The organism is Neisseria sp. HMSC15G01 (genome assembly GCF_001808255.1).
GTDB classification, from domain to species: Bacteria; Pseudomonadota; Gammaproteobacteria; order Burkholderiales; family Neisseriaceae; genus Neisseria; species Neisseria subflava_A.
On sequence record NZ_KV792686.1, the window covers coordinates 121,935 to 179,318 of the forward strand.

Annotated in this window: 49 protein-coding genes and 2 pseudogenes (1 of these 51 cut by a window edge); 23 read left to right on the plus strand and 28 right to left on the minus strand. The window is 48.3% G+C overall.

The features are described from left to right. Positions 1–52: 52 nt before the first annotated feature. The 6 genes from HMPREF3139_RS07015 to HMPREF3139_RS07040 form a co-directional block, all read right to left on the minus strand. Entirely contained in the window at positions 53–667 is a 615-nt protein-coding gene (locus HMPREF3139_RS07015; protein WP_036491903.1) for a CadD family cadmium resistance transporter, read from the minus strand. A 309-nt stretch (positions 668–976) separates the two neighbouring features. After that, positions 977–1,669 carry an ATP-binding cassette domain-containing protein gene (locus HMPREF3139_RS07020; protein ID WP_003686194.1) on the minus strand — a complete coding sequence of 231 codons (693 nt, stop codon included), beginning with the start codon at positions 1,667–1,669 and terminating at the stop codon, positions 977–979. Further along, positions 1,669–2,466: an ABC transporter permease gene (locus tag HMPREF3139_RS07025; RefSeq protein WP_070461370.1), complete on the minus strand. Its 798-nt coding sequence runs from the start codon at positions 2,464–2,466 to the stop codon at positions 1,669–1,671. Before HMPREF3139_RS07025 ends, HMPREF3139_RS07020 begins: the two co-directional genes overlap by 1 nt. 193 nt (positions 2,467–2,659) lie before the next feature. After that, positions 2,660–3,523 (minus strand): hypothetical protein, encoded by an 864-nt coding sequence (locus HMPREF3139_RS10660; protein WP_083290059.1) that lies wholly within the window; start codon positions 3,521–3,523, stop codon positions 2,660–2,662. Positions 3,524–4,012: 489 nt separating this feature from the next. After that, positions 4,013–4,990 carry an ABC transporter substrate-binding protein gene (locus HMPREF3139_RS07035; protein WP_070461371.1) on the minus strand — a complete coding sequence of 326 codons (978 nt, stop codon included), beginning with the start codon at positions 4,988–4,990 and terminating at the stop codon, positions 4,013–4,015. A gap of 57 nt (positions 4,991–5,047) precedes the next feature. After that, a complete protein-coding gene (locus HMPREF3139_RS07040; RefSeq protein WP_070461372.1) occupies positions 5,048–6,967 on the minus strand; it encodes a TonB-dependent receptor in 1,920 nt (639 codons plus the stop codon). Positions 6,968–7,275: 308 nt separating this feature from the next. Here HMPREF3139_RS07040 and fumC point away from each other — a divergent pair, with 308 nt between their 5' ends. Beyond that, positions 7,276–8,664, plus strand: a complete 1,389-nt coding sequence (gene fumC, locus HMPREF3139_RS07045; protein ID WP_070461373.1) for a class II fumarate hydratase — start codon at positions 7,276–7,278, stop codon at positions 8,662–8,664. 50 nt (positions 8,665–8,714) lie between these two features. On the opposite strand, the gene HMPREF3139_RS07050 is transcribed toward fumC, so the two are convergent. Both HMPREF3139_RS07050 and argH read right to left on the minus strand, forming a co-directional pair. Next, entirely contained in the window at positions 8,715–9,239 is a 525-nt protein-coding gene (locus HMPREF3139_RS07050) for a hypothetical protein (protein WP_070461374.1), read from the minus strand. Between the two features lie 167 nt (positions 9,240–9,406). Beyond that, positions 9,407–10,786 (minus strand): argininosuccinate lyase, encoded by a 1,380-nt coding sequence (argH, locus tag HMPREF3139_RS07055; RefSeq protein ID WP_070461375.1) that lies wholly within the window; start codon positions 10,784–10,786, stop codon positions 9,407–9,409. Between the two features lie 93 nt (positions 10,787–10,879). On the opposite strand from argH, the gene HMPREF3139_RS07060 reads away from it, so the two are divergent. Together HMPREF3139_RS07060 and acnB are read left to right on the plus strand one after the other, a co-directional pair. Continuing rightward, positions 10,880–11,917 (plus strand): sensor histidine kinase, encoded by a 1,038-nt coding sequence (locus HMPREF3139_RS07060; protein WP_070461376.1) that lies wholly within the window; start codon positions 10,880–10,882, stop codon positions 11,915–11,917. Positions 11,918–12,117: 200 nt separating this feature from the next. Next, entirely contained in the window at positions 12,118–14,703 is a 2,586-nt protein-coding gene (gene acnB / locus HMPREF3139_RS07065) for a bifunctional aconitate hydratase 2/2-methylisocitrate dehydratase (RefSeq protein WP_070461377.1), read from the plus strand. Positions 14,704–14,887: 184 nt separating this feature from the next. Here acnB and HMPREF3139_RS07070 read toward each other — a convergent pair. Continuing rightward, a pseudogene (locus HMPREF3139_RS07070) lies at positions 14,888–16,282 on the minus strand (DEAD/DEAH box helicase). Between the two features lie 429 nt (positions 16,283–16,711). Here HMPREF3139_RS07070 and HMPREF3139_RS07075 point away from each other — a divergent pair. Next, a complete protein-coding gene (locus tag HMPREF3139_RS07075; RefSeq protein WP_070461378.1) occupies positions 16,712–17,044 on the plus strand; it encodes a hypothetical protein in 333 nt (110 codons plus the stop codon). A gap of 208 nt (positions 17,045–17,252) precedes the next feature. Here HMPREF3139_RS07075 and clpX read toward each other — a convergent pair whose 3' ends face one another. Further along, positions 17,253–18,518, minus strand: a complete 1,266-nt coding sequence (gene clpX, locus HMPREF3139_RS07080) for an ATP-dependent Clp protease ATP-binding subunit ClpX (RefSeq protein WP_070461379.1) — start codon at positions 18,516–18,518, stop codon at positions 17,253–17,255. Between the two features lie 289 nt (positions 18,519–18,807). On the opposite strand from clpX, the gene HMPREF3139_RS07085 reads away from it, so the two are divergent. Both HMPREF3139_RS07085 and HMPREF3139_RS07090 read left to right on the plus strand, forming a co-directional pair. After that, positions 18,808–19,740: a serine hydrolase gene (locus HMPREF3139_RS07085; protein ID WP_070645200.1), complete on the plus strand. Its 933-nt coding sequence runs from the start codon at positions 18,808–18,810 to the stop codon at positions 19,738–19,740. Positions 19,741–19,848: 108 nt separating this feature from the next. Further along, complete coding sequence (locus HMPREF3139_RS07090) at positions 19,849–20,622, plus strand: M48 family metallopeptidase (protein ID WP_003745777.1); 774 nt, start codon at positions 19,849–19,851, stop codon at positions 20,620–20,622. Positions 20,623–20,685: 63 nt separating this feature from the next. Here the strand turns inward: HMPREF3139_RS07090 and HMPREF3139_RS07095 are convergent, their stop codons facing one another. Next, entirely contained in the window at positions 20,686–21,180 is a 495-nt protein-coding gene (locus HMPREF3139_RS07095; RefSeq protein ID WP_063068054.1) for a DMP19 family protein, read from the minus strand. Between the two features lie 113 nt (positions 21,181–21,293). Here HMPREF3139_RS07095 and HMPREF3139_RS07100 point away from each other — a divergent pair, with 113 nt between their 5' ends. Both HMPREF3139_RS07100 and HMPREF3139_RS07105 read left to right on the plus strand, forming a co-directional pair. Continuing rightward, complete coding sequence (locus HMPREF3139_RS07100) at positions 21,294–21,491, plus strand: zinc-finger domain-containing protein (protein ID WP_003745781.1); 198 nt, start codon at positions 21,294–21,296, stop codon at positions 21,489–21,491. 3 nt (positions 21,492–21,494) lie between these two features. Continuing rightward, on the plus strand, positions 21,495–21,851 hold the full coding sequence (locus HMPREF3139_RS07105) for a hypothetical protein (protein WP_063067965.1): 357 nt from the start codon (positions 21,495–21,497) through the stop codon (positions 21,849–21,851). 6 nt (positions 21,852–21,857) lie between these two features. On the opposite strand, the gene mutY is transcribed toward HMPREF3139_RS07105, so the two are convergent. Next, a complete protein-coding gene (mutY, locus tag HMPREF3139_RS07110) occupies positions 21,858–22,892 on the minus strand; it encodes an A/G-specific adenine glycosylase (RefSeq protein ID WP_063067964.1) in 1,035 nt (344 codons plus the stop codon). Positions 22,893–23,054: 162 nt separating this feature from the next. On the opposite strand from mutY, the gene HMPREF3139_RS07115 reads away from it, so the two are divergent. After that, positions 23,055–24,095: a zinc-dependent alcohol dehydrogenase family protein gene (locus HMPREF3139_RS07115; RefSeq protein ID WP_063067963.1), complete on the plus strand. Its 1,041-nt coding sequence runs from the start codon at positions 23,055–23,057 to the stop codon at positions 24,093–24,095. 69 nt (positions 24,096–24,164) lie between these two features. On the opposite strand, the pseudogene trmA reads toward HMPREF3139_RS07115, so the two are convergent. The 7 genes and pseudogenes from trmA to HMPREF3139_RS07150 form a co-directional block, all read right to left on the minus strand. Then, positions 24,165–25,246: pseudogene (gene trmA, locus HMPREF3139_RS07120) on the minus strand (tRNA (uridine(54)-C5)-methyltransferase TrmA). Between the two features lie 117 nt (positions 25,247–25,363). Further along, positions 25,364–26,866 (minus strand): phosphate acetyltransferase, encoded by a 1,503-nt coding sequence (pta, locus tag HMPREF3139_RS07125; RefSeq protein WP_070461381.1) that lies wholly within the window; start codon positions 26,864–26,866, stop codon positions 25,364–25,366. A gap of 149 nt (positions 26,867–27,015) precedes the next feature. Beyond that, a complete protein-coding gene (prfA, locus tag HMPREF3139_RS07130; protein ID WP_049329850.1) occupies positions 27,016–28,092 on the minus strand; it encodes a peptide chain release factor 1 in 1,077 nt (358 codons plus the stop codon). 155 nt (positions 28,093–28,247) lie between these two features. Next, positions 28,248–29,516 (minus strand): NRAMP family divalent metal transporter, encoded by a 1,269-nt coding sequence (locus HMPREF3139_RS07135; RefSeq protein ID WP_070461382.1) that lies wholly within the window; start codon positions 29,514–29,516, stop codon positions 28,248–28,250. A gap of 287 nt (positions 29,517–29,803) precedes the next feature. Continuing rightward, on the minus strand, positions 29,804–30,571 hold the full coding sequence (locus HMPREF3139_RS07140) for a TatD family hydrolase (RefSeq protein ID WP_070461383.1): 768 nt from the start codon (positions 30,569–30,571) through the stop codon (positions 29,804–29,806). A gap of 13 nt (positions 30,572–30,584) precedes the next feature. Continuing rightward, entirely contained in the window at positions 30,585–31,568 is a 984-nt protein-coding gene (locus HMPREF3139_RS07145; protein ID WP_070461384.1) for an asparaginase, read from the minus strand. 66 nt (positions 31,569–31,634) lie between these two features. Further along, positions 31,635–32,297, minus strand: a complete 663-nt coding sequence (locus HMPREF3139_RS07150) for a DedA family protein (RefSeq protein WP_070461385.1) — start codon at positions 32,295–32,297, stop codon at positions 31,635–31,637. 249 nt (positions 32,298–32,546) lie between these two features. Here HMPREF3139_RS07150 and ubiD point away from each other — a divergent pair, with 249 nt between their 5' ends. Then, positions 32,547–34,025, plus strand: a complete 1,479-nt coding sequence (gene ubiD / locus HMPREF3139_RS07155) for a 4-hydroxy-3-polyprenylbenzoate decarboxylase (protein WP_070461386.1) — start codon at positions 32,547–32,549, stop codon at positions 34,023–34,025. A 284-nt stretch (positions 34,026–34,309) separates the two neighbouring features. Here the strand turns inward: ubiD and HMPREF3139_RS07160 are convergent, their stop codons facing one another. The 4 genes from HMPREF3139_RS07160 to nirK form a co-directional block, all read right to left on the minus strand. Further along, positions 34,310–36,403 carry an AsmA family protein gene (locus HMPREF3139_RS07160; protein ID WP_070461387.1) on the minus strand — a complete coding sequence of 698 codons (2,094 nt, stop codon included), beginning with the start codon at positions 36,401–36,403 and terminating at the stop codon, positions 34,310–34,312. A gap of 178 nt (positions 36,404–36,581) precedes the next feature. Beyond that, positions 36,582–36,851 (minus strand): 30S ribosomal protein S15, encoded by a 270-nt coding sequence (gene rpsO, locus HMPREF3139_RS07165; protein ID WP_003679932.1) that lies wholly within the window; start codon positions 36,849–36,851, stop codon positions 36,582–36,584. Positions 36,852–37,063: 212 nt separating this feature from the next. Beyond that, complete coding sequence (locus tag HMPREF3139_RS07170) at positions 37,064–37,819, minus strand: formylglycine-generating enzyme family protein (protein WP_070461388.1); 756 nt, start codon at positions 37,817–37,819, stop codon at positions 37,064–37,066. 174 nt (positions 37,820–37,993) lie between these two features. Then, a complete protein-coding gene (gene nirK, locus HMPREF3139_RS07175; RefSeq protein WP_070461389.1) occupies positions 37,994–39,151 on the minus strand; it encodes a copper-containing nitrite reductase in 1,158 nt (385 codons plus the stop codon). 399 nt (positions 39,152–39,550) lie between these two features. On the opposite strand from nirK, the gene HMPREF3139_RS07180 reads away from it, so the two are divergent. The 3 genes from HMPREF3139_RS07180 (at position 39,551) to HMPREF3139_RS07190 (ending at position 43,764) form a co-directional block, all read left to right on the plus strand. Then, complete coding sequence (locus tag HMPREF3139_RS07180) at positions 39,551–41,806, plus strand: nitric-oxide reductase large subunit (RefSeq protein ID WP_070461390.1); 2,256 nt, start codon at positions 39,551–39,553, stop codon at positions 41,804–41,806. A 95-nt stretch (positions 41,807–41,901) separates the two neighbouring features. Beyond that, positions 41,902–42,801, plus strand: coding sequence for a 50S ribosomal protein L3 N(5)-glutamine methyltransferase (gene prmB / locus HMPREF3139_RS07185; protein WP_004519392.1), 900 nt, complete (start codon positions 41,902–41,904; stop codon positions 42,799–42,801). A 273-nt stretch (positions 42,802–43,074) separates the two neighbouring features. Further along, the gene (locus HMPREF3139_RS07190; RefSeq protein WP_232444977.1) at positions 43,075–43,764 is read left to right on the plus strand and encodes a toxin-antitoxin system YwqK family antitoxin; all 690 of its coding nucleotides are present in this window, start codon (positions 43,075–43,077) and stop codon (positions 43,762–43,764) included. Between the two features lie 45 nt (positions 43,765–43,809). On the opposite strand, the gene HMPREF3139_RS07195 is transcribed toward HMPREF3139_RS07190, so the two are convergent. Continuing rightward, positions 43,810–44,370 carry an adenine phosphoribosyltransferase gene (locus HMPREF3139_RS07195; RefSeq protein WP_063076010.1) on the minus strand — a complete coding sequence of 187 codons (561 nt, stop codon included), beginning with the start codon at positions 44,368–44,370 and terminating at the stop codon, positions 43,810–43,812. 168 nt (positions 44,371–44,538) lie between these two features. Between HMPREF3139_RS07195 and gmk the strand changes: the two genes are divergently transcribed. From gmk to HMPREF3139_RS07210, 3 genes are all read left to right on the plus strand, one after another. Then, positions 44,539–45,156 carry a guanylate kinase gene (gene gmk / locus HMPREF3139_RS07200; RefSeq protein WP_070461392.1) on the plus strand — a complete coding sequence of 206 codons (618 nt, stop codon included), beginning with the start codon at positions 44,539–44,541 and terminating at the stop codon, positions 45,154–45,156. Between the two features lie 52 nt (positions 45,157–45,208). Continuing rightward, complete coding sequence (gene rpoZ, locus HMPREF3139_RS07205; RefSeq protein ID WP_003682294.1) at positions 45,209–45,415, plus strand: DNA-directed RNA polymerase subunit omega; 207 nt, start codon at positions 45,209–45,211, stop codon at positions 45,413–45,415. Between the two features lie 104 nt (positions 45,416–45,519). After that, positions 45,520–47,676 carry a RelA/SpoT family protein gene (locus tag HMPREF3139_RS07210; protein WP_070461393.1) on the plus strand — a complete coding sequence of 719 codons (2,157 nt, stop codon included), beginning with the start codon at positions 45,520–45,522 and terminating at the stop codon, positions 47,674–47,676. 119 nt (positions 47,677–47,795) lie between these two features. Here the strand turns inward: HMPREF3139_RS07210 and HMPREF3139_RS11050 are convergent, their stop codons facing one another. The 3 genes from HMPREF3139_RS11050 to HMPREF3139_RS07220 all read right to left on the minus strand — a co-directional run bounded on the left by HMPREF3139_RS11050 (position 47,796) and on the right by HMPREF3139_RS07220 (position 49,308). Next, positions 47,796–47,957, minus strand: a complete 162-nt coding sequence (locus HMPREF3139_RS11050; protein WP_049344044.1) for a hypothetical protein — start codon at positions 47,955–47,957, stop codon at positions 47,796–47,798. A 75-nt stretch (positions 47,958–48,032) separates the two neighbouring features. Next, on the minus strand, positions 48,033–48,494 hold the full coding sequence (recX, locus tag HMPREF3139_RS07215; protein WP_070461394.1) for a recombination regulator RecX: 462 nt from the start codon (positions 48,492–48,494) through the stop codon (positions 48,033–48,035). 100 nt (positions 48,495–48,594) lie between these two features. Next, positions 48,595–49,308 (minus strand): phosphoglycolate phosphatase, encoded by a 714-nt coding sequence (locus HMPREF3139_RS07220; RefSeq protein ID WP_070461395.1) that lies wholly within the window; start codon positions 49,306–49,308, stop codon positions 48,595–48,597. A 421-nt stretch (positions 49,309–49,729) separates the two neighbouring features. On the opposite strand from HMPREF3139_RS07220, the gene HMPREF3139_RS07225 reads away from it, so the two are divergent. The 4 genes from HMPREF3139_RS07225 (at position 49,730) to HMPREF3139_RS07240 (ending at position 53,397) form a co-directional block, all read left to right on the plus strand. After that, positions 49,730–50,995, plus strand: coding sequence for a Glu/Leu/Phe/Val family dehydrogenase (locus tag HMPREF3139_RS07225; protein ID WP_049331560.1), 1,266 nt, complete (start codon positions 49,730–49,732; stop codon positions 50,993–50,995). Positions 50,996–51,155: 160 nt separating this feature from the next. Next, positions 51,156–51,974 carry an FKBP-type peptidyl-prolyl cis-trans isomerase gene (locus HMPREF3139_RS07230; RefSeq protein ID WP_003745836.1) on the plus strand — a complete coding sequence of 273 codons (819 nt, stop codon included), beginning with the start codon at positions 51,156–51,158 and terminating at the stop codon, positions 51,972–51,974. Between the two features lie 97 nt (positions 51,975–52,071). Continuing rightward, on the plus strand, positions 52,072–52,698 hold the full coding sequence (purN, locus tag HMPREF3139_RS07235; RefSeq protein ID WP_070461396.1) for a phosphoribosylglycinamide formyltransferase: 627 nt from the start codon (positions 52,072–52,074) through the stop codon (positions 52,696–52,698). A gap of 30 nt (positions 52,699–52,728) precedes the next feature. After that, on the plus strand, positions 52,729–53,397 hold the full coding sequence (locus HMPREF3139_RS07240) for a DUF3108 domain-containing protein (RefSeq protein WP_070461397.1): 669 nt from the start codon (positions 52,729–52,731) through the stop codon (positions 53,395–53,397). A gap of 57 nt (positions 53,398–53,454) precedes the next feature. Here HMPREF3139_RS07240 and HMPREF3139_RS07245 read toward each other — a convergent pair whose 3' ends face one another. Further along, positions 53,455–54,948: an Rne/Rng family ribonuclease gene (locus HMPREF3139_RS07245; protein WP_070461398.1), complete on the minus strand. Its 1,494-nt coding sequence runs from the start codon at positions 54,946–54,948 to the stop codon at positions 53,455–53,457. A 237-nt stretch (positions 54,949–55,185) separates the two neighbouring features. Here HMPREF3139_RS07245 and grxC point away from each other — a divergent pair, with 237 nt between their 5' ends. The 3 genes from grxC to HMPREF3139_RS07260 all read left to right on the plus strand — a co-directional run. Then, positions 55,186–55,443, plus strand: coding sequence for a glutaredoxin 3 (gene grxC, locus HMPREF3139_RS07250; protein WP_003684090.1), 258 nt, complete (start codon positions 55,186–55,188; stop codon positions 55,441–55,443). 21 nt (positions 55,444–55,464) lie between these two features. Then, complete coding sequence (gene secB / locus HMPREF3139_RS07255) at positions 55,465–55,899, plus strand: protein-export chaperone SecB (protein ID WP_070461399.1); 435 nt, start codon at positions 55,465–55,467, stop codon at positions 55,897–55,899. Positions 55,900–56,161: 262 nt separating this feature from the next. After that, positions 56,162–57,384: the beginning of a TonB-dependent siderophore receptor gene (locus HMPREF3139_RS07260; RefSeq protein WP_070461510.1), read on the plus strand. The gene runs 1,822 nt beyond the window's last position; only the first 1,223 of its 3,045 coding nucleotides appear in the window; the start codon lies at positions 56,162–56,164; its stop codon lies beyond the right edge, outside the window.

Consider the following 57,384-nt stretch of genomic DNA (forward strand, 5'->3'; position numbering starts at 1 on the left):
GGAGAGGGCAACGAACCGCAAGGTTTGTCAGATACTCAAATGCCCGTATCATTCATATTATTGATATTATTGTTTGAATTGTATTATTTTCAATAATAATAAATAATCCTAAACCAATATAAATAACAGCCATTATCCAACGACTAAACTTCTCTACAATTTCACCAACACCTGAAATATTAGCCAATCTTTGTGCTGTATATACTAAAACAAAAATCAATATTAAAAATACAAGAAGAGTAACTAATAAGTCGACAAGATCTAAAGTCACAAAGTAAGGAACAAAAAGTCCAATATTATCTGCACCACAACTAGCAACTGTAACCAAAGCAACAATACCGACTAATTTTGACAACCCTTTTTCATCCAATTCTTTTTTAGCTCTTTTTTCGCCCTCACAATCGTCGTAAATAGCAACTTTAATACCTAAGTAAATCGGTATTAAACCTAATAAACCCAACACCCATTTTTCCGGAACATAATGCAAAACAAAAGCTAGAAATAAACTAACTAATATTAAAATTACAGAACCTAAATATTGTCCGATATAAATATCTCGATATTCTTTTCTAGTATTTGCTCTAGCAAAAAATATTAATAGTATTACCAACAAATCTACTGCTGTAGCAATATATAAAACAGCAGCAGTAATCACAGTCGAAAACATAAAGCACCTCATAATGAATCCCCTGCCCCCTTGGCACCACGGCTTTTTCAAAAACCGAATCGCGTTCGGATAACAGATTCGTATCTTTCGCTAAAGAGGCAAGCCTGCGGCTTGCTTACCCTCTTCCTAGCCATCTCCCACGGGGAGAGGGAATTGGGCTGTCGAGCCTGAACATTTTCAGGTTTACCTGACATCTGATTCCCAATTCTACGGCTCTCTGATTTTGAGAAACCTGATCCCCTTTCCCCGTGGGAGAGGGTTAGGGAGAGGGCAACGAACCGCAAGGTTTGTCAGATATTTAAATTCCTATCACTCATAATAATGAATCCCCTGAAACTCTCTTGCCACCACGGCTTCTTCAAAAGCCGAATCGCGTTCGGACAGCGGCGTAGGCAGGGTAATCACGTTTTGCACGTTCATGCCCTTAGTGGAAAGCAGCATGATTTCATGGCTCAGGCGTGCGGCTTCGAAGCGGTCGTGCGTTACCAGCATACACGCCATGCCCTGCCGCTCGATTTTTTCCACCAGCATGGCGACCAAAATATCGCGCAAATCGCGGTCCAAACCGACGAACGGCTCGTCCAGCAAGGCAAGGTCGCAGCCGCACAGCAGCAGGCGCAAAAATGCTACCCGTTTCGCCATGCCGCCGGACAATTCGGTCGGATATTTGTTCAAATCGCCCGCAGTCAGCCCGACTTTCGCCGCCAGCGCGATGATTTCGCCTTCATCGGGTTTGTCCATAAAAATAGCGATATTCTGCATCGCGGTCAAGTTTCCCGGCAGGCGGTTTTCCTGAAACAGAAAACCCGTTTTGCGGAAAGCATTGCGTATCGTGCCCGATTTCGGCGTTTCCAAGCCCGCAATCAACCGCAAAACCGTCGTCTTGCCACAGCCGCTCGGCCCGAACAAGGCTTTCACTTCGCCATGTTGCAGGTTCAAACTGAAATCGCGCACAATGGGGTCGCGGAGAATTTCAAAACGCACGTTTTCAAGACAGAGCATCATCTTCTCCACGGCATAAACAAAATTTCCAAAGGCTTGGTAATCAGGTATTCAAACAGCGACACAAACACGATAACCAGCACCACATAAGCCATCACCGTCGAAGTCTCCAGCATCGCCCTCGCGTCCGCAATCCGCGCACCCACGCCTTCGCTCGCGCCCAAGAGTTCCGCCATAATCACCACCTTCACCCCCATCGCCACCGCCACGCCGATGCTGGAAATCACATAGCCCGTCAGATGCGGGATATACAGATAACGGATTTTTTTCAGACGGCCTAACTTATAAGCGTCAAACAATTCCTCATGCTGCCTGTTCACGCTCGCCATCCCGACCGCCGCACTCGCAAACGTCAGCGGCGCAACCAACACAATGATGGTAAACAACACGCTAGGATTGCCGAAACCGAACCAAAACAGAGCCATCACCACCCAAATAATCGGCGGCATCGCCAACAAAATCGTAATCACAGGCTTAAGCAACGCCATCGCCGTCTTAAAACTGCCCGCCACCAGCCCCGCCGCCAATCCCGCCGCCAGTGCGACCGAAATGCCCACCACCGACCGCCACAGCGAAATCCCGATTTCGTTTTCCTGAAAATGTTTCAATAAATCCAATGACTTTTGAAACACCTCCACCGGCGCAGGCAGCATAAACTCGCCGAACACGGCACTACCCCACGCCCACAACGCCACCACCACCATCGCCACACTCAGACCGGCAAAGCCGCTCCAAAAGTAGTCGATGATGTAAAACACCGCAGGCTGCGGTTTGCGGATTTTGTCGGTTTTAATCATGGTTTGGGTGTTGGTTGGTAGGATGGTTTGGGGACGATAGGTCGTCTGAAAAATGGTTGATTGGGTTAGATGGAACGCCGTAACCCAACGAAACAGCTTGATTGCCCAAAATAGTGTTTTCAGACGACCTTTGGTTGGGATTTCGGTGTTTTGATTGGGATACGGCGTTCCACCTAACCTACAGTTGCATATCCTATGGGATAATAATTTTCTTATCATAATTTTGATCTGCTAATTCCAATCCTTTTAGAATATCAGTCATTCCTTCATATTTAGACATATCAATTAAATATTTCAAACTAATCTCCCCAGAAAATATTTTGACTACTACATCAAAATAATTCAGTAATATTTTTTTTATTTCATTTGTAATATCATCATGCTGGATTAGAACCCCTGTAAAGTTAATATTTTTTAAAGCATTATCCAATTTCCACCAATCATTGTTTAAATCAAAATATAAAACAGGATAATGATATCTTTCTATAGAATTCAGTACATATTGGTAATTATGGCTAGTTTTTATTTGTAGTCCTGCTGGTTTTCCAAAGGAACTTTTTGATTTTACGCATAAAAGCTGACTATCAAGATTATCTTTTCGTACCCATATAATATCTCGCTGTGTATCCGAAGGGTTATACCAATTAGGATACAATTGCTGTGTTTTTTGAGCACCTGTCGCAACAGCAATAAAATTATCCATATCATTATTTAATCTTGACGCACCTTTAGCATACATACCCAATCGCCTATTAACTTCCTGATACTCATTGCAAAATTTAGTAACCAATATCTCAGCAATACTTCCCATAAGTCTTGTTGCATCACCATGAGAATTGCCTGTAAAAATTCTATTTAGAATTACCGACCCATCATTTTCACTTAATTTTATTGCAGATTCTTCTAATAAAATATCAATTAAACTATAACCAAATATTCTACATTTAATTTCATAATCATCAGAAAATGGCTTTGTGACATTTTTTTCATCAGTAACTATAACTTTTACAGTAGGTGGATATAGAAATTTCCCATAATTTAGCATTATAAAACTCATAAATTATTTCAAAAAGTTAATCTTTAATCATTAATTCTATTTCTTCCAAACACAACCCCAGCTACATACCCTACCAACCAATCCCTTTTTCCCAGCAAGCGTAGATTGTGTCATAACCCAACATTTCAGACAATTCAACGGTTTTGTCGGGTTTGGCAACTCAACCTACAGTTACCACTCGCCGTCATTCCCGCGCAGGCGGGAATCCAGAAGTTTGACGTTGCCGCAATTTTAAAACATTCCTGCAATATCAAAGACTGGATTCCCACCTGCGCGGGAATGACGGCTCTTTGTGTACTGTTCTAACTATTATCTGATAGGCCGTCTGAAAAGAGTAGATCGGATACTCGTATCCGACAGCCCCGTTTAGCCGAAATGTCGGATTCAAGAATCCGACCTGCGCTGCCGATAATGTCCTTATAGGCCGTCTGAAAATGACAAGTCAGATTTCATGGCTACTTCACTATTTTCAGACGACCTCTCCTCCTTTTAAGCCAAGAAGAACCCATTATCCGGCAGCTTGCCTCCCAAGAGTTTCGGGTTGAACTGCATCAGGATTTCGTAAAACTTCAAAATCTCGTTCTTCACTTCACTGCCTTTGGTTACCGTCAGCCGCGCACCGTCCAAGCCCATGACTAGGGCGGGTTCGGGGGCGGGGAGGTAGTTTTTGCCGATTTTCGCGGCGCTTTGGCGGTTGGCAAGTATCCAGTTGAGCGCGTTTTTCAAATCCTGATGGAAGATGTCGAACTGTGCCTTGTGTGCGTGGAAATATTCTTCGTTGGCGATGATGCCCGCCATCGGAATCAGCGGTTTGGTGTCAAAAGCCTGTCCCCATGCTTTCACCAAGTCAAATCCGCGCACGACGTTTACGCCCATGGTTTTGCCTTTAAGTAGGCTGGCGGTTGCCATCGGTTCGGGCAGGATGGCGGCGTGGTAGTCCTTGCTCAAAAATAGGCCGACTGCTTCGGGCGGCGTGGCGGTGTAGGTGATGCCGACTTTGTGTGTGTCGATTTTCAGTTTTTTCAGCAAGGCTTGCAGCACGATGTCGGGCATATCATTTTTAAACGGTACGAGGATTTTTTTGCCGACCAAATCCTGCGGCGAGACAATCGCGCTGCCTTTGCACATCAGCTGCGTGATGCCGTTGGTCAAAATATTGACCATGCCGACTTTCTGTCCTTGGTTGCGCAGGTTCACGCCGACATTGCTCGGACTCATCATCACTTTAAATTGTCCGCTCGCTACGCCCGCTCGCAGTTGGTCGGGCGAACGCCAGATTTTCAGCGATACGTCCGCCTGTTTCGCCAGCTTGCCTTGCAACGCCGCTACGGCAATGGTAACGCTGGGCATTGCCGGTGCGCCGTACACGGTAAATTGCTCTTTACCGGCAGCAAGCAGAGAAGGCGAAACGCCTGCGGCTGCCAGCGCGGCGGTCATTTTTAAGAAATCGCGTCTTTTCATATCCATTTTTTATCTCCTAATTCTTAATAAGCCAGTGTAGGCATTCTTTCAGACGGCCTGATTTTAAAACGCCGCGTGCAAACTCAACCAATATGTCCTGCCCGGTGCATACACCACGCTGGGCGACAGGGCGAGGACGTGGTCGCCGCTGATGTGTTCGGCGTATTTTTTGTTGAACACGTTGTTTACGCCTAAGCGCAAGCCGTATTTGTCTTTGAAGTTTACGCCTGCGTACACGTCGGCAACGGTAAAGCCTTTGGTGGCTTCGCGTTTGTCTATGCCCAGACCGCTTGCCGCGTCAAAATCGCCGCGCGTTTGTTTGGCGACAAAGCGTGTTGCTGCGCCGATGTTGTAGCTGCCGTGGGCAAAGTAGTTTTTGTAGTCGGCTTGGACGGCGGCTTCAAATGGACGAATTTGATAGAGCGGCCTGCCGTCGGTTTCGTTGTGTCCGTAGTTGTAGGCGGCTTTGATGCCTGCCGCCCAATGCGGATTGAAGTTGTAACGCGCGTAGGCCTGCACGGTAAATAATCGCGCGTCCACGTTGCGTGTGATGATGCCGCTGCCTTTGGAAGCCGTGCCGCTTTGTCCGTGTGCGCGGTCAAAAATAATCAGGTCTTTGACTTTGTCCGCCACAAGTGTGCCGCCCACGTTCCAGCCTGCGCCTGCCAACGAGTTCATATAGCCGTTGTAGTAGTCGTTGCGGCTGTCGGCGGTGAGCTTGATGCGGTTGTGTTTTTCGGTTTTCAGCAGGGGATTGCCTGCGATGGCGGCGGCTGGGTTTTGGTTCATCAGCATGCCGTTCATACGGTTTTGCACGATGGCGGCAAGCGAGTTGAAGCGTTCGGTGTTGTCGCCGATGCGTTCTAAGTGAGCAAGGGAAACGCCGTATTTTTGCGTTTCAGACGGCGTAAAATCGTATTTGAGTTCACCTGAAAAGGCATGACGGCGCACTTTGCCGTTGAAGTCGTAGCCGTAATGGGTTTTCCAGATTTGCTGCGATGAGGCGAAGGCAAGGTTGCGGTTCATCGGATGGGCGGGTTGCGCCGTATTTTTGCGTACGTCCGCTTTGTTGATTTCGTAGCTCAAACCCAAGCCCAGTTTGTGTCGGTCGTCAAACTTGTAAGACAAGGTATCGGCAATGCGCCAGCGGTCGAGGTGTACATCGGCGAAACGGTAGCCGTTGAGGAAATCGCGCATGGCGGTGTGGGCGTTGCGCTCGCCGTTTTGGCTGTCGTTGCGGTAGCTGACGGCGGCGGTGTTGTGGAATTTGCCGAAGTTCGCATCGTGTTTGAGCGAGAAGTCGTACACTTTGCGGTCAAGCTCTACGAATACTTGCTGCGGCGTATTGTTTTGGCGCAGGGAGTAATTGTCGGCATGGCGTTTGAGTTTGATGATGCCTGCTTCCGCGCTGACCGTATTGCTCAAATCGGCATTGCCCCAACGCGCGTTGAGTTTGGCGATGTGGCGTTCGGTATCCAATGCGTCGTTGACGAACTGCGGCTGGCGGTCGTTGTTGATGTCATCGTGTAGATAGGTGAGGCGGTATTCCTGATTTTCAGACGGCACGAAACCGAGTACCAAAGCTTGATTGAAACGGCTGTATTTCCAATCTGTTTGATTGCCGTCTCCGTCTTTATAGCCGTTGGCTTTGGTGTGATTGAGGTTGGCCACGCCGTACACTTTCGCCCCGCGCGCTTGCGCGGTAATGGAATTGTAAAAGCTTTTGCCGTAAAAACCGCTGTTTGCTTTTAATGGACGGAAGGCTTGGTCTATGTTTTCGGTAACAAAGTAATGATCGCTACGGTCGGTGCGGTCGAATTGGTTTTCGGGGAAATAGCCTTGTGCGGCGGTCGGTGCAATCGGTTTGGGAGGGGAAAAGGTTTTAACAGGCTGGATTTCATCAGGGTCTGCCAAGGTTTCGGCAAAGCCGTTTGCGGCAGCAAAACTGCTCATTAACAGGTAAACCAAATGTTTTCGTTTCATCTTCATCTCCTGATAATCATTTTTATTCATTATGCTCTTGGAGAGAAACAAAGTAAAGAAACGATAAGGTATTTATTGTCGATAAACACCTAGCGTAGAACACAAATCGGCAAAGAGGAAAATTTTTAGAAGAGGGGAGCGGCGGCGCAGGTTGTATTTGCTCCGAAATCGGTTTTTATCTTCTATTAATATTTCAAGTTAATAAAGCAAAAGGCCGTCTGAAAACCCCTCTCTTTTCAGACGGCCTTTTGCTGGGTATAATAAATTTACGAATCATTATTATTTCTGTTTAAATATAGGAGAAACGCATGAGTACCCGTACCGAACACGACACCATGGGCAATGTCGAAGTCCCGTCCGAAGCCTATTGGGGCGCGCAGACCCAGCGTAGCCGCAACAATTTCAAAATCGGCGGCGAAACCCTGCCGCAGCCGTTGATTTATGCTTTGGCGCTGGTGAAAAAAGCCGCAGCCGCCACCAATGTTTCCCTCGGCAGGATTAAGCCTGAACAGGCGGATTTGATTACTCAGGCGGCGGATGACGTGTTGAACGGCAAGCTCGACGGGCAGTTCCCATTGGTAGTGTGGCAGACCGGTTCCGGTACGCAGTCCAATATGAACATGAACGAAGTGCTGGCGAACCGCGCCAACGAAATCGCCGGTACGGGTTTGGCGGCGTATCAGCCCGTCCATCCCAACGACCATGTGAACCACGCGCAATCTACCAACGACGCGTTCCCGACCGCCATCCACGTCGCCGCCGCGATTGAAATCAACCGCCACCTCATCCCCGCCGTCCAAGCCCTGCGTGACACGTTGGACAAAAAAGCCCAAGCCTTCTCCCCCATTGTCAAAATCGGCCGCACCCACTTGCAAGACGCAACGCCGCTGACTTTGGGACAAGAGTTTTCCGGTTATGTTTCCCAGCTTGATCACGGTTTAGGCCGTCTGAACGATGCACTTAAAGACTTGTATGAACTCGCCTTGGGCGGCACAGCAGTCGGTACGGGATTAAACAGCCATCCCGAATACGCCGAAAAAGCCGCCGCCAAACTCGCCGAATTGTCCGGCCTGCCGTTTGTTAGTGCACCGAACAAATTTGAAGCCTTGGGCGGACGCGATGCCGCCGTTGCCGCTTCGGGCGCATTGAAAACGCTGGCGGCAAGCCTGAACAAAATCGCCAACGACATCCGCTGGCTGGCAAGCGGCCCGCGCTGCGGTTTGGGCGAGATCAAAATCCCCGAAAACGAGCCGGGTTCGTCCATCATGCCGGGTAAAGTCAACCCGACCCAATGCGAAGCGATGACCATGGTGTGCTGCCAAGTGTTCGGCAACGACGTCACCATCGGCATGGCGGGCGCATCGGGCAATTTCGAGCTGAACGTCTATATGCCCGTTATCGCCTACAACCTATTGCAATCCATCCGCCTCTTGGGTGACGCGTGCAACAGCTTCAACGAACACTGCGCCGTCGGCATCGAACCCGTGCCGGAAAAAATCGACTATTTCCTGCACCACTCCCTGATGCTGGTTACTGCGTTGAACCGTAAAATCGGCTACGAAAACGCTGCCAAAGTCGCCAAAACCGCCTACAAAAACGACAAATCGTTGCGCGAAACTGCCATCGAATTGGGCTTGTTAACAGGTGAAGAGTTTGACGAATTGGTCGTTCCTGCCGATATGGTTCATCCGCGTTAAGCTTTAATAATGAAACATGCCGTCTGAAAATGTGTTCAGACGGCATGTTTTTATGCTGCGGTTGTTTTTTCCTCGAATAGGGTAAAAATCATTGGCGTCAGATTGACGACCATTAGAAACATTATTGAGCTCAAAAATGTACGCCAGGCGTAATGCCACGCTTCCGTTCTGTCTGCTTGGGGGAGGAGCGATGCAGTATAGCGGTTGTGTAGGGTTTTTGCGGTGTCATTGTTTTCCAAATAGTCCAACGAAAGTACCAATAATTTGCCCGTGTCTTTGTGTTGCAAGAATTTGGCATGTTCAACCCAGATTCCTGGCTTGGCGTGTTCGCATAAAGATTCAATGCCGACGCAAGAGGCTAAGCTGTTTTGGTTGTTTTGCAAAATCGACAGCTCGTTTTTTTCGGCCTGCATGGCTGCGGGGGAGGTTTGATGAAGGTATACGCTCATGCCGTTGCTCTCTATTGCTTGAAAATCATGGAGCTGGCTGAATCCGCCATTTTCCCAGGCAACGAATACGGCATAGCATCCGCAGCATAGGCAGATCATAACCAATTTTAAGACAATGTTTTTCATCCTTGCTCCTTTTGTTTGAAGATGGCGGCAAAGTCAGGAGGCGTGTTTTCTCGTTTGAAGGTAAGTTTAGGTTTTATCTGTTTTTATTCTGAGGTTGAGTGTAACACAGGTAATCAAAAGGCCGTTGAAAATTTTCAGACGGCCTTTTATTGTGTATTTAGATGGGTTTAAGCCAACAATTCACGCCAGCGTTTAATTTGGAAACGGACTTGTTCAGGCGCAGTGCCGCCCAAGTGGTTGCGCGCGTTTAAGCTGCCTTCGGGTGTCAGCACGCTGTAAACGTCGTCGGCAATCAAACCGCTGAAACCTTGCAGGACTTCAAGCGGCAATTCGCTTAAATCAACGCCAGCTTCATCGGCATGGCGCACGGCTTGGGCAACGACTTCGTGGCTGTCGCGGAAAGGCATGCCTTTTTTCACTAAGTAATCCGCCAAATCGGTAGCCGTTGCAAAACCCTGCATTACGGCGGCGCGCATATTGTCGGGTTTGACGGTCACGCCGCGCATCATGTCGGCGTAAATGCGCAGGGTGTCGATAAGCGTGTCGGCAGTATCAAACAAAGGCTCTTTGTCTTCCTGATTGTCTTTGTTGTATGCTAAAGGTTGCGATTTCATCAGGGTAACCAGGCCGATCAGGTGGCCAATCACGCGACCGGATTTACCGCGCACGAGTTCGGGTACATCGGGGTTTTTCTTTTGCGGCATGATGGAAGAGCCGGTGCAGAAACGGTCGGCAATATCGATAAAGCCGAAACGCGGGCTCATCCACAAAATCAATTCTTCGGAAAGACGGCTCAGATGAACCATAATCAGGGAAGCGGCGGCCGTGAACTCAATGGCAAAATCGCGGTCAGATACGGCATCAAGCGAGTTTTGGCAGATTTGTTCAAAGCCCAGCAGCTCGGCGGTAATTTCGCGTTGAATCGGGTAGGTGGTACCGGCCAGTGCTGCAGCGCCGAGCGGCATACGGTTGACGCGCTTGCGGCAGTCGGCCATGCGCTCGAAATCGCGGCCGAGCATTTCAACGTAGGCGAGCATGTGATGCCCGAAGTTGACCGGCTGGGCAACTTGCAGGTGGGTAAAGCCGGGCATGACGGTTTCGGCGTTTTGTTCCGCCAAATCAACCAAGGCCGTCTGAAGGTTTTGAATCAGGCTTTGAATAACGGTAATTTGATCGCGCAGCCACAGGCGGATGTCGGTAGCGACTTGGTCGTTGCGGCTTCGGCCGGTGTGCAGGCGTTTGCCGGCATCGCCGATTTTGTCGGTGAGGCGGCGTTCGATGTTCATGTGGACATCTTCCAAATCCAGCGACCAGGAAATCGTTCCTTCTTTGATTTCTGCTATAATCTCGGCCATGCCCTGACGGATGGCGGAGAGGTCGTCTTCGCTCAAAACGCCCGACTGTGTCAGCATTTGCGCATGTGCCAGCGAGCCTTGGATGTCCCATTCTGCCAGTCGTTTGTCAAAATCAATCGAGCCGGTATATTTTTTGACCAGCTCGGAAACAGGTTCGTTAAAACGGCCTGACCAGGTTTTGTCCTTGCTCATATCAGCATCCTTAAAATATAAATAAAAAAACAGGGTCTACGTCTTCAATATAGCAGACCCGTCTATACATTATGAAAGAAAACGGTTGAAATCATGTCTATTATACGTCAAATAAACCAGAATTTCGCAGTGCCGGATTTGCGCAATTCCGCAACTTTGGTGCGCCTGCTCATTGTTTTGTTAATCAGTTTGTTTATCTTTCCGTTGATGACGGTATCGGGCGTGCCTTATCCGGAACAGATTTTCCAACATTTTTCATGGGCTTGCCCCGTCATCCTTTTAATTTTACTTAAAGTCTATTTCTTACAGGCATTTGCGCCGTCCCTGCTTCGCTCGCAGTACAGCGTTGTGGTTTCCTACGTCTCCAACCTGCTGATTTTCTTGTTTGTCGATCTAGTGATTTTGAAGACGGAAATTTGGCCGCTGATTCAACACTTCTTCTTGCTGACCTTTTTTTGTTTCAGTTTCATGTACATCGAAGCATCCCGTCGCAACAGCCTCGCGCCTTCCATTTCCGAAGCCAGACTGAGCGCGTTGACGGCGCGTATCCGTCCGCATTTCTTGTTTAACAGTCTAAATGCTGCTATCAGCCTGATCCGTTTGCGTCCGTATGATGCGGAAACTTTGCTGGAAAATCTGGCCAACCTGTTCCGCGCGCAACTGCGCGACGGTAGTCAAAACAGTACCTTAGGGCAGGAAATCGAGTGGGCGCAGGAATATATTGCCATCGAGCAAATCCGCATGGGACATATGCGCGTACAGGTTATGTGGCAGCACCATGCGCCGGATGATGCGGAAACGCCGCATCTGCTGTTGCAACCGCTTTTGGAAAATGCCGTATTTCACGGTGTCGAATCCATCCACCGTCCAGGGATAATTACGGTATTAACAAAATTGGAAAAATCATCTATTTTCATCAGTATCGAAAATCCGTGCGGAACGGAGCCTAACGAAAATACCAAGCCGCATAAAGGCAATTCTATGGCTCTGCGCAATCTGAAAGAGCGCCTGACTTTGATGTATGACACCGACGCGAAAATCAGAAACATCCAATCAGACGGCCTGTTCCGCGTTGAAATCATATTGCCGTACCGTAAAAAATCAGCCGAAGTTTCCCGTCTGTTTGGCTAAAACGCATAGAAGAGGGCGGCTTTAGATAGGTTAAACTATTAACACATTAAATAAAATAGTTTAAATTTATTACATTCAGTAACATAACTGTTCCCATTTTTTGAAAACTGGTCTATGATGCTTAAAAGGATTGTTTACAATCCTTAATTGCAAATCATTTGCAACTGCCCAGAAGAAAAAACAGAAAAAGGAACAAAGAGATGTTAGAAGCCTATCGTAAAGCCGCCGCCGAGCGCGCCGCCCTTGGTATTCCCGCCCTTCCTCTGACTGCTCAGCAGACTGCTGATTTGGTTGAGCTGCTGAAAAATCCACCTGCCGGTGAAGGTGAATTCTTGGTTGAGCTGTTGGCTCATCGCGTACCACCCGGTGTGGACGATGCCGCCAAAGTTAAAGCCTCATTTTTGGCAGCCGTTGCCGAAGGCAGCGCATCCAGTCCGCTGATTTCCCCTGAGTATGCTACCGAGCTGTTGGGCACCATGCTTGGCGGTTACAACATTCATGCACTCATCGAACTCTTGGACAACGACAAACTTGCGCCTATCGCTGCAAATGGTCTGAAACACACTCTGCTGATGTTTGACTCTTTCCACGATGTTCAAGAAAAAGCCGAAAAAGGCAATAAATACGCACAAGAAGTATTGCAATCTTGGGCAGATGCCGAATGGTTCACCTCACGCGCCAAAGTTCCAGAAAAAATCACTGTTACCGTCTTCAAAGTCGACGGTGAAACCAATACAGACGACCTCTCTCCTGCACCTGATGCATGGAGCCGTCCTGATATCCCTCTGCACGCGCTGGCGATGTTGAAAAACCCGCGCGATGGCATCAATCCTGACAAACCTGGCGAAGTCGGTCCGATTAAATTGTTGGAAGAACTCAAAGCCAAAGGCCATCCGGTTGCTTACGTTGGCGACGTGGTCGGTACCGGTTCTTCACGTAAATCTGCTACCAACTCCGTGATTTGGCATACAGGCGAAGATATTCCGTTCGTACCGAACAAACGTTTCGGTGGCGTATGTCTGGGTGGCAAAATTGCTCCTATTTTCTTCAATACTCAAGAAGACTCCGGCGCATTGCCGATTGAAGTCGATGTATCTGCTCTGAAAATGGGCGATGTCGTCGATATCCTGCCTTATGAAGGCAAAATCGTGAAAAACGGCGAAACCGTTGCCGAGTTCAGCCTGAAATCTCAAGTCTTGCTGGACGAAGTGCAAGCCGGTGGCCGTATTAACCTGATTATCGGTCGCGGTCTGACTGCTAAAGCACGCGAAGCACTGAAACTGCCTGCTTCTACCGAATTCCGTCTGCCTCAAGCGCCTGCTGAAAGCAAAGCCGGTTTCACCTTGGCTCAAAAAATGGTTGGCCGTGCCTGCGGTTTGCCAGAAGGCAAAGGCGTGCGCCCAGGTACTTACTGCGAACCACGTATGACTACTGTCGGCTCGCAAGATACTACCGGTCCGATGACTCGCGATGAATTGAAAGACTTGGCTTGCTTGGGCTTCTCAGCAGATATGGTAATGCAGTCTTTCTGTCACACCGCCGCTTATCCAAAACCTGTCGATGTGAGAACCCATAAAGAATTGCCAGCCTTCATTTCTACCCGTGGCGGTGTGGCTCTGCGTCCGGGCGATGGCGTGATTCACTCATGGCTCAATCGTCTGCTGTTGCCTGATACAGTCGGTACCGGCGGCGACAGCCACACCCGATTCCCTATCGGTATTTCTTTCCCTGCCGGCTCCGGCTTGGTTGCTTTCGCAGCAGCCACAGGCGTAATGCCGCTCGATATGCCTGAGTCCGTATTGGTACGCTTCAGCGGCAAACTGCAACCGGGCGTAACCCTGCGCGATTTGGTGAACGCCATTCCGTTGTACGCGATTAAACAAGGCCTGCTTACTGTTGCTAAAGCCGGTAAGAAAAATATCTTCTCCGGCCGCATCCTCGAAATCGAAGGTCTGCCTGATTTGAAAGTGGAACAAGCCTTTGAATTGACTGATGCGTCTGCCGAACGTTCTGCTGCAGGCTGTACTGTGAAGCTCAACAAAGAGCCGATTATCGAGTACATGAAATCCAACATTGTGTTGATGAAAAACATGATTGCCGACGGCTATCAAGATTCGCGCACTTTGGAACGCCGTATCAAAACCATGGAAGCATGGCTGGCGAACCCGGAGCTGCTCGAAGCGGATAAAGATGCCGAATACGCCGCCGTGATTGAGATCAACATGGACGACATTAAAGAGCCGATTATTGCTTGCCCGAACGACCCTGACGACGTGTGCTTCATGTCTGAACGCTCCGGCACCAAAATCGACGAAGTGTTCATCGGTTCTTGTATGACCAACATCGGCCACTTCCGCGCCGCTTCCAAACTCTTGGAAGGCAAGAGCGATATTCCCGTGCGCCTGTGGGTAGCGCCGCCGACCAAAATGGACGCGAAAGAGTTGTCCGACGAAGGCCACTACGGCGTACTCGGCCGTGCAGGCGCGCGTATGGAAATGCCGGGTTGCTCATTGTGTATGGGTAACCAAGCACAAGTACACGAAGGCGCGACTGTAATGTCCACATCTACCCGTAACTTCCCGAACCGCTTGGGTAAAAACACCTTTGTTTACCTCGGCTCGGCTGAGTTGGCGGCAATCTGCTCCAAACTGGGTAAAATCCCGACTGTTGAAGAATACCAAGCCAATATCGGTATCATCAACGAGCAGGGCGACCAAATCTACCGCTACATGAACTTCAACGAAATCGACAGCTACAACGAAGTAGCCGAAACCGTGAATGTTTAATGTAACAAGGTAAACCGATTTTCAGACGGCCTTAAATAATAAAGGCCGTCTGAAACGGAAAAAATAAAGGGCGTGTTTATCACGTCCTTTTCATTTTTAGTTTAATAAAAGGCCGTCTGAAAGATAAGTTTCAGACGGCCTTTGCTTAGGATAAATAATCAGAAAACCGATTAATCAGCGTTGTTTACTTTACGCCAAAACCAGGTTGGAGCAGGGCGCAAGGCTGACGCTCGTGACGGCTGCGGCGTGTTCTGCCGGCAATTTTGCCGCAGACAATACCCGGATCATTTTTCTCTTCTGCTTTTTTTGAGCTTTTATCTGATTTATTTGCGTATTCGTTGCGTTTGTTTCTATCCTCACGGCGAGAGCGGCTGTCGTTGTGCTGAACCGGTTGCGCTTCGGCTTAATCTTGATTGTCGTTACCCTACCAATGCGGCTCAAAGCCTTCGATGCGTTCCACATTCAAATCGCTGCCGGTTAGTTCTTTAATAGATTCAAACATTTTCTGTTCGGTTTTATCCATTAAGGAAATGGCAACGCCGTCAGCACCGGCCCGGCCGGTACGTCCGATGCGGTGGACGTAGTCTTCAGGTTGGGTTGGCAGCTCGTAGTTGATGACGAAAGGCAACTCGGCAATATCCAGGCCGCGTGCGGCAACGTCAGTGGCAACCAAAACGCGTAATGTACATTCTTTAAAGGCGTTGAGGGTTTCCAGTCGGCTTTGTTGGGATTTATCGCCGTGGATGGATTGCGCGGCAATGTTGCGGCGTACGAGGTCGCGGGTAACTTGATCGACGCTTTGTTTGGTTTTGCAGAATACAATGACTTGATTCATATGCAAATCAACAATCAGACGTTCGAGCAGGTTGCGTTTTTTGAGTGCATCAACGGCAATGATGTGTTGCTCGACATTGGCGTTGGTGGTATTTTGCGCAGCCACTTCAACCATTTCAGGCGTGTGCATAAAATCTTGCGCAAGCTTGCGGATAGGCGGTGAGAAAGTGGCGGAGAAAAGCAGGGTTTGTCGCTGTTTGGGCAGCATCTGCATGATTTTGCGGATATCGTCGATGAAACCCATATCAAGCATACGGTCGGCTTCGTCGAGTACAACGATTTCAACTTTGTTTAAATTGATGTTTTTTTGTTTAAAGTGGTCGAGCAGTCGGCCAACCGTAGCGACAACGATTTCGCAACCGGCGCGCAAGTCGGCAGTTTGTTTGTCCATATTGACGCCGCCAAAGAGGACGGTATGGCGTAAAGGAAGATTCTTAATGTATGCCTGCACGTTTTGATCGATTTGATCGGCCAGTTCGCGGGTCGGGGTCAATACCAACATGCGGACAGGATGCATGGCAGGGGAGGTGCTGGATGTGGCGTAGCGTTTCAGGCGTTCGAGGCTGGGCAGCATAAAGGCGGCGGTTTTACCTGTGCCGGTTTGTGCTGCGGCTAAAAGGTCGTGTCCTGCCAAGGCTTTAGGAATCGCTGCGGCTTGAATAGGCGTCGGGTTTTCATAACCCTGATCGGTGAGGGCAGAGACTAATTCGCTGCCTAAACCGAGTGAAGAGAAAGGATTCATGATGGTGGCTTTCTGTTCAGACGGCCTTCTGAATGATGAGGCCGTCTGAAAAATCTGATTCTGAAATGGATAAACCGCAGTATGATTTTGATTCTGCGGTTTGAAAAAAGGGGGAGCGGAATAATCCGTCAAGTAGTTCATTATGCCATAAAAAGAGGGACTCCCCAAATGATGGTTGCGGCTAGAATTGACCAAGTTTTGATATTTTTATAGTTCAAAATCAGAAAAAATGACTGGCCTGCAAGGTTTTGAGTTTATTGAGGATTAAGCATTTGTCTTAACTTCAATAGAATTAATTTATCAAAAACTTACAGGCTGAAATGAAACTAAATTGTACTCACGTACTCAATATTGAGGTGCAGAGCTTGTTTTGCAGCCTGTATCTCCCGTTTAACGGTAAACCATAAAATCAAAATTTAGGAATATACAATTATGAAAACTTTATTGATCGCTCTTGCAACCGGTAGCCTGATGTTGGTAGCTTGTTCTTCTTCCAAGCCTGAAGAAGCGGTAGCGCCACGCATCACTGTTGAAGAAGCAATGACTCAATGCCAACAAGCATCTGGTGAAAATGCTGACCGCGCTGTATTTGATGCCTGCATGAAAGGCAAAGGCTATCAACGTACCGCTGAATCAGTTGCCTCCGAGCCTGCTGCCTCCGAGCCTGCTGCCTCTGAACCGGTAGCAGCGCCTGAGGCTGCGGCTTCTAAGCCTGCCGCCAAAGCTGCTACTGCTAAAAAAGCTGTTAAAAAAGCAAAAAAATAAGTTTCATAAAATTCAAGGAAGTCACCATCATCAATACTCCGGATGAAGGCAGACTTAGAGCAACTTGAAAACAAAGGCCGTCTGAATATGTTTCAGACGGCCTTTGTTTTTCATGTATAAGACCATTATTCAAAGATATGCTTTTGGTTTTATTAAGAAAATAAAAAAAGACGTGTAACGGTTACACGTCTTTTTCGGAGAATAAACCTTATTGCTTGTATTCGTTGCCGTCTTCACGGAAAAGTTTTGGCTGATCGCCTTTTTCCACCACCTCTTTATTGATGACAACTTTGGCTACGTCTTTCAAATCTGGCAGGGTGTACATGGTGTCTAAGAGGCAACGTTCGACGATAGAGCGCAGGCCACGCGCACCGGTTTTGCGTTCCATAGCCAGTTTGGCGATGCTGCGCAAAGCATCTTCTTCAAACTCAAGGCCAACATCTTCCATTTCAAACAAGGTTTGATATTGTTTGACCAAGGCATTTTTAGGTTCGGTCAAAATGTTGACCAAAGCATCTTCGTCCAATTCTGCCAATGTGGCAATCACGGGCAGACGGCCGATAAGCTCGGGAATCAAACCGAATTTAATCAAATCTTCAGGCTCGACTGTTTCAAACAGTGCTGAAATATCGGCGTTTTCATCTTTGCTGTGTACCGCTGCACCAAAGCCGATACCGCCTTTTTCAGTACGTTGTCGGATGACTTTTTCCAAGCCGGCAAATGCGCCACCGCAGATAAAGAGGATGTTGGTAGTATCAACGTTGATGAATTCTTGGTTTGGATGTTTGCGGCCGCCTTGAGGGGGAACGCTGGCTACCGTGCCTTCAATCAGTTTCAGCAAGGCTTGTTGCACGCCTTCGCCGGATACGTCGCGCGTGATGGACGGATTGTCGCTTTTGCGTGAAATTTTATCGATTTCATCGATATAAACGATGCCGCGCTGGGCTTTTTCAACGTCAAAATCACATTTGCCCAAAAGTTTGGTGATGATTTGTTCGACGTCTTCACCGACATAACCGGCTTCGGTCAAAGTTGTGGCATCCGCCATGACAAAAGGTACATCCAGTTTGCGCGCCAAAGATTGCGCCAACAGGGTTTTACCTGAGCCGGTAGGGCCGATGAGCAGGATATTGGATTTGGACAACTCGACTTTGCCCTCCGCTTTCGGGTGGCGCAGGCGTTTGTAGTGGTTGTAAACCGATACTGCCAACGCTTTTTTTGCGTGTTCCTGACCGATAACGTGGTCGTTGAGGTTGGCAACGATTTCGGCCGGGGTAGGCAGTTTTTTCTCGGCGTTTTCTTCTTTCGCTTTGACAAGCTCGTTTTCAATTTCGCCGAACTCGTTGTCTTGCAGCATTATGCCGCAAGTTTCTACACATTCGTTGCAGATGAAGGCGTGTTCGCCTTCGATCAGGTTTTTAACGTCGTTTTCGGACTTCCCGCAGAATGAACAGGTGCGTTTTTCTTCAGACATAATAATTTCTTCGTATGGTTGTATGGAGGCTGTGTTGTAAAGGGGGAACAGATATTTCGGGCGTATTGCCGGATTGAGGGAATGCCTCTGACAAAGGAGCCTAAGTATAATGACTATCTTGTGTTTTTTCAAATCAGAGCAGGCATTGCGCCATATCGTCTAAGAAACAGATGCGGGCGCTGGATTTGAATATCTCGCAAACAAACGCAAAGTTTTCTCAACTCGCTTTACAATTGCCGAAAAATTTAACAGAATGTTGAATTAAATGTATTTTTTTGAATTGGCAGATATGAAATTCTATAAAACTTTAGGAATGGTATGGACAGGTGTGGCATTGGCCTTTGCTTCTGCGCCTGCCGTTGCCAATGATATGGATGTATTGGGACAATTTTTGGAGCAAAATTTCCCAGTGCAAAATGACCCGCTGGAAGCTTTTGCATTGAGTCATGCCGACCAAGTCGAAGCTCAAGCCGCTTTGGCAGGCCCTCTGTTGTCTTCGCAATCTGCTTTGATTTTCAATAATAAAACCGGTGAAGTGCTGTATCAGAAAAACCCTGATCGTGTCATGCCGATTGCCTCTATTTCCAAATTGATGAGCGCGATGGTGGTGTTGGATGCGCATCTTGATATGAACGAGCCTATCACGATTACCGAGGCTGAAATCGACCGTTTGAAAGGTACAGGCAGCCGTTTGAGCATCGGCACGACGCTGACACGCGGCGAACTGTTGCACCTGAGCCTGATGAGCAGTGAAAACCGTGCTACTCATGCATTGGGCCGTACGTATCCGGGCGGTATGAGCGCATTTGTTGCGGCTATGAATGCCAAAGCGCAAAGCCTGGGTATGACCAGCAGTCGTTTCTATGAGCCTACCGGTTTGAATTTCCAAAACGTTTCCACTGCACGCGATTTGAACCGCATGGTTGCGGCAGCCAGTAAGTATCCGCTGATTCGCAAAAATTCGACTTCAAATTACGGCTCGGTTTGGACGGCAAATGGTCGTCAAAACTACAAAAACTCCAATGCCTTGGTGCGTGAGGGCAGCTGGAATATCGAATTGCAGAAAACCGGCTATATTCGTGAAGCAGGACGTTCTATGGTGGTTAAGGCCAATGTACAGAATCAGCCGATTACCATTGTATTGCTCAACTCTCCGTCTTCCACAACCCGCGTGAACGATGCGCGTAAGATTGAGTCTTGGATGCTGCAGCGCCGTTCTTAAATATTACGCTTAAAGGCCGTCTGAAACCGTTCAGACGGCCTTTTGTGTAAAGGGTATTAAATTTGGGTACAATGTTGTTACATTAATTTTAAAACACAGAGAGAAAACATGTTGAAAAAATGGAATAAAAAATATTGGGCCGGCATGGGTGTGATTTTGGCGTTGACCGGCTGTACTTCTGTAGCGGATATGGTTGGCTACGATACTGCGACTTTAAATGAAGACGCGGCTAAAAGTTACTCACAAGTCATTCAAAACGCGCGTGGTCAAAAAGCTTTGGATGTTTCATCTCCAACTGCTCAACGCGTTCAACGCGTGTTTGCACGTCTGCGTCCTCATGCTGAGCGCGCCAACAAAACCGGCGTGCCTTTCAACTGGCAGATGAACGTTATCCGCAGTGATGAAATGAACGCATGGGCAATGCCAGGCGGTAAAATGGCCGTGTACACCGGTATAGTAGAGAAATTGAAGCTGACTGATGATGAAATTGCCGCCGTTGTCGGCCATGAAATGACCCATGCTCTGTTGGAACACAGCAAAAAAGCTTTGGGCGGACAAGTATTGACCGGCTTGGGCGGTTCGATTTTGGCCAGCTCAACCGGTGTGGATGGCGATTTGGTCGGCTTGGGTGCAGATTTGTTGGCGACCAAACCGTTCTCACGTCATCAGGAAAGCGAAGCGGACGCCGGCGGTGTACGTTTGATGGCTGAAGCAGGCTACAACCCTGAGGCTGCGGTAAGCGTGTGGGAAAAAATGAACAAAGTACAGGGCGGCAGCTCATTGTCTATTTTGTCGACCCATCCGACCAATCAAGCGCGTATCAATGCAATCCGCAAGATGTTGCCTGAAGTGATGCCGATTTATCAGAAAAACAAACGTTAATTTGATGTACTTATAATTTTGCCGGTTTGAACAGATGATTCAAACCGGCAAAGTTTTATGGTTTCAGTCTGACAGTTTGGCAAATTTATCCCAATTTGCCTGAACATACGCTGCCGCAGTTTCCAAGTCTTCGTCGGCAACGTCATAATAATCGCCGTCAAGCTCTTCAAAATCAGGAAAAGCTTTGCGGATTTCGTCGAAATCCCTTTGCTCGTCTGCCATTTTTTCAATGGCTTCGCCGTGTTTTTCGTACAGGGCTTTGGCTTTGTCTAAGATTTTCGGTATCGGCTTGATGCGCCAGCGGCGCAGGCTGTCGGCAACCGGGTTGCCAAAGATGTATTCTCCGTATCCTGAAGCGATAAGCTGTACGAAGCCGCCTTCTTGAATTTGGCTGTCGAGATAACAAAGTGCGATTAATGTATGCTGTTCGTCGTTGAGGCCGGACATTTCCTCATCACCTGCCTGTTCGGTGTGATCCAAATAGGCTGCGCTGAGTGTATAAAGAAATGAAGCGGAATCGGAAGTATCGAAATCTTGAAGGCGAAGCAGGGTAGTCATAATCATTAAAGGCCGTCTGAAAAAAGTGATTATATAATGTTTTCAGTCTGAACCTATCGGCCGTTTTGCTTTACAATATTGGAAGATAAGAAAACATAGTGAGGAACCAAACCATGAGTACACAGTCTGAAAAAAACGTTGTAGTCATCAAGCCGCAGGATTTGCCGCTGCATTGCTCCGGCCCTAATCATGAAACATGGAACGGCCATCCGCGCGTGTTCTTGCCGATTCAGTCCAACAGTGAGATTGAATGCCCGTATTGCGGCACTTATTACCGTCTTGATGGCGAGATTCCGCATCACCATTACTAATCTATGCCTATGTTGAACAAAATCATCTGCGCTTTGTGTGTGAGTTTGTGCGCTGCGTGCGGTTCGTATAAGGCCGTGCGTCCAGACGCGCCGTTACCGGTCATTGCACAGGCGCAGACGTATTCTGTCCGTTATCAATCCGTACAAGGTCGGACGATTACTGCAATTTATATCAACAGCCACAGCCCGATGATGGTTGAGCTGCGTGAAGGCAATACAGTTGAGAAACTGGTGCAAGTCCGCTTGCGCAGTCAGGGTGTCGAGTACGCCAATCCAAGCTCGCGTTGGCAGATTGGCGACGGGTTTGCCGTGCTGATTCGCGGCGGAAAAGAAGTTGTATTTAAAGAGATTGTGGAATAGGGCGGTTTAGCCTTTAGCCAAATATTTGATTAAAGGCTTGGGCAAACCATAATCTGCTAAATGTTCCAATGATACCCAAAGGCCGTCTGAAAGATGTTCAGACGGCCTTTGTTGCGTCTGAAAAGGGGTAATCATCAATAAGCGGTGGGTCAGGCGGTGGGTAAATGTGGTTTGTTCTTCAAGGCCGTCTGAAATAATACCGAAGCGTTCTGCGTAAGCATACAAATCGTCTAATTTTTCAAAACAGGGTACGCAATACAGACCGCCCCAAATGCCTTTGGCAGGGCGTTTTTCAAGCAATAATGCGCCGTCAGTGTTATGGATAATCAGCCAATAAAGCGGTAGGGTTTGCACTTCGGGAGCAGTTTTTTTACGGGGTAGCTCGTCAATGCGGTTTTGTTTTTTTGCTTCGCAGATGTCTGCCATAGGGCATTGATGGCACAAAGGTTTTGTTCGTTTGCAGACGGTTGCGCCCAAATCCATCAAGCCTTGCGTGTAGGCAGGCATATCAGTGTTTTCAGACGGCAGCAGGCTTTCGGCGAGTGACCAGAGCGAGTTTTCAAATTTTTTGTCTTGCGGATTGCCGTCTTGGGCAAAAACACGGCAGAGAACGCGTTTGACGTTGCCGTCCAAGATGGTTTCTCGTCGGTTAAAAGCAAAGGCAGAAATAGCGGCGGCGGTACTTCTGCCTACGCCGCAGAGTGTTTCCAAGTCTTTGCGCTCGGATGGAAAGATACCGCCGAATTGTCCGACGACTTGTTGCGATGCTTTGTGCAGATTGCGTGCGCGGCTGTAATAGCCCAAGCCTGCCCACAAGGATAAAACCTCGTCTTGCGGCGCGGCGGCAAGCGATTGTATGGTTGGGAATTTGGCTAAGAAACGCGGATAGTAGTCCAATACGGTAGCAACCTGCGTTTGTTGGAGCATGATTTCTGAAAGCCAGACGAAATAAGGGTCTTTGACCTGCCAAGGCAAGTTGTGACGGCCATGCAGCCGTTGCCAATCGATGAGTCGTCGCGCGAAGGATGTGGATGTGTTCATTAATATTTACTTTTTAATTATTTATTTTTAAAACATAGCGTTACACTATAACATACGAAATAATAATCAGGATTGACTTATCTGGTGGAGGGGTATATAAATATAGTTAACGTGGATTTACGTTGTATTGTTAAAGTTTATTAACCGCTCAAGGAGATTCACATGAAAGCAATGGTTTATCATGGCGCAAACGACATTCGTTTCGAAGAAAAAACCCGCCCTCAAATTATCGATCCGACCGATGCAGTCGTCAAAATCGTTAAAACCACGATTTGCGGTACTGACTTGGGTATTTGGAAGGGTAAAAACCCTGAAGTTGCCGACGGTCGTATTCTCGGTCATGAGGGTATCGGTATTGTAGAAGAAGTCGGCGATGCTGTAAAAAACATCAAAGTCGGTGATAAAGTCATTATTTCATGTGTCAGCAAATGCTGTACTTGCGACAACTGTAAAATCCAACTTTATTCACACTGCCGCAACGGCGGTTGGATCTTGGGCTATATGATTGACGGTACTCAGGCCGAATACGTCCGTACTCCTTATGCCGACAACAGCTTGGTTCCGCTGCCTGACAACGTCAACGAAGAAGTTGCCCTACTGTTGAGCGATGCCCTGCCGACCGCCCACGAAATCGGCGTGCAATATGGCGATGTGAAACCTGGCGATACCGTATTCATCGCCGGTGCCGGCCCTGTCGGTATGTCTGCGTTGCTGACTGCGCAACTGTATAGCCCTGCCGCCATCATCGTTTGCGATATGGACGAAAACCGCTTGAAACTGGCGAAAGAATTGGGCGCAACCCATACCATCAGCCCTGCTTCCGGCGATGTGAGCAAGCAAGTTGCCGACATTGTTGGCGAAGACGGCGTAGATTGCGCCATTGAAGCGGTCGGTATCCCTGCGACTTGGAATATGTGTCAAGACATTGTGAAACCCGGCGGTCATATCGCTGTGGTTGGTGTACATGGCCAATCTGTTGATTTCAAACTGGAAAAACTGTGGATTAAAAACCTTGCCATCACTACCGGCCTGGTTAACGCCAATACCACCGAAATGCTGATGAAAGCCATTTCCAGCAGCTCAGTGGATTACACCAAAATGATGACCCACCATTTCAAATTCAGCGAATTGGAAAAAGCTTACGATGTATTCAAACACGCTGCTGAAAACCAAGCCATGAAAGTGGTTTTGGAAGCGGATTGATTTGAAAATCGCTTAATATGCCCTTAATTAAAGGCCGTCTGAACATTCAGACGGCCTTTTTGTATGGTTTTATTTTTTCTTCAACCAAACGCCGCTTTCAATATGGTGGGTAAATGGGAATTGGTCGAATAAAGCAGCGCGTTCGATGGTATGGGTTTGACAGAGTGTGTCGAGATTGGCGCGCAGAGTCTCAGGATTGCATGAAATATAGAGGACATTGTCGAATCGGGCAACCAATTTGAGCGTCTCATCATCAACACCGGCGCGTGGGGATCGACAAAAATAGTTGAAAAATCATAGTTTTTCAAGTCGATGCCTTGTTCTTGCAGGCGGCGGAATTCACGGTTTTGCGTGTAGGCCTCGGTAAACTCTTCCGCAGACAGGCGGGCGATTTTGAGGTTGATAATTTGGTTGGCTTCAATATTCCATTGGGCGGCGTTGACGGAGGTTTTAGATACTTCGGTCGCCAACACTTGATTGAAATGTTGCGAAAGCGGCAGGGTGAAATTGCCGTTGCCGCAGTACAACTCAAGCATGTCTTTGCCTAAGTTTTGCGCAGCATCACACGCCCAAGTCAGCATTTTTTGGCATACTTGGGCATTGGGTTGGGTAAAGCTGCCCTCGATTTGACGATAGCGGAAGGTTTTGCCGTTGACTTCCAACGCTTCGGTCACAAAATCTTGGCTTAATACGATTTTTTGTCCGCGGCTGCGGCCGATGATGTGGATGCCCAAATTGTGCGCCAGCTCTTGCGCGGCTTGTTGCCATGCGTCGTTCAGCTTCTTGTGGTAAATCATGGTAACCAGCATTTCGCCGCTTAAAGTGGACAAAAATTCGACGGCGTACCAGCGGTTTTTCAGCTCGGGATGATTGGACGCGGCTTCAATCAGTTTCGGCATCAAGGTATTGATGGATTCGGATGCGGCAGGAAATTGGTCGCAACGGATCAGGCTTGCCCCGTTTGCTTTTTGCCCGCGCTCAAACATGGCGTAAAACATTTCGCCGCCCTCATGCCAGATACGGAACTCGGCACGCATCCTGTAATGCTGTTCCGGAGATTCAAAGACTTCGATTTCAGGGAAATCCAGTCCTTGGAAAAGTTGCTGAAGATATTGCTTTTTGTCGGCTAGTTGTTGCTGGTAGGCAGTCATTGGGGCAGTCTTTCAGAAAATAATGGCGAATTATAATATAGTTGGCGCAAAGATACGAAAGGCCGTCTGAAACATCGGTTTCAGACGGCCTTTGATTTCAAAGCATCAGCTTGTCAATCAGCCTTGCATTTGTTTGGCTTGAACGGCAGTCAGGGCGATGGTGAAGACGATGTCTTCAATCAATGCGCCACGGGACAAGTCGTTAACCGGTTTGCGCAAACCTTGCAACAACGGGCCTACGCTCAGGACGTTGGCGCTGCGTTGTACGGCTTTGTAAGTACAGTTGCCGGTATTGAGGTCTGGGAAAACCAAAACGGTTGCTTGACCGGCAACAGCGCTGCCCGGAGCTTTGGATTTGCCGATGGATGGAACGGTAGCCGCATCGTATTGCAGCGGGCCTTCGATGGCCAAATCAGGGCGTTTTTCTTTCGCCAGTTTGGTTGCTTCGATCACTGCATCGACATCAGGGCCGCTGCCCGAGTTGATGGTAGAGTAGGAAATCATGGCTACTTTTGGATCGATACCAAAGGCTTTGGCACTGTCGGCAGATTGAATGGCGATGTCGGCCAGTTGTTCAGGCGTTGGGTTCGGGTTAACCGCGCAGTCGCCGAATGCCAATACTTGGTTAGGCAGCAACATGAAGAATACGCTGGATACGAGGCTTGCACCCGGAGCGGTTTTAATCAGTTGCAGGGCAGGACGGATGGTGTTGGCAGTGGTGTGGACTGCGCCGGAAACCAAACCGTCCACGTCGTTTTGAGCCATCATCATGGTACCCAGTACGACGGTATCTTGCAGCTGTTTGCGAGCATCTTCCGGAGTCAGGCCTTTGGATTTGCGCAATTCGCACATTGGCTCGACGTATTGCTCAACCAAAGAGGCAGGATCGATGATTTCCAAAGAATCAGGCAGGGAAATGCCACGCTCTTTAGCTACGGCTTCAACTTCTTCGCGGGTCGCCAACAGTACGCAACGGGCGATGCCTTTTTCGTGACAGATAGCGGCAGCGGCGACGGTGCGTGGTTCTGCGCCTTCAGGCAGGACGATGCGCATATCGGCTTTGCGGGCAAAATCGATCAGGTTGTAGCGGAATTGGGCTGGAGACAGGCGTTTGGCTTCGCGTTTGGCCAAAGCGGATACGTCTTGTAGGTTGTCGCTGGAGCCGAAGAAAGTCAGGCCGGTTTGCTCGGCAACTTGTGCGCCTAAAGCGGCTGCTGCGCCGTCAATGATAAAGCCTTCCAATAAGCCTGGGGAGTTAGTGTAGAGCTGTTTGGCGAGGTTTAATTGTTGGGCGATGGCGGCCGCGTCGGTATTGTCGGATTTCAGCGCCAATACAACGCCAGCGTCTAAAGACAGCGCCAATTCGACGTTTTTGCCTGCCAAGAACAATTTGTCTGCATCAGGAGTGATGCCTTCGATAACGAGATTGTCTGCATTCAATGCTGCAACTTTACCGACAAGCGCGTCAAACCAGTCGTCGCTCTTGCCTTGAGCCAACAGGGTTTCTGTAGTGGAGTCAACGGCTTGGAAAACTTGCGCATTCAATGCCGCTGCAAATGCTTTTGCCGCTGCATCGGCGCTCAGGCCGGCAGATACCGGTGCGATCAGGATTTTTGCCATTTTGTGTCCTCTCTTTCGGTGATTGTAGAAGGGTGTTGCTGTTGTGCAGCTGGTGCTGCATTTTATCACTTTGGGATAACATATACACGGTCATATTGACATATGTCATCAGGCCGTCTGAAAAGTATAAACGCAATGGACCAAATCCATCAATCCCCCATTGCCGCCAAAAGCTCGGCTTGATGCTCGGCAATCAGGGCGTTGGTGATTTCTTCCAAATCGCCGTCCATCACAAAATCCAGCTTGTGCAGGGTGAGGTTGATGCGGTGGTCGGTCACGCGGCCTTGCGGGTAGTTGTAGGTGCGGATGCGTTCGCTGCGGTCGCCGCTGCCGATCAGGGATTTGCGTTCGGCGGCTTCTTTGGCTTGGGCTTCGCGTTTTTGCGCGTCATTTAAGCGAGCGGCGAGGACTTTCATCGCCTGCGCTTTGTTGGCGTGTTGGCTGCGGCCGTCTTGGCACTCGACCACCATGCCTGTGGGCAGGTGGGTGATACGGACGGCGGAGTCGGTTTTGTTGATGTGCTGACCGCCGGCGCCGGATGCGCGGAAGGTGTCGATCCGCAGATCGGCCGGGTTCAGTTCAATGTCTTCCAGCTCGTCCGCTTCGGGCATGACGGCAACGGTACAGGCGGAGGTGTGGATACGGCCTTGGCTTTCGGTGGCAGGGACGCGTTGCACGCGGTGGCCACCGGATTCAAATTTTAGACGGCTGTATGCGCCCAAGCCGATAATGCGGGCGATGACTTCTTTATAGCCGCCCAATTCGCTTTCGTTGGCGGAAACAATTTCAACCTGCCAGCGGTTGCGCTCGGCGTAGCGGCTGTACATACGCAGCAAATCGCCTGCAAACAGCGCGGCTTCGTCGCCGCCGGTACCGGCGCGCACTTCGATAAAGATGTTTTTATCGTCGTCGGCATCTTTTGGCAGTAGCAGTTTTTGCAGTTCGGTATCGAGTTCGTCGATTTTGGCTTTTGCGGCTTCGATTTCTTCGGCGGCAAAGTCTTTCATTTCAGGGTCAGACAGCATTTCTTCGGCATCTGCCAAGTCGCTTTGCGCCAGTTGGTAGTTTTGGAAGACTTCGACAACGGGGGTCAGTTCGGCGTGTTCGCGTGTGAGTTTGCGGTAGTTGTCCATGTCGGACGTGGCTTCAGGCTGACCGAGCAGATGTGTGACTTCTTCCAGTCGGTCGCTGAGTTGTTGTAGTTTTTCTAAAATAGACGGCTTCATAAATTTTCCAAAATACGGATGCCGTCGAGTGGTCTGCAACGGCGAAATAAGGAGTCATTATAATGGGTTTGAATGAAAATTCAAAAAGATATGATTGATTGGAAAGGCCGTCTGAAACTTGTTTTTGAGTTTCAGACGGCCTTTTTTATATGGGCTTATTTAGGCGCAGCCAAGATGCCTGTTTGGTTCAGCAGGAACAAAACGGTAAAGCCGGTCAAATAAATCAAACCGATAATGGCGAGGAAGTTCATGCCCATGGTCAGTTTGTGGCGTTTGTCGCCTTTAACGAGGCGGTAGTTCAGCCAAGCGAACACAGGGGCGGCAACGAAAGCGGTAATCATGGCGAATTTGAGCAGCTCTGCCATTGCGCTGTTGAACCAGAAAATTACGGCCAAGCCTGAGCCTGCGACCCAAATGTTCCAAGCAAACAGTTCGACGTTGCCGGTTTTGTCTTTACCGCGCAACAGGCGTACCGGTTCGGCAATCGCGCGCGCGTAGCCGTCTACTACGGTAATGGTGGTGCCGTACATACAAGCAAAGGCGATAAATGCCACCAGCGGACGCGACCAGTCGCCGATGGTCACGGCGTACATATTAATCAGCTGGCCAACATATTTGCCGCCCGCCATTTGTACGGCTTCGCCGTTGCCGTATTGGACATATGCACCCAAGGCCAAGAAGACGACCGCCAACACTGCGCTGGTGATGTAGCCGACGTTGAAGTCGAAAATGCCGTCTCGGTAGCTGGAAGGGTTGATGCGTTGTTTTTCGGTAACCCACAAAGAGTTGATGGCGGAAATTTCAATCGGTGCAGGCATCCAGCCCATCAGCGCGATGAGGAAGCCCAAGCCTGCCAGTGTCCACGGGGTAGGCTCGATAAAGTCGGGTTTCATCTGCATGCCGCGAGACATGGCCACGGCTGCTGCGGCGACGGTGGCGATGGTCAGGCTGACGATGATGATTTTGGAAACGTTGTCCAAGGCTTTATAGCGGCCACTTGCCAAAATCAGCAGGCAGGAAACCATAATCATGACGGACACCATGCCGGCATCGAAAGTCAGCGATGGGATCGCCATTTTGACGATGGCGGCGGTAACGATGGCGACCGCACCGGCATTAATCGTTGCCGATGCAATACATAAAATCAAAAATACCCACAAATAAACGCGGCTTTTTTCGGCATAGCCCTCAATCAGACTTTTGCCCATATCCAGCGTGTAATGTGCGCTGAAACGGAAAAACGGGTATTTGAACAGGTTGGTCAGAATAATGATCAGCGCAAGCTGCCAGCCGTAAAGTGCACCTGCCTGCGTGGAGGCAATCAGGTGCGATCCGCCGACCGCTGCCGAAGCCATCATGATGCCCGGGCCGAGAGCATTGATTTTGCTCTTCCAGGTGGAAGCGTGTGTATGTTGTTCAGCCATAATTAGTTTCCGCCTTTTTCAGACGGCCTTATTATCAAAAAAAGGCATATTTTAACGTAAATAAAAAGTTTGCCCAATAATATGCGTAATACTTTTTATCAATCAAAGGGAAAATACGGTGTTAAAAAGCCGAGATGACGGAGTGAACGATATTTTGTGCCAAAAACATTTTTTCAGACGGCCTTGTATCGCTTTTTATTCATGAATATGGGGTAGGGAGGGCAGAGTGTGTCGGTTTGGAAACGAAATGGCTGGGCAAGGCTTTTTGATGCCTTGAGGTCGGCATATTAAGGGGAAGTATGGAGCAGGGAATCCACGTTTTGCTCGGTGATTTCAGCCAGTTGTACCAGTGGTACGTCGCGCAATTCGGCGGCAATTTCGGCGATACGGCGGATGTTGGCTGGTGTATTGGTTTCATGGCCGAGCATAAAAGGGCTGTCGGTTTCGAGAACAAAATCCGTGTCGTCTAAGGCTTGTAAGGCGGCACGGACTTTTTTTGCATTGGGATTGAGCAGCAGCGAGCCTATGCCGATTTTGAAGCCGAGTTTCACCAAAATCCGTGCTTCTTCTACGCTGCCGGAGAAGGCGTGAACGATACCGCCTCGTGTGAAACCGGCGGTTTTAACGGCGGCGACAATGGCGGCGGTGGCTTTCAGATTATGGATGATGACGCGGCGATTGAGATTTTGGGCGAGGATGAGTTGGCGGATAAAGACATCGGTCTGCGTGTCGCGTTGCGCTTGGGTTTGCTCTTTGCCATAAAAATCCAAGCCGATTTCGCCAACCCATGCTTGCGGATGCTGGATTAATTCGGACTCTAACTCTTGGAATGCCACTTCGTTGAGGCCGTCTGAAAACCACGGATGAATACCCAAAGCGATATGGATATTTTCAGACGGCCTCTCCAACTGCGCAACTGCCTGCCAATCATTGGGAGATGTAGCCGGTACGATAAAACGCACCACGCCGGCGGCTTGCGCTTCGGTAAGCACGGCAGGCAGCGTATCGGCAAGTTTGGGATCGGCAAGATGGCAGTGGGTGTCGGTGAAAGTCATATTTAATGGTGGTTTACAGCAGATTTAATTGTCGCAATTCTTGTTGCACCTTATCTGCATTCCAGTCATGAGATACGGCGAGGGTCATCAGCGCAGTGGCGGTTTCGAGATTGCATTTGCCGCCGTTGATGATACCTGCCTGACGCAAAGCATCGCCTTGGGCATAGACGGCAGCGGCGCAACCTTGCGGCACTTGGCTGATGTTGAGCAGCAACTTGCCTTGTTGCGTAAAGGCTTGGACGGCTCGGACAAACGCATCGTTGCTCGGCGCATTGCCGTGGCCGTAGCTTTGCAGAATCAGGGCTTGGGCGGAAAGGTGGGGCAGGCCGTCTGAAAGTTCTTGCGTGGCATAACCGGGAATCAGCGTGCGGACGGAAACTTTGGCTTCGGGATTTGGAAGACGCGGCTTGAGGCCGTCTGAATGTTGGGTTGTGGCAATATGGATATTATGCCAACCTTTGTTTTCATCCCATTCGGTGAGCGCACCAAAATGCAGGTTGTCAAAACCTGCGGCGGTTTCTGTGCTGACCTTGCTGCTGCCGATGGCGGGGAAGAGCTTGCCGTCAAAGGCAATCGCCACTTGTTTGAGTTTGAGCGAGAAAGCGGAAACGGCGGTAGCAAGGTTGCGCGGCGCATCGCTGTTGGCGGCATCGTAAGGCCATTGCGAGCCGGTCAGGATAACGGGTTTGTCCAAACCTTGCAGCGAAAGGGCGAAGAGGTTGGCGGTGTATGCCATGGTATCCGTGCCGTGCAATACCAAGATGCCGTCATAGTCAGGCAGTTTGGCAATAATAAGCTCCAGCCAGTCGCGTTGGTTTTGCAGCGTTACTGCGGAAGAGTCGATGAGCGGCTGGCAAACGTGCCATTCGAAATCAAGGCCGTCTGAAAAGGGGGCAAGGGCTTTATCGACGAGAGCGGTGTCGGGACGCAGACCGGCGCTGCTTTGGGTCATGCCGATGGGGCCGCCGGTGTAGAGGACGAAGATTTTTTGTTTCATGGTGTTTCTGATGAATGATTGAGGCCGTCTGAAAGCGGGGAAGTGTTTCAGACGGCCTAGAAAGGTTTATTGATTAGCTTGTTTTTTGGCTTTTGCAGCGCGTTTTTCGTGCAGTTTTTCACGGAAGAAGGTATGGCGGCGGTGTTTTCTCCACCAAATCCAGCCGACAATGACGGCGCCGATGCCCAGTACCGCAAAGATACCGGATTGCAGGCTGTGCATTTTTTCCATCAGCCAGTCGGTATTGCGTGCGCCGTATTCGCCCAAATAAATCCAAACCGGAACGGAAATCAGCGCGGCCAAGCCGTCCATCAGGATAAAGCGCAGGTAGGAAACCTTGCGGCTGATGCCTGCAGTCACGAAAACAGCGGTACGCAGGCCGGGCAGGAATCGGGCGACGAATAAAACCCAGTTGCCGTATTTGTCGAATTTTTCCTGTACTTGGGCATAGCGTTTGGGCGTCATCACGCGCGCAATCGGTTTGAATTTAAGGATTTTTTGCCCCCAAATCCGGCCGGCTGCAAACATAAAGCCGTCGCCTACCAATACGCCGAGCATGCCGACGGCAAACATAATATGCGAGTTGGTATAACCCAGACCGGAAATCACACCGCCGGTTACCAGTGTCAAATCTTCAGGAATCGGCACACCGAAGCCGCAAATAACCAAAACGAAAAACACGGCCGCATAGCCGTATTCAACGAAAAAAGATTCTAAAATTGCAAACATGGCCGCCGTCCCACGATAAATATTGATTGATGACTGGATTAAGTTGGAATTTTACCAAAGATAAGGCCGTCTGAAAGCAATCACAAGCAGATATTGTTTAAATTTGACGGTAGTTTGCAAAAAATCTAGAAATTCGGGCGTGGAAAGTTGGGATTTGAACAGATTTGGCAGGTACAATAGCCGCTGGTTTATCTTTCAAACCCGAAATGGAAGTCTGTTTTCAGACGGCCTGTTCAGGAAAATGAAATCATGAAATACAGAGATCTGCGAGAATTTATCGCCGGATTGGAAGCTGATGGCAAACTCAAGCGTATTCAGCATCCGGTGTCGCCGTATTTGGAAATGACCGAAATTGCCGACCGCGTGCTGCGCGCCGAAGGGCCAGCGTTGTTGTTTGAAAAACCGATTAAGCCTGACGGTACGCGTTATGATTATCCCGTGTTGGCGAACCTGTTCGGCACGCCCGAACGTGTGGCGCTGGGCATGGGTGCGGACAGTGTGTCCAAACTGCGCGAAATCGGGCAGACGCTGGCGTATCTGAAAGAACCCGAACCGCCCAAAGGCATTAAAGACGCGTTTTCCAAACTGCCGTTGCTGAAAGACATTTGGAGCATGGCGCCGAACGTGGTGAAAAATGCGCCGTGTCAGGAAATCGTGTGGGAAGGCGAAGACGTTGATTTGTATAAACTTCCGATTCAGCATTGCTGGCCGGAAGACGTTGCGCCGCTGGTAACGTGGGGCTTGACCGTCACGCGCGGTCCACACAAAAAACGCCAAAATCTCGGTATTTACCGCCAACAATTAATCGGCAAAAACAAGCTGATTATGCGCTGGCTGTCGCATCGCGGCGGCGCGTTGGATTATCAGGAGTTCCGTAAACTCAATCCCGATACGCCGTATCCTGTCGCCGTCGTACTCGGTTGCGACCCTGCCACTATTCTCGGAGCGGTAACGCCTGTACCCGATACCTTGAGCGAATACCAATTTGCCGGACTGTTGCGTGGTTCGCGGACGGAGCTGGTAAAATGTATCGGCAATGATTTGCAAGTGCCTGCCCGTGCAGAAATCGTATTGGAAGGCGTGATTCATCCAAACGAAACCGCGTTGGAAGGCCCATACGGCGACCACACCGGCTATTACAACGAGCAGGATCATTTCCCTGTGTTTACGGTTGAGCGCATTACCATGCGTGAAAACCCGATTTACCACTCCACCTACACAGGCAAACCGCCCGATGAACCCGCCGTTTTGGGCGTGGCGTTGAACGAAGTGTTCGTCCCGCTTTTGCAAAAGCAGTTCCCCGAAATCACCGATTTCTATCTGCCGCCCGAAGGCTGCTCCTACCGCATGGCGGTGGTCAGCATGAAAAAACAGTACGCCGGACACGCCAAGCGCGTGATGATGGGCTGCTGGTCGTTCCTTTACCAGTTTATGTACACCAAATTCATCATCGTAGTTGATGACGATGTGGATGTGCGCGACTGGAAAGAAGTCATCTGGGCGGTAACCACGCGCATGGATCCCGTACGCGATACTGTTTTGATGGAAAACACACCTATCGACTACCTCGACTTCGCCAGCCCCGTCAGCGGACTTGGCGGCAAAATGGGTTTGGATGCGACCAACAAATGGCCGGGCGAAACCGACCGCGAATGGGGACGAGTAATCAAAAAAGACCCTGCCGTTACGGCCAAAATCGATGAGATTTGGGAGCATTTGGGTTTGTAGATGTCGGATTTATTGGAATTTCTACTTCAAATATTGATGGAAATAATTGGGTCTATGTTTGAGGGTACGGTAGAAATAGTGAGGTTCGATTGGAGAGAAAGAAAACTCTCCAAAAAAGGCTTGATTAATGTTGGCTATATGGTTTGTCATCATTATGGTTTGTCATCATTGTTGCACTGATTGCGTATATAGTCATTCCTAAGTAAACATCTTATTCTGACAATGTATCTGTTAAAAGGCCGTCTGAAATTTTTTGGGTTTCAGACGGCCTTTGATTTGAAAACCTAGCGCGGTTTGAGCCACTTCCATTGTTCTTGTATGGTTTCTTGCAGGGCTTTTTGTTTTTCTGCAGGCGTATTCATACCATTGGTCAAGCGGCTGTAATCAAGGGTAATGGAAGGGTTTTGTACGGTTCCGCCGATTTTGAGGGGAATCGGTTTGTTTTTAGGCTGCAGTACGTTGCTGATAAGCAGGTTTTCGGACAGCTTTTGGGTATTCAAATCGGTATAGCCGCTGCTGACAACGTGCAGGCTGTCGGAAAACAGTTCGGTGTTGATATGATGGCTGATGCCTTTCTCGATTTCGCTATTGAGGGTGAAATGATGGAAAGGAGTTTTGAGGTTGCTGTTGTCGATTTTTTCCGAAGAGATGCCGTTTTTCAGAATGCTGTCCATATCGATGCCGTGCCATGCGCCGTTGGTAATATCGAGGAGCAGGCTGCCGTTTAGGGCTTGTATCATTTGGGCGCGGTTGTTGCCGGTGGTTTTAATGTCGATAACGGCGTCGCCGCTGCCGCTGAAGCTGTGGAAACCGAACAAGTCTTGCAGCAGCGGCTGAATTTGTATGCCTTTTGCGTTTTGCTGAAGGTGGTAGGAGGCAGGTTGGGTCGCCGCAATACTCAGACCGCCCTCGGTTTTGCCGCCATAAAGCCCAGCTTTGAAACGGTGCAGGGCGATATGTTCTTTATCGGCGGTGAGCAGGGATTCGACGTTTTCTAATTGCAGGCCGGCAGTTTGAATGCTGCCGATTTGGAGGTTGGCCTCAATGTCGGGCAACCAGGATTTGGCCAGCAGAGAAGGAAGATTCAGTGATGGCTGGGTTTTCAGATCTTCCAAGTAAGGGGTCAGATTGAGTTTTTGTAAGGCGATACCGGCGTCAAGGTGCGGACGCGGTTGGGCATCGCGCTGGTATTTAAAGGCCAAGGCAAGGGCTTGTCTGTCAAATGCGCCTTTCAGACGGCCTTCCCATGTATTGAGGCTGAAATTGGCCTGCCCTTCGAGTGTACTGATGAATCTGGGGCGGGGAAGGCGGTTGATGGTGTCTTGCAGGGTGCTGAGGTGCAGTTTGGGCGCATCAATGCCTTTGCCTTTTTGCCAAACCAACGGGCTGGAAAAGGTAAAGTTGGTTTGGAGGCGGTCGTTTTTATGGCTGCCTTTGAGTTCAAAATTGGCTGCGGTCAAAACGGTTGCATAGAGGTTGGTTTTGTCCAGTTTGAATGAACCGTCCCATTGGTTGTTTTCACTGCCGGCAGTCAATGCGCCGTTGAGTGTGTTTAGGTGTAAATAGCCGTTCTTGAATTGCAAGAGGGGAGAGCGTGCATTGATATGCAAGTTTTGATAGTCGCTTTCGGCTTGCAGATTGAAGTCGCGCAAAAGGGCGGTTTGGTTTTGCCAATTAAGGCTGCCTGCGATTTGGGCATCCAGCTTGTTTTTGAGTAATACGGTTTGCAGGTTTAATTTGAGGGCGGGAACGCTCCAGCCGGCATCATCTTGTACAAGATGGCCGGCGCCTTGCCAACTGATGGGGTTGCCGATGTTTTGCAGTGTGCCGCTGATATCGAATGGACGGCCGTCTGAATCAGCTCTGCGCAGGGAAAATTGCAGATCGTTTAAGGCAATATCTTGCTCTTTATTGTGATAGCGGATGCTGCCGTTATTGATGATGACGCGGTTGAGCTGGAAGCTTTCTTTCGATGTATGGTTTTGTTGCAGGCAGGCAGGCAGGTGGTTTTTGGGACCCAGCGTCAGCGACGGATTGGAAAGAATCCATTTTTCAAGAATGGGGGCATCTGACCATAGGCTGCTCCAGCCAAAGCCCATTTTAGACTCGGCAATATTCAGCGTCGGCGTATCAGGTTCGGAAGAGGAAAGGCTGAGGTCTTTTAAAATAAGCGTAGGGCGCGGCAGCCATTTTCTGCTGATGTTGGCATTGTATTTGACTTGGCAGCCATGGGCGGAAAAGTTTTTTTGTATGAATGCGTCGATGTTTTCTGTGTTGAATATGCGGAACATTAAGGCACTCAATACCGCCGCGAGGCATAAAAGCGCGGTAATGCCGAAAACCAGGGTTTTCAGCCAAAATTTTCCTGAGTGCAACATGGAATGAACAGACAATTCAGATTCTCGCTTTGATGGGAGCTTTAAGGAGTGATTGGGAGTTTAAGCCTTGCTGCTTAAGCGTGTGGAAGTATAACACAGAGCGTGGGCCTGTGTTTCAGACGGCATCGGTATGTCAATAAAAAACACCGCCCGAAGGCGGTGTTGATTTAAGCATAAATTATTTACGCAGACCCAGGCGGGTAATCAGTGTACGGTAAGTATCAGGCTGAGTACGACGCAGATAAGACAACAGGCGACGACGTTGGCTAACCATTTTCAACAGGCCGCGACGGCTGTGGTGGTCTTTAGGGTTGGCTTTGAAGTGAGGAGTCAGGTCGTTGATGCGGAAAGTCAATAGAGCGACTTGTACTTCAGAAGAGCCGGTATCGCCTTCTTTGCGTTGGAAATCTTTAACAATTTGTGCTTTTTGTTCTACGGTCAATGCCATGATGGATAACTCCGAAAATAAAAGAACCTTTTCAGGTTCGGACAAGTTTGCCAAGCCGAACGACCTAAGCAAACTCCTAAGTGCCTTTTTATAAGGACGGGCGGATTATGCCACAATTTGTCTTTGTGCGCCATATCTTTTCAGACGGCCAAAAAAAAAGCGGCGATACCTTTCAGTACCGCCAAAGCTGCTTTGGTGATAAAAACGAAACTTTATTTGCTTGCGCAACGGAAGCCCAAGTTATTTAAAACATATTTGGACTGTAGGCTGGTGCGGATGCCGTAGCGTAAGAATGCCGCATAGTTGGACGGATCGCTTGAACCCACGGATGCGCCGCTACAGAACATTTGTGTGTTGGACGAGCCGGCAGAGAGTTGGCTGCTGTTGAAGTCTTCAGTCCATTCCCAAATCAGGCCGTGCATATCGTATACGCCCCAGTAGTTGGGTTTGTTTTTACCGATGTCGTGCAGGCCGTTGCGGCCGCCGTCTGCATACCAATCTAAGATGGTGCGGTTGTAGCCAGGCTCGGCAGAGCCGTCTTTTTGAGTGGCAGAAGCCAAGCCTGCAAATTCCCATTCGTCAATAGTCGGCAGACGTTTGCCTTTGGAAACGCAGTAAGCATTTGCGGCGAACCATGAAACATTGGTTACTGGGTGTTTGAGTTCGCTGGCTTTAGGCGCAAAACTGTTGCTGCCATTTTTTACCCAATGTTTCAGGTAAGCTTTTTCAGCATGTTTGGAATTGATTTTTCCTTTTTGCCATTGCGGATGTGTGTTCACAAATTCGGCAAATTCGGCATTGGTTACCGGATATTTGTCAAGCTGGAAAGGTTTGACTTTAATAAGGGAAGTTTCTTTTTTGAGATAGAGAGGACGGTAGCTGCCTCCTTCGATTTTTACCATTTCGGCAGCAAATGTATTGCCGCAGATTAAGGCACTGCCTAAGAGGAGGAGTCGTATGAGTTTCATGGTACGCCCTTATTATCGATTGAAACAGGAAATTTATTTTTCAGATAGCCTAATCATAACAAGGCCGTCTGAAAAATCAATCTGTCTGATTTGAACAGGAAGATTAATCGTGATGGAAGCCACTGCGGCTCTAAAGAGTAGGGCAGCAGTGGCTTGGCGTATTAAACCGAGAGATTATTTAGCGGCTTCAGAAGCACCAGACGCAGCTGCTGGAGCAGAAGCGGCAGCACCGGAAGGTTGGTAAACGGTGTCGCTCAGTTTTTTGGTCATGATTTCAGGGTTTTCATCACCCTCAACTTTCAATTGACCCAAAGCACCTTTGTTGAACGCACGGAAGATAGAGTGGTCAACCAAGGTGTAGCTGCCTGGAATGTCGACTTTGAATTCAACGATAGCGGCACCACCAGCAGGAACAATTGTGCTTTGTACGTTTTCGTTAATCAGTTTACCACCTTCAACATATACTTTGTCGAAGATTTCGCCGATAACGTGGAAAGAAGATACCAAGTTAGGACCACCGTTACCAACGTACATACGAACAGTTTCACCCGCTTTAGCTTTCAGAGCGTTGTCGCCGGCGATAGAGCCTACGTGACCGTTGAATACAACGTATTCAGGTTGTTCAGCAATCGCTTTATCCATATCGAAAGGTTGCAGGCCTTGAGCGCCTTTTTTACCTTTAGTATAGAAGTCACCTTGTACGATGTAGAACTCTTTGTCCACTTTAGGCAGACCTTCTTTAGGTTCAACCAAGATCAAACCGTACATACCGTTGGCGATGTGCATACCTACAGGAGCAACGGCACAGTGGTAGATGTACAAACCGGCTTGCAGTGCTTTGAAGCTGAAGGTAGAAGTGTGGCCTGGGGCAGTAAAGGTAGCTTCTGCACCACCGCCTTGACCGGTAGCAGCGTGGAAGTCAACGTTATGAGGAACGGTAGAAGAAGGATTGTTAGAGAATTCTACTTCTACGGTATCGCCTTCGCGTACACGGATCATTTGGCCCGGAACGTCGCCGTTGAATGTCCAGTAATGGTATTCAACACCGTCTTCCATGGTCATGGTTTTTTCGACGGTTTCCATTTTAACGCGTACTTTAGCCGGATGATCGCGATCAGTTGGAGGTGGAACTTCCGGAGCGTGAGTTACGATAGCATCGATTACAGGCAGTTCTGAAGAAGGAGTCTCTGCAGCAGCTTGTGAGTTGGAAGCGGCAGGAGCTTCAGCAGAAGCGGTAGCAGCTGGAGTTTCAGCAGGTTTAGCAGCTTGCTCGCCGCATGCGGCCAGTGCAAATACAGAAGCGATAAGTGCGGCTAAGGTTTGGCGTTTCATGTTTAAAGTTTCCTTATAGTAAGAAAAGTTAAGAATCCTGATAGGATGGTTCGAAGTTTTGTATGATTATGTAGGCGCTTGTTTGGTCATATTTTGATGTAAATCAAATTGTTCAGGGAATATGAATCTTTTAATCCCTAAATACTCCTTTAGAAGTATAAAAAAATACATCGAAAAGTTTAATTTTGTGTGAAAATGTTAGCGAGAACTTAACACAAAATACGATAAAGGAGGGTCTGTATAGGAAAATGGGAATCAATATCATATAAGTTAATGGTTTTAAAGGAATATTATTGACAAAATATTTCTTTACTTATTAAACCGTGATACAATCTTTAACATTCATATTTGATGAATTAATACCCAACCACTTTTTACCAAAATCAAGGAGTACTTAAAATGGGACAGTACAAGAAGCTTTGGTACTTGCTGTTTGCCGTGCTGGCAGTATGCTTTACCATTCTTGGTTATATGGGTAGCGAAGTCTATAAAAAGGCTCCGCCATACCCTGAACAAGTCGTTTCTGCATCCGGCAAAGTCCTGATGACCAAAGACGATATTTTGGCAGGTCAATCTGCATGGCAAACTACCGGCGGTATGGAAGTCGGCTCTGTATTGGGTCACGGTGCATACCAAGCTCCGGACTGGACTGCCGACTGGCTGCACCGCGAGCTGGTTGCATGGTTGGATCTGACTGCGCAAGAAACTTACGGCAAAAAATTTGACGAAGTTTCTCCTGAAGAACAAGCTGTTCTGAAAACCCGTTTGGCTGACGAATACCGCAACCAAAGCCGTGTTAAGGAAGATGGTTCTGTCGTTGTCAGCGAAACCCGCGTGAAAGCGATCGAAAGCATCCTGCCTTACTACCACGGTGTGTACAGCGACGATCCTAAGTTCCAAACCACTCGCGAACACTTTGCAATGAAAAACAACACATTGCCAAGCCCAGAAGCGCGTGAAAAACTGTTCAACTTCTTCTTCTGGACTTCTTGGTCTGCTTCGACCAACCGTCCTGACGAAACTTTTACCTACACAAACAACTGGCCGCACGAGCCTTTGATCAACAACGTACCGACTACTGAAAACTATATGTGGTCTTTCACCAGCGTGGTATTGTTGCTGATGGGTATCGGCTTGCTGATGTGGGGTTACTCTTTCTTGACCAAACATGAAGAGGTTGAAGTACCTACTGAAGATCCTATCTCTAAAGTACAACTGACTCCTTCTCAAAAAGCGTTGGGCAAATATGTATTCCTGACTGTTGCGCTGTTTGTCGTACAAGTACTGTTGGGTGGTTTGACCGCTCACTATACTGTCGAAGGTCAAGGCTTCTACGGTATCGATACCGCCTTGGGCTTTGAAATGGCCGACTGGTTCCCATATGCGCTGACCCGTACTTGGCACATCCAATCCGCTATTTTCTGGATTGCAACCGGCTTCCTGACAGCAGGTCTGTTCTTGGCTCCGATTGTGAACGGCGGTAAAGATCCTAAATTCCAACGTGCCGGTGTGAACTTCCTGTACATCGCTCTGTTCATCGTAGTCGGCGGTTCTTACGCAGGTAACTTCTTTGCTTTGACTCACATCATTCCACCTGAGCTGAACTTCTGGTTCGGTCACCAAGGTTACGAATACTTGGATTTGGGTCGCTTCTGGCAACTTCTGCTGATGGTTGGCTTGCTGTTGTGGCTGTTCCTGATGCTGCGTTGCACCATCTCCGCCTTTAAAGAAAAAGGTACAGACAAAAACCTGTTGGCTATCTTCGTAGCTTCTATGGTTGGTGTGGGTGTGTTCTACGCTCCTGGCCTGTTCTACGGTGAAAAATCTCCAATCGCTGTGATGGAATACTGGCGTTGGTGGGTGGTGCACCTGTGGGTAGAAGGCTTCTTCGAAGTGTTCGCTACTGCTGCCTTCGCATTCATTTTCTACAACATGGGCTTTGTCCGCCGTAGTACTGCTACTGCTTCTACTCTGGCCGCTGCCGCCATCTTCATGTTGGGCGGTATTCCAGGTACATTGCACCACTTGTACTTCTCCGGCTCTACCTCTGCCTCTATGGCAATCGGTGCATGTTTCTCCGCTTTGGAAGTTGTACCTTTGATTCTGCTGGGCCGTGAAGCTTACGAACACTGGTCTTACCAACACCTGTCCGACTGGGCGAAACGTCTGCGTTGGCCTTTGATGTGCTTCGTAGCAGTTGCCTTCTGGAACATGATCGGTGCCGGCGTATTCGGCTTCCTGATTAACCCACCGATTTCCCTGTTCTACATCCAAGGTCTGAACACTACTGCAGTTCACGCTCACGCGGCTCTGTTCGGTGTGTACGGTTTCTTGGCTCTGGGCTTCGTATTGCTGGTTGCACGCTACCTGAAACCTAATGCTCAATTTGACGACAAACTGATGACTTGGGGCTTCTGGCTGCTGAATGGCGGCCTGGTGGGTATGATTGCTATCAGCCTGTTGCCGGTCGGCGTGATTCAAGCTTACGCTTCTATCACTCATGGTCTGTGGTATGCACGTAGCGAAGAATTCCTGCAAATGGAAATTCTGGATACCCTGCGTTGGGTTCGTACCGCTGCTGACTTGATCTTCATCGGTGGTGCTGTCTGCGTTGCTATCCAAGCTACCAAAATCGTATTCAGCCGCGATAAATAATCTTAAGCTGAATTAAATCAAAGGCCGTCTGAAAAGTTTTCAGACGGCCTTTCTGTTATAATTTCAATATTCTTAAATCGACAAGACAAAACATTATGTTCAACCAAGCTGCTCAAGAGCTGACCACTGTTCGCGATTTATTGCGTTTTGCTGTCAGCCGTTTTAATGATGCCGGACTGTTTTTCGGACACGGGAGTGATAATGCCCATGACGAGGCAGCCTATCTGATTTTGCACACTTTGAACCTGCCTTTGGATATGTTGGAGCCTTATTTGGATGCCAAATTGTTGCAAAGTGAGAAGGAGGAAGTGTTGTCCATTATCGAGCGCCGCGCAGTTGAGCATATTCCTGCTGCGTATCTGACGCATCAGGCATGGCAGGGCGAGTTTGATTTTTATGTCGATGAGCGCGTTATCGTGCCTCGTTCTTTCATTTACGAATTGCTTGGTGACGGTATCCGTCCTTGGATTGAACACGATGAATTGGTGCATCGAGCTTTGGATTTGTGTACCGGTAGCGGCTGTTTGGCCATTCAAATGGCGCATCATTATCCCGACGCACAAATCGATGCCGTTGATTTGAGCTTGGATGCGCTGGAAGTGGCTGCCATCAATATTGAAGATTATGGTTTGGAAGACCGTATCAGCTTGGTGCATACCGATTTATTCGAAGGTTTGGATGAAACCTACGACTTAATTGTTTCCAATCCGCCTTATGTTGACGCGGAATCTGTGGAAGCGTTGCCTGATGAATACCTGCACGAGCCGGAATTGGCTTTGGGTAGCGGCGAAGATGGTTTGGACGCTACACGTCAAATCATTCTGCAAGCGGCAAAATATCTGAATCCGAAAGGTGTATTGTTGGTTGAAATCGGTCACAACCGTGAGGTATTGGAAGCGGCTTATCCCGAATTACCGTTTACTTGGTTGGAAACCAGCGGTGGCGATGGGTTTGTATTCCTGTTGACCCGCGAGCAATTATTGGGCGAAGAGTAGTTTATTTTGATATGAATAAAACAAAGGCCGTCTGAAAAGGTTTTAGACGGCCTTTGTTTTATAAAATATTTAATATTTTAAGAAAATACAAATGCCTATGGTATACCGAATATGAAATCCAAGCAGGCTTTGAAACTATGGCTTATAATATTTGTCATAGTTTCTAATGTCAGTGGATTTTTATTACTGACTTTTTGTAGAACATATACTGCCAAACTCCATATTATGAATAATTATTTAAAATCAGGCCTGTTGGCTGCTGCCTTGTTCAGTATGCCCGTTGCCGCCTTTGCCCAGCAACATACCGTTTATTTCAATCAAAACGGTAAACTGACGGCGACCATGCCTTCGGTTGCTTATGTCCGCCAATACAAGATTGAGGCAGGCAAGGCGCAGGTGCAGGATTTTTACTATCCATCGATGAAAAAATATTCTGATCCTTATGAAGTACCTGCCGGTCAGATTAAGGTTTTTGTGCCGGCGTTGGATAACGGTACGCTGACCCTGTGGCATTTCAACGGTCAGAAAAAGATGGTTGGCAGCTATCGCAACGGCAAGCCGCATGGTGAATGGGTTAACTGGTATCCAAATGGCAAAAAATCTGCGGTGATGCCTTATCAAAATGGCCTGAGTGAGGGCGTGGGTTCCCGCTATTACCGAAATGGTGTGAAAGAAAGCGAAATTCAGTTTAAGCACGATAAAGCCAATGGTCATTGGAAACAATGGTATTCAGACGGCAGTCCGAAAACTGAAATGATGATGAGCAATGACAAACCGACGGAGATCATCAGTTGGGATGAAAATGGCCGCGTTGTGTCTGAATTGAGTATTCGCAATGGCAAACGCAGCGGCATCATTTTGGATTGGTATGATGATGGTGCGAAGAAATCCGAGTTGGTTTATAAAGACGACCAGTTGGTGAAAAAAACTTTTTGGGATACGGACGGATACGTCCTCGAATAATTTTAATCATAAAAAACCGCAGGCTGAGCAGCTTGCGGTTTTTTATTACATACAGCCTTTGTTTTGGCACAGGGTAAATAACGGCGCGCCGCTTTCACGGATTTTTTTGCCGCCGTCCAAGTCGGTAAATTCCAAAATGGCAGCCGCTTCGATTACTTCGCCGCCCAGTTTTCGGATCAGCTCGACACCTGCCAGCATTGTGCCGCCGGTTGCCACCAAATCATCTACCAACAAAACGCGCGCGCCCGGCCTGATGGCGTCGGTATGGATTTCTACCGTTGCTTCACCATATTCCAAAGCGTAACTTTGAGAAACCGTATCAAACGGCAGTTTGCCTTTTTTGCGGATGGGGACAAAGCCGACGTTTAGCTGATAGGCCAAAGCCGCGCCAATAATGAAGCCGCGCGCATCCAAGCCCGCAACAACATCAACTTTTTGCCCCATATAGCGGTAAACCAGTAAATCGACCAGCAGGCGGAAATATTCTGCGCTTTGCAAAACGGGAGTGATGTCATGAAACAAAATCCCTTTTTGCGGCCAATTTTCAATTTTACGGATTTTGTCCGCCAAAGCTTCTACGCCCATTACTTCAGGATGAATCAACATCTCGACATTCCGAAATCAAAAAGTTTTTAACGCGATATTGTAGCGGTCATATGCGGACTTGCCAAATTAATCGATACAATAGCCAAATTTTGCAACATGCCGTCTGAAATTCCGAGAAACATTGTGTTGTGTTATAATTTACAGGTACATACCATCGACTAAACCACCATGCAAAATCATAAAAAAGGCAATATTTACATCATTTCTGCCGCTTCCGGCACAGGTAAAACGACCTTGGTGTCGCGCCTGTTGAAAAATCATGACGATATCCGTGTTTCCATTTCTCATACCACGCGCCAGCCGCGAGAGGGTGAGGAACATGGTGTACATTATCACTTTGTTCCCAAAGAAGAATTTGAATCATTGATTGAGCAAAGAGCCTTTTTGGAACACGCCAATGTGTTCGGCAATTATTACGGCACCAGCATTGCCGGCGTAAATTCGCTGAGCGAAGAGGGCTATGATGTAATTTTGGAAATCGATGTGCAAGGTGCGGCACAAGTGCGTAAATCGTTGCCTGAAGCCAGCAGCATTTTTATCCTGCCGCCTTCCTTTGAGGTATTGGCGCAACGTTTGATTGGCCGTGGTACAGACAGCGAAGAAGTTATTCAAACACGCCTTTCAAAAGCCCGTCATGAGATTGAGCAATCCGTTTTGTTCGATTACGTCGTCGTGAATGACGATTTGGATCGTGCCGAAGCCGATTTGTTCCACATTATTAAAGCAGGCCGTCTGAAAAAATCCTCTCAACAGGGATTTATCTCAAACCTGTTGGAAAATTCCTAAAAAACAGCGAAAATAACCGTTTATTTGAAACATAGAAAGAAAGCAAGCAAACATGGCCCGTATTACTACTGAAGACTGCACAGGTAAAATCCCTAACCACTTCGACCTTACCCTCGTTGCCGCCCGTCGCGCACGTCAATTAGAAAACGGCAATACGCCTTTGGTTGACGACATCCGCAACAACAAACCAACCGTTACCGCCCTGCGCGAAATCGCAGCCGGACAAATCGGAACCGAGCTGCTGACCCGCAATAAATAAACCAACCGGCAAACCGATAAAACCGCCGCGCGGACTGTATCGGTGCGATATCACAACCGATACAGTCTGACGGCTTAAAAATAGCCATAAAAGGCCGTCTGAAAATGCCAGCCCCACTGCCTACCGCCCCCTATGATCCGTTGACAGCAGAAGCGCGCGAGCTTCTGTTTCGTACCGCATCCTATCTCAATACCAATGAGCAGGCCGAGCTTGAAAGAGCCGTTGCCTACGCTTTCCACGCCCATGACGGACAAACCCGTAAAAGCGGCGAGCCCTACATTACCCATCCCCTTGCCGTAGCCACGCAGCTTGCGATTTGGCACATGGATGTTCAAGGTCTCTGCGCAGGCGTTATGCATGATGTATTGGAAGATACGGGTGTAACCAAAGTCGAAATGGCGGCAGAATTCGGCGATACCATTGCCGAAATGGTAGACGGCCTCTCCAAACTGGAAAAACTCAAATTTGAAGATCATGCCGAGCATCAGGCGGAAAGTTTCCGCAAGCTTATCCTCGCCATGACTAAAGACGTGCGCGTCATCGTCGTCAAACTTGCCGACCGATTGCACAATATGCGTACCCTTGGCTCTATGCGTCCGGAAAAACGCCGCCGCATCGCCAAAGAAACCCTCGAAATCTATGCTCAAATCGCCAACCGCATTGGCCTGAACAATGCGTATCAAGAGCTTCAAGACTTATCGTTCCAAAACCTCCACCCAAGACGCTACGAAACCCTGAAAAAAGCCATGAACAACAGCCGCAAAAATCGCCGCGATGTTGTCGGCAAAGTGTTGCGTGCATTCGGTCAGCGTTTGGTCGGTGTCAATATTGAAGCCAAAATCAAAGGCCGTGAGAAAAACTTATACAGCATCCATCAAAAAATGCTGGCTAAAAAGTTGCGTTTTGCCGAAGTAATGGATATCTACGGCTTTCGGGTCATTGTAAACAATATTCCTGCCTGTTATGCCGCGTTGGGTGCATTGCATAATTTATACCACCCCAAGCCCGGCCGTTTCAAAGACTATATCGCCATTCCGAAAAGCAACGGTTATCAAAGCCTGCACACGACCTTAGTCGGTCCTTACGGTTTGCCGATCGAAGTGCAAATCCGTACGCGTGAAATGGATGCAGTGGCTGAGGGCGGTATCGCCGGTCATTGGATTTACAAATCCGGTGAAAATACTCCTGACCAAGCCGTCCTCCATATGAACCGATGGATGAAAAATATTCTTGACCTGCAGGCCAGCAGCTCAAATGCTATCGAGTTTCTGGAGCATGTCAAAGTCGATTTGTTCCCCAACGAAGTCTATATCGTTACCCCGAAAGGCGATATCCTTACCTTGCCTAAAGGTGCGACGCCGATTGACTTTGCCTATGCCGTTCACACCAATATCGGTCATAAAACCGTTGCCGCGCGTATCAATAACGTCATGATGCCGTTGCGCACCAAGCTGAAAACCGGTGATACGGTCGAAATCATTACTTCCGAACATGCCAAGCCCAATGTGGCATGGTTGAATTTTGCCGTTTCCAGCCGTGCGCGCAGTGCCATCCGCCAATACATTAAAAATCTGAATCGTCACGATGCCGTTGTTTTGGGTGAGAACCTGCTGCAAAAAGCTTTATCCAGCCTGTTGCCTAAAGACATCCTGCTTTCAGACGACCTCAAAGAAAAATACCTTGCCGATTTGAATACCAAACAAACCTCGTTTGAAGAGGTCCTCTACAATGTCGGTATGGGGCATACTTTGCCGGTACACGTTGCCATGCACATTGCCGAGTTGGCGGGCCAACATTTTGGCAGTACAGTCAAACTCAGCCCGATCAAAGTCAACGATCAAGAAACTGGCCGGATTCATTTTGCCGAGTGTTGCCATCCGATCCCTGGCGATCCGATTCGCGCCTTATTGGTCAAAGACAAGGGCATGATTATCCACCGTGATACCTGTCAAACTTTGGTCAAAGCCGATCCGGAAGAGCAACTCGATGCCGGTTGGGACAGTATGCGCAATCAAACGTACCGCACCATCCTCAATGTCAAATCCGAAGATGCGCATGGTTTGCTTGCCTCAATGGCGCAAGCGATTTCCAATTCTGGTGCGGATATCGAATCTGTCGATACGCCAACCAAAGCGCAAGCAGGAACGGAAGGTTTTGTGGAATTTAAATTCACAATTAAAGTCAAAGACTTGGATCAGGTTAATCAGATTATTCATGCAATGCATGCCAATCCGAATATCCGTAAAGTGATTCGAGGATAATCTCGTTATAAGCAAAGGCCGTCTGAAAGTGTTTTCAGACGGCCTTTTTGATGTTTGCAAATAAAAGCTGTTGGCTTCTTTTTAAGAGGGTTTATGGCTTTTTTGTAATTGGATTGGGTTTAATTCAACCAAAAACGGAAAACCAAGAAGAAGACCAAGGCCAAAACGCCGGCCCAAACCAGCAACATGAATCCGGCTACTGCCTGACCCAAGCGGTAAACAGGATTTTTGCGTTCGTCTTCGAGTAGGGGATTTGGTGTATCGTGCGGTTTGTCGGACATGATGAAACTCTGATTGAATTATTGAATAAAAGCGTAAGGGTACGCCGATAGAAGCAAAGATTCAAGTGGGAATGATTATTGATAGAAGTCTTCGTCTTCATTCCACGCGGTTTTTAAGGCCGTCTGAATGGTGTCGGCACCAAAGCCGCGATAGGCAAGGAAACGCGCCTGTTTTTGTTTTTCTTTCAAATCTTGAGCTTCTTGCTTGAATTTTTTACGCAAGACGGAAATAGCGGTTTGCAGCTCGTCCTCTCTGTCGGGTAGGAACTCCCGACAGTCATCTGCATCAATACCTTGTTGAGCCAAGGCTTGTTTGAGGCGGAGCGTGCCGTAACGGTTGCTTTTACTGTGAATATAGGCTTCTGCGTAACGTTGGTCGGATTGCCAATTTCGTTCGGCGAATTCGTCCAAAACCTTTTCCAATTCTTCTTCGCTTTCAGCGTGTGGAGTCAGTTTGCGTTTCAAGCCGACACGGCTGACTTCCTGACGGGAAAGAATATCCAAGGCGCGGGCGCGTAAGGTTTTGGGAGGTTTCATGGGGATATGGAAGGGGAGGGATTTAAACTACATTGAATTACATTTCAGACGGCCTGATTAGGTGAAAGCACTAAAAAGGCCGTCTGAAAATAAAGCCGAATTATTCTTCGTCTTTGTTTTTTTGCGGTTGCAGATTTTCGTAGATTTCAGGCAGGGCTCGAATCAACAAATCAGGTTTGGTCGCTTTGTCTTGGGAGAGCAAGGTCATGTCGCCGTAGCCGAATGTTACGCCGACGCTGAAGCAACCGGCCGCTTTGGCGGCAATAATGTCATTTTTGGAGTCGCCCACCATCAGCATATTGGCAACGTCGATGCCCAAAACTTCGGCCGCATGTTGAAGCGGCAATGGGCTGGGTTTTTTCTCAGTCAGGCTGTCTCCGCCGAGAACCAAGCTGAAATAGCCGTCGAGATTGAGTTGTTTCAGCAACTCAGCAGCCAGAATTTCATTTTTATTGGTAATGACAACCAATGGAATACCCAAGGACTTCAGCAGGCCGAGACCGGCTTCAGTTTCAGGGTAGGGGCGGGTAAAGTCGCTCAAGTGTTCGCGATAATATTTCATAAAGAACACAAAACCTTTTTCCCAGATTTCAGGATCGGCTTCTTTTTCACGATCATGGGTAATGACGCGATGAACCAACTTGCTGATGCCGTCGCCGACATAACTTCCAACCGTTTGGGTAGGCAAAACAGGTAAACCTAAGTGCGCACACATGGCTTGGGCTGCTGCGGCCAAATCGGGAACGGAATCACATAAGGTACCGTCCAAATCAAAGGCAACGGCTTGAACGTGTTCTAAAGCAGCAGTGGTCATTGAGTAGCTTTCTGTCATATTATTTAAGCGCTTATTTTAACATTGTTTGCCTGATTTGCCGATGTTTTGCTGATTCTTTAAAGGGATATTTGTTTAAATTGTTAACAATTTTTGCTGGTGTAAGTCTGTCAGTCTGTTGGCAATGTGGAAAGGATTTTGTCAACAAAAAGGGTGATTTGGTAGGCATTAAAAAACAAAGGGTTTGTGTGCTTTTTTGAATAGTTTGATGAGCATTTATACTGGGCCGTCTGAAAATTTTTTGGTCGGCGTGCCGATATTTTCAGACGGCCTCAAACTAAATTTATATATAAATGAATGGATTTGCTTTTTATCGACTACATGCTATTACATTTTTTCCTGTTTTTGTATATAGTAACAAGTATGGCTCTCGTCTAATCATGTGTATGAAAAGGAAAAATACATGTCCGCATCTGCTGTTAAAGAAACACTGAATCCGTTTGAAATTGCACAAAAACAAGTGAAAATTGCCTGTGATCGCCTGAATGCCGACCCGGCAGTATTTGAAATCTTGAAAAAGCCGCAACGTGTTTTGGAAGTCAACTTCCCTGTCAAACTCGACAACGGTACAGTAGAAAATTTCACCGGCTACCGTTCACAACACAATAATGCCGTCGGCCCTTACAAAGGCGGCGTGCGCTTCCATCCCAATGTAAATCTGGACGAAGTCAAAGCACTGTCTATTTGGATGACCATCAAATGCTGCGTGGCCGGTATTCCTTACGGCGGCGGTAAAGGCGGTATTACTTTGGATCCGCGTAACTATTCCGAAGCGGAATTGGAACGCATTGCTCGCGCTTATTCCGAAGCCATTTCTCCGCTGATCGGCGAGAAAATCGATATTCCTGCCCCTGATGTGAACACCAACGGCAAAATCATGTCTTGGATGGTTGATGCCTATGAAAACGTGGTGAAACATTCCGCGCCGGGCGTATTTACCGGCAAACCGGTTGAGTTTGGCGGCTCCTTGGCGCGTACCGAAGCCACCGGTTATGGTGTAAACTTCGCCGCCGTCCAAGCTTTGGAAAAACTGGGTAAAGACGTGAAGGGTGCCACTTACGCCATTCAAGGTTTCGGTAACGTGGGCTACCACACCGGTTACTATGCACACAAAGCCGGTGCGAAAATCGTTGCCGTATCTACTGTTGACGTTGCCATCTACAACGAAAACGGCTTGGATATGGAAGCAATCATTAAAGAATTCCAAACCAAAGGTTTCATCACCAACGAAGCCGGCTACGGCAAAGAAATCAGCAATGCCGAACTTTTGGCTCTGGAAGTGGATGTACTCGCCCCTTGCGCGCTGGAAAACCAACTGACTTCTGAAAATGCCGGTAAAGTCCGCGCGAAAATCGTGGTTGAAGGCGCAAACGGTCCGACTACTCCAGAGGCCGACGTTATCCTGCGTCAAAACGGCGTATTGGTTGTTCCTGATATTTTGGCAAACTGCGGCGGTGTGGTTGTATCTTATTTCGAATGGGTACAAAACCTGCAAGGCTACTACTGGGAGTTTGACGAAGTTCAAGAGAAAGAAACCGTGGTTCTGCGCCGTGCGTTCCGCGATATTTGGAACTTGGCTCAAGAATACGATGTTGACCTGCGTACCGCTTCTTACATGATGAGTATCCGTCGTGTTGAAAAAGCAATGAAACTGCGCGGTTGGTATTAATCGGTTGACTGATAGCTAAGACAAGGCCGTCTGAAACCTGTTTTCAGATGGCCTTGATGTTTTTAATAAGAGCCTTTACAAATTTTAATCCACCTTGATTCCATTTCAATCAAACTCAGCTATAATCCCCTTTTTTGACCTTTCCGGAAAAGACATAATCATGAACAAAACTTTCAAATTCAGCGCATTGGCTTTGTCTGCTCTGTTGGCGATGACTGCTTGCAACCAACAAAAAGACACTGCCGCCAAAGATGCTCCTGCAGCTTCCGCAGCTTCAAATGCGACTGCAGATGCTTCCGCCATCGGTTCTACTGCCCAACAAGCCAGCTACGCAATGGGTGTGGACATCGGCCGTTCATTGAAACAAATGAAAGACCAAGGTACAGAAATCGATTTGAAAGTCTTCACCGAAGCCATGGAAGCCATGTTTGAAGGCAAAGAAGTCAAAATGACTGAAGCCCAAGCTCAGGAAGTGATGATGAAATTCCTGCAAGAGCAACAAGAAAAAGCGGCTGCCAAACGTGCTGAAGATGCCAAAGCAAACTTGGAAAAAGGCGAAGCGTTCTTGAAAGAAAACGCGACTAAAGAAGGCGTGAAAACCAGCGCTTCCGGTCTGCAATACAAAATCACCAAAGAAGGCGAAGGTAAAAAACCGACTAAAGACGACATGGTTACCGTTGAATACGAAGGCCGTCTGATTGATGGTACCGTATTTGACAGCAGCAAAGCCAACGGCGGCCCAGTCAGCTTCCCTGTAAGCCAAGTCATTCCAGGTTGGACTGAAGGTATCCAACTCTTGAAAGAAGGCGGCGAAGCAACATTCTACATCCCGGCTAAATTGGCTTACCGCGAAGTGGGCGCCGGCGATAAAATCGGCCCGAACGCCACTTTGGTATTCGACGTGAAACTGGTTAAAGTCGGCGCGCCTGATGCTGCCGCACAACAACCAGTACAAGTTGACGTACAAAAAGTTCAATAATCCGAATCAAGGCTTACGCCCTTAAACAACGGATAAAAGGCCGTCTGAAAAAATTCCGTTTCAGACGGCCTTTGTTCCAAACCAACAAGGAATTATGATGAAAAATATCGTCATCCTTATTTCCGGACGCGGCAGCAATATGCAGGCGATTGTGAATGCCGATATTCCCGATGCCAACATTGCAGCCGTATTGAGTAACAGCGAGACCGCAGCCGGATTGGCATGGGCGGCAGAGCGTGGTATTGCCACCGACAGTTTGAACCATAAAAACTTCGACTCGCGTCTGGCATTTGATCAGGCCATGATGGAAAAAATCGATGCCTATCAGCCGGATTTGGTGGTATTGGCGGGCTTTATGCGCATTTTAACCCCGGAATTCTGCGCCCATTATGAAAACCGTCTGATCAATATCCATCCGTCCATCCTGCCTTCCTTTACCGGTTTGCATACCCATGAGCGCGCATTGGAAGCAGGTTGCCGAGTGGCAGGCTGCACCATCCATTTCGTAACTCCTGAGCTGGATTGCGGCCCGATTATTTCGCAAGGCATTGTGCCTATTTTGGACGGCGATACCACCGACGACGTTGCCGCACGCGTGCTGACGGTTGAACACCAGCTGTTTCCGCAAGCCGTTGCCGATTTTGTTGCAGGCCGTCTGAAAATCGAAGGCAACCGCGTTTTGAATGCACAACGCAATGCCGCCGGTCAAAGCCTGCTGGCTTGATTAAAACACCATACACACAAGGAAAACATCATGAATCCGATTAAAACAACCCTGCTGACACTTTCCCTACTTACAGCCTCCATCGGCGCGCAAGCCGCTGAATTGCCGCAATCTGCCGTTTTGCAATACTCAGGCAGCTACGGTATTCCTGCGACCATGACCTTCACACGCAGCGGCAACCAATACAAAATCGTCTCTACCATCAAAGTACCGCTTTACAATATCCGCTTTGAATCCGGCGGCAGCATTAACGGCACGACCTTGAATCCGTCTTACTACAAAGATGTACGCGGCGGCAAAGTGTATGCCGAGGCCAAATTCTCCGGCGGCAACATCACTTATGGTAAAGCAGGTGATTTGAAAACCGAAAAATCCGGCCCGGCCATGGACTTGTTCACTTTGGCATGGCAACTGGCCGCCAATGACGTGCGCCTGCCGTCAGGTTTGAAAATTACCAACGGTAAAAAACTGTACACCGTCGGCAGCATGAACAAAATCGGCAGCGAAAGCTATAAACTGAACGGCGGTACAACGCCTGTGAGCAAATATCGCGTCCGCCGTGGCGACGATACCGTGACTTACTCGTTTGCTTCCGATATCGACAATATCCCTGCGCAAATCAGTTATACCGATGACGGCAAAACCTACAACTTGAAACTGACTTCCGTCAAAATCAACGGTAAAGTAGTGAAACCGTAATCTTTATTTGCTCAAACAAGAAGGCCGTCTGAAAAGTTTTCAGACGGCCTTTTATCTTTATAGCAACACAATATCGTATTGTTCCTGCGTGTAGGCGGTTTCGACTGCCAGCGAAATCGGCTTGCCGATAAAGTCTATCAACATCGCCAGCGATTGCGATTCTTCGTCTAGGAACAAGTCGATGACATTCGGAGCAGCCAAAATGCGGAAGGCTTGGACATCGTAGCGGCGCGCTTCGCGGACGATTTCGCGTTGGATTTCGTAGCACACGGTTTGCGGCGTTTTCAGACGGCCTCGGCCTTGGCAGGAAGGGCAGGGTTCGCAGAGGATTTGGCTTAAGTTTTCACGCGAGCGTTTACGGGTCAGTTCGACAAGGCCCAGACTGGTAAAGCCGTTGAGGGTGACGCGGGTGCGGTCGAAACTGAGGGCTTTGGCAAGCTCTTGCAGGACGGCTTCGCGGTGGACTTCCTGCGCCATATCGATGAAGTCGATGATGATGATGCCGCCGAGATTGCGCAGGCGAAGTTCGCGGGCGATGGTGTGGCAGGCTTCGAGGTTGGTGCGAAAGATGGTTTCATCAAAATTGCGCGCGCCGACAAAGCCGCCGGTGTTGACATCGATGGTGGTCATGGCTTCGGTGGACTCGATGATGAGGTAGCTGCCGAAGTTGAGGTTGACGCGCGGTTGGAGGGCGCGGGCGATTTCCTGCTCGATGTTGTGGGTTTCAAATAGGGGGCGTTCACCTTTGAACAGCTCGATTCTGCCCAATGCACCTTGAACGTATTGTTCGGCAAAATGGGTCATGCGGCGGTGGTTTTCGGTGGAATCGACCAGGATTTTGTGCGTATCGAGGCTGAACATATCTCGTAATACGCGCAGGCTTAATGGCAAATCTTGATAGAGCAGGGTTTCGGGCGGCTGAATTTTTGCCTGTTTTTGAATGTGTTCCCACACTTTGGTCAGATAGTTGATGTCTGATTGCAGTTGGTCATCGGAGGCGTTTTCAGCATTGGTGCGGATAATATAGCCGTGGCAGGCGTTTTCGGGCAGCAGATTGTTGAGACGCTCCCTCAAACTGCTGCGTTCGGCATCGTCTTCAATGCGTTGGGAAATGCCGATGTGGTCTTCTTGCGGAAGATGGACGAGGAAACGGCCGGCCAGCGAGATTTGTGTAGAAAGGCGCGCGCCTTTTGTATTGATGGGGTCTTTGATGACCTGAACCAAGACGGACTGACCTTCAAAGAGCATGTGTTCGATGCGTTGGGTTTCGTCCGGGTTGCGGCGTTGTTCGAGGACATCGACGATGTGCAGAAACGCGGCGCGTTCCAAACCGATATCGATAAACGCGCTTTGCATGCCGGGAAGGACGCGTTTGACGACGCCCAAATAAATATTGCCGACCAAGCTATGACCGCTGTTGCGCTCGATGTGCAGCTCGCAGATATTGTTCTCTTCCAAAACAGCCACACGCGTTTCTTGCGGCGTGATGTTGACGAGGACAGTTTCGGGCGGACGCACGGCGTCCTTGGGGATGGGGATTCCTGAAAGCATGGGGATACCTGATTTTGAATAGAAAAACTTTTGCGATGTGTTCTTCTCCAAAAAACAAATGGCAAAAGTCATTCTGCGAAAGCGCTTATCATACTTTAATTATGGTTTTTCCGCATCTGCACAAATGTTTATGGTCAGAAGGCCGTCTGAATGTTTTTTACAACCGTACGGCGGGAACACTTGTAAAATAGCACCTATGCCCATATAGTCATGAACATTGGTATTCTGGAAGAAATCATGCAAACCGTTACTGTTTATACCGGTCCATATTGCCCATACTGCACCATGGCGAAAAGGCTGTTGCAGGCGGTGGGTGTGAAAGAAATCAACGAAATCCGCATCGACGGCAATCCGGAAGTTTTTGCCGAAATGCAGCAGCTTTCCGGCCAGCGCAGCGTGCCGCAGATTTTTATCGGCGACACCCATGTCGGTGGCTTTACCGATTTGTACCGCTTGCAGCAGGAAGGCAAGTTGGACGAATTACTGAATCCTTAACCCTTAACTTAGGAAAATAAAATGAGCGAAGAATTGCAACCCGTATTCAGCGTTGAGCGTCTGTATGTAAAAGACTTGTCTTTGGAAGTGCCTCACGCACCACAAATCTTCTTGGAACAAGGCGCGCCTGAAGTGGATATGCGCGTTTCTACCGGCAACACCAAACTGGAAGACGGTTTCTACAGCGTTGACGTTACCGTGACCGTGACTGCCAAACTGAACGAAGAGCGCACCATGTTCTTGAACGAAGTTACCCAAAGCGGCATCTTCCGTTTGGAAAACATTCCTGAGGAAGACGTACAACTGCTGTTGGGCGTTGCTTGTCCGAACATCCTGTTCCCTTACGCACGCGAAGCCATTTCCAACAGCGTAACCCGCGCCGGCTTCCCACCTGTACTGCTTGCTCCGATCAACTTCGAAGCAATCTACCAAGAACAACAGGGAGCTAACGCTTAATCGCGTTATACCTAAATTAAGGCCGTCTGAAACATTGTGTTCAGACGGCCTTTTTTTATCTAAAAATCAGGATATAAGAAAAAATCTATAACAAAAAGTTCATATATTAATGCATCAGGTATATAATGATTCCGCCTATCATTACTATTATATTTTAATTTTATAGATTAAATATCATTTAAAATTAATAAATTATAATTTTTATCAAGTAGGTAAGTAGATTCTATTAATTAAGGAAATAGTTGTGAAACCTGATTTTCAAATGAAAACAATTTGTTTGTTATTAGTACTGCCTTGCCAAACTGTTTTTGCAGATACAGGACATCAAGAAGTTGAACATGTAGATATGGATACGGTCAAGGTCAGTGGCAAACGGCAGGCACAAAGGAATACCGAGCGCAGTCAGTCTTATACAATCGGAACGATGGCAACGGCGACTGGGTTGCGTATTTCAGGCAAGGATACGCCACAGTCGGTGAGCGTAATGACGCGTCGGCAGCTAGATGATAAAGCAATATATTCTTTAGAAGATGCAATGAAAAACACTACGGGAATCAACGTGGTTCGGGATTCGGGCCTACAAACTCGTTTTTTGTCTCGTGGTTTCTATGTTGATCAGATTGGTGAAGACGGTATTACCACTAATGTGTCTGGACGTTCGGGTTATACGGCAAAAATCGATGTCTCACCCAGTACAGACCTTGCTGTTTATGATCACATTGAGGTTGTCAGAGGTGCAACCGGTCTTACTCAGTCCAATTCAGAACCGGGTGGAACCATTAATTTAATCCGTAAGCGGCCAGCAGCTCTGTTTAAGCATACAGGTGAAATCAGCACTGACCATAGGGGCAGCAAGCGTTTGGCTTTGGATGTATCTGGAAGCTTGAATAATGAACATACGGTACGCGGTAGGCTGGTTGGTGTTCATGAGGACCACCGTTCTTTTAAAGAGGGTGTATGGAACAAGAAAGACATGGTTTATGGCGTGATCGATACGGATTTGAGTGATAACAGTATGCTGACTTTTGGGGGTACTTATCAGAAAAATAAAGATATTCCCGATTTTGCCGGCGTGATTTTACCTTGTGAGGATCAAAAAACTGCGGCCTTCAGCTCCAGTCCGGCCTGTAACAATCCTTTGAAATTGCCACGTAATACTTATTTGGGTGAAACCTCATGGTCACGCCTGAATGCTGATAAATACAATATTTTTTCCGGTTTCAAACATGTCTTTGACAATGGATGGCAACTCAATGCCGAAATTTCTTATACGCGTAATGATTCAGATGCCAAAGTCGGACAATTTTTTCTGAAAAACGAACACGCGGCAGGTATTTCAGCATCTGCGGCAACGGGTTTCCTAACTGAAAAGGGAGAGGTTATCCCTTTTGAGCCTAAAGACAAGGCGTTGGCAAAATTAAAAGAATATCGTGATGGCGTCACGAAAACATATGAAGAGAAAAAAGCAGATTATGTTGCCCATCA

Excerpts from the sequence above, each read along its gene's own strand:
- HMPREF3139_RS07015 (WP_036491903.1), bottom strand. The coding sequence starts at position 667 with ATGTTTTCGACTGTGATTACTGCTGCTGTTTTATATATTGCTACAGCA.
- HMPREF3139_RS07020 (WP_003686194.1), bottom strand. The coding sequence starts at position 1,669 with ATGCTCTGTCTTGAAAACGTGCGTTTTGAAATTCTCCGCGACCCCATT.
- HMPREF3139_RS07025 (WP_070461370.1), bottom strand. The coding sequence starts at position 2,466 with ATGATTAAAACCGACAAAATCCGCAAACCGCAGCCTGCGGTGTTTTAC.
- HMPREF3139_RS10660 (WP_083290059.1), bottom strand. The coding sequence starts at position 3,523 with ATGAGTTTTATAATGCTAAATTATGGGAAATTTCTATATCCACCTACT.
- HMPREF3139_RS07035 (WP_070461371.1), bottom strand. The coding sequence starts at position 4,990 with ATGGATATGAAAAGACGCGATTTCTTAAAAATGACCGCCGCGCTGGCA.
- HMPREF3139_RS07040 (WP_070461372.1), bottom strand. The coding sequence starts at position 6,967 with ATGAAACGAAAACATTTGGTTTACCTGTTAATGAGCAGTTTTGCTGCC.
- fumC (WP_070461373.1), top strand. The coding sequence starts at position 7,276 with ATGAGTACCCGTACCGAACACGACACCATGGGCAATGTCGAAGTCCCG.
- HMPREF3139_RS07050 (WP_070461374.1), bottom strand. The coding sequence starts at position 9,239 with ATGAAAAACATTGTCTTAAAATTGGTTATGATCTGCCTATGCTGCGGA.
- argH (WP_070461375.1), bottom strand. The coding sequence starts at position 10,786 with ATGAGCAAGGACAAAACCTGGTCAGGCCGTTTTAACGAACCTGTTTCC.
- HMPREF3139_RS07060 (WP_070461376.1), top strand. The coding sequence starts at position 10,880 with ATGTCTATTATACGTCAAATAAACCAGAATTTCGCAGTGCCGGATTTG.
- acnB (WP_070461377.1), top strand. The coding sequence starts at position 12,118 with ATGTTAGAAGCCTATCGTAAAGCCGCCGCCGAGCGCGCCGCCCTTGGT.
- HMPREF3139_RS07075 (WP_070461378.1), top strand. The coding sequence starts at position 16,712 with ATGAAAACTTTATTGATCGCTCTTGCAACCGGTAGCCTGATGTTGGTA.
- clpX (WP_070461379.1), bottom strand. The coding sequence starts at position 18,518 with ATGTCTGAAGAAAAACGCACCTGTTCATTCTGCGGGAAGTCCGAAAAC.
- HMPREF3139_RS07085 (WP_070645200.1), top strand. The coding sequence starts at position 18,808 with ATGAAATTCTATAAAACTTTAGGAATGGTATGGACAGGTGTGGCATTG.
- HMPREF3139_RS07090 (WP_003745777.1), top strand. The coding sequence starts at position 19,849 with ATGTTGAAAAAATGGAATAAAAAATATTGGGCCGGCATGGGTGTGATT.
- HMPREF3139_RS07095 (WP_063068054.1), bottom strand. The coding sequence starts at position 21,180 with ATGACTACCCTGCTTCGCCTTCAAGATTTCGATACTTCCGATTCCGCT.
- HMPREF3139_RS07100 (WP_003745781.1), top strand. The coding sequence starts at position 21,294 with ATGAGTACACAGTCTGAAAAAAACGTTGTAGTCATCAAGCCGCAGGAT.
- HMPREF3139_RS07105 (WP_063067965.1), top strand. The coding sequence starts at position 21,495 with ATGCCTATGTTGAACAAAATCATCTGCGCTTTGTGTGTGAGTTTGTGC.
- mutY (WP_063067964.1), bottom strand. The coding sequence starts at position 22,892 with ATGAACACATCCACATCCTTCGCGCGACGACTCATCGATTGGCAACGG.
- HMPREF3139_RS07115 (WP_063067963.1), top strand. The coding sequence starts at position 23,055 with ATGAAAGCAATGGTTTATCATGGCGCAAACGACATTCGTTTCGAAGAA.
- pta (WP_070461381.1), bottom strand. The coding sequence starts at position 26,866 with ATGGCAAAAATCCTGATCGCACCGGTATCTGCCGGCCTGAGCGCCGAT.
- prfA (WP_049329850.1), bottom strand. The coding sequence starts at position 28,092 with ATGAAGCCGTCTATTTTAGAAAAACTACAACAACTCAGCGACCGACTG.
- HMPREF3139_RS07135 (WP_070461382.1), bottom strand. The coding sequence starts at position 29,516 with ATGGCTGAACAACATACACACGCTTCCACCTGGAAGAGCAAAATCAAT.
- HMPREF3139_RS07140 (WP_070461383.1), bottom strand. The coding sequence starts at position 30,571 with ATGACTTTCACCGACACCCACTGCCATCTTGCCGATCCCAAACTTGCC.
- HMPREF3139_RS07145 (WP_070461384.1), bottom strand. The coding sequence starts at position 31,568 with ATGAAACAAAAAATCTTCGTCCTCTACACCGGCGGCCCCATCGGCATG.
- HMPREF3139_RS07150 (WP_070461385.1), bottom strand. The coding sequence starts at position 32,297 with ATGTTTGCAATTTTAGAATCTTTTTTCGTTGAATACGGCTATGCGGCC.
- ubiD (WP_070461386.1), top strand. The coding sequence starts at position 32,547 with ATGAAATACAGAGATCTGCGAGAATTTATCGCCGGATTGGAAGCTGAT.
- HMPREF3139_RS07160 (WP_070461387.1), bottom strand. The coding sequence starts at position 36,403 with ATGTTGCACTCAGGAAAATTTTGGCTGAAAACCCTGGTTTTCGGCATT.
- rpsO (WP_003679932.1), bottom strand. The coding sequence starts at position 36,851 with ATGGCATTGACCGTAGAACAAAAAGCACAAATTGTTAAAGATTTCCAA.
- HMPREF3139_RS07170 (WP_070461388.1), bottom strand. The coding sequence starts at position 37,819 with ATGAAACTCATACGACTCCTCCTCTTAGGCAGTGCCTTAATCTGCGGC.
- nirK (WP_070461389.1), bottom strand. The coding sequence starts at position 39,151 with ATGAAACGCCAAACCTTAGCCGCACTTATCGCTTCTGTATTTGCACTG.
- HMPREF3139_RS07180 (WP_070461390.1), top strand. The coding sequence starts at position 39,551 with ATGGGACAGTACAAGAAGCTTTGGTACTTGCTGTTTGCCGTGCTGGCA.
- prmB (WP_004519392.1), top strand. The coding sequence starts at position 41,902 with ATGTTCAACCAAGCTGCTCAAGAGCTGACCACTGTTCGCGATTTATTG.
- HMPREF3139_RS07190 (WP_232444977.1), top strand. The coding sequence starts at position 43,075 with ATGCCCGTTGCCGCCTTTGCCCAGCAACATACCGTTTATTTCAATCAA.
- HMPREF3139_RS07195 (WP_063076010.1), bottom strand. The coding sequence starts at position 44,370 with ATGTTGATTCATCCTGAAGTAATGGGCGTAGAAGCTTTGGCGGACAAA.
- gmk (WP_070461392.1), top strand. The coding sequence starts at position 44,539 with ATGCAAAATCATAAAAAAGGCAATATTTACATCATTTCTGCCGCTTCC.
- rpoZ (WP_003682294.1), top strand. The coding sequence starts at position 45,209 with ATGGCCCGTATTACTACTGAAGACTGCACAGGTAAAATCCCTAACCAC.
- HMPREF3139_RS07210 (WP_070461393.1), top strand. The coding sequence starts at position 45,520 with ATGCCAGCCCCACTGCCTACCGCCCCCTATGATCCGTTGACAGCAGAA.
- HMPREF3139_RS11050 (WP_049344044.1), bottom strand. The coding sequence starts at position 47,957 with ATGTCCGACAAACCGCACGATACACCAAATCCCCTACTCGAAGACGAA.
- recX (WP_070461394.1), bottom strand. The coding sequence starts at position 48,494 with ATGAAACCTCCCAAAACCTTACGCGCCCGCGCCTTGGATATTCTTTCC.
- HMPREF3139_RS07220 (WP_070461395.1), bottom strand. The coding sequence starts at position 49,308 with ATGACCACTGCTGCTTTAGAACACGTTCAAGCCGTTGCCTTTGATTTG.
- HMPREF3139_RS07225 (WP_049331560.1), top strand. The coding sequence starts at position 49,730 with ATGTCCGCATCTGCTGTTAAAGAAACACTGAATCCGTTTGAAATTGCA.
- HMPREF3139_RS07230 (WP_003745836.1), top strand. The coding sequence starts at position 51,156 with ATGAACAAAACTTTCAAATTCAGCGCATTGGCTTTGTCTGCTCTGTTG.
- purN (WP_070461396.1), top strand. The coding sequence starts at position 52,072 with ATGAAAAATATCGTCATCCTTATTTCCGGACGCGGCAGCAATATGCAG.
- HMPREF3139_RS07240 (WP_070461397.1), top strand. The coding sequence starts at position 52,729 with ATGAATCCGATTAAAACAACCCTGCTGACACTTTCCCTACTTACAGCC.
- HMPREF3139_RS07245 (WP_070461398.1), bottom strand. The coding sequence starts at position 54,948 with ATGCTTTCAGGAATCCCCATCCCCAAGGACGCCGTGCGTCCGCCCGAA.
- grxC (WP_003684090.1), top strand. The coding sequence starts at position 55,186 with ATGCAAACCGTTACTGTTTATACCGGTCCATATTGCCCATACTGCACC.
- secB (WP_070461399.1), top strand. The coding sequence starts at position 55,465 with ATGAGCGAAGAATTGCAACCCGTATTCAGCGTTGAGCGTCTGTATGTA.